The sequence below is a fragment of the Undibacterium sp. Ji50W genome (assembly GCF_049340445.1).
Classification (GTDB): domain Bacteria; phylum Pseudomonadota; class Gammaproteobacteria; order Burkholderiales; family Burkholderiaceae_D; genus Undibacterium.
The window spans coordinates 1-57671 of sequence record NZ_JBMPOX010000026.1 but is presented as its reverse complement, the minus strand read 5'-3'; the positions used below and the strand labels follow the sequence as shown (position 1 = coordinate 57671).

At 51.8% G+C, this 57671-nt stretch carries 55 protein-coding genes (1 of these 55 running past the window's edge); 29 read left to right on the top strand and 26 right to left on the bottom strand.

Annotated elements, in window-relative coordinates:
• Nucleotides 1-1680: the 3' portion of an alpha-L-fucosidase gene (locus ACO0K9_RS24995; RefSeq protein WP_422989551.1), read on the top strand. It extends 93 nt beyond the left edge of the window; 1680 of the gene's 1773 nt are visible here — the last part of the coding sequence; its start codon lies beyond the left edge, outside the window; the stop codon is at nucleotides 1678-1680.
• Nucleotides 1681-2068: 388 nt separating this feature from the next.
• On the opposite strand, the gene ACO0K9_RS24990 is transcribed toward ACO0K9_RS24995, so the two are convergent.
• The 3 genes from ACO0K9_RS24990 to ACO0K9_RS24980 all read right to left on the bottom strand — a co-directional run bounded on the left by ACO0K9_RS24990 (nucleotide 2069) and on the right by ACO0K9_RS24980 (nucleotide 5420).
• Nucleotides 2069-3388 carry an MFS transporter gene (locus ACO0K9_RS24990; RefSeq protein WP_422989549.1) on the bottom strand — a complete coding sequence of 440 codons (1320 nt, stop codon included), beginning with the start codon at nucleotides 3386-3388 and terminating at the stop codon, nucleotides 2069-2071.
• Between the two features lie 81 nt (nucleotides 3389-3469).
• The gene (locus ACO0K9_RS24985; RefSeq protein WP_422989547.1) at nucleotides 3470-4261 is read right to left on the bottom strand and encodes a substrate-binding domain-containing protein; all 792 of its coding nucleotides are present in this window, start codon (nucleotides 4259-4261) and stop codon (nucleotides 3470-3472) included.
• A gap of 67 nt (nucleotides 4262-4328) precedes the next feature.
• On the bottom strand, nucleotides 4329-5420 hold the full coding sequence (locus tag ACO0K9_RS24980) for a porin (RefSeq protein WP_422989545.1): 1092 nt from the start codon (nucleotides 5418-5420) through the stop codon (nucleotides 4329-4331).
• Nucleotides 5421-5591: 171 nt separating this feature from the next.
• Here ACO0K9_RS24980 and ACO0K9_RS24975 point away from each other — a divergent pair, with 171 nt between their 5' ends.
• Together ACO0K9_RS24975 and ACO0K9_RS24970 are read left to right on the top strand one after the other, a co-directional pair.
• A complete protein-coding gene (locus tag ACO0K9_RS24975) occupies nucleotides 5592-6506 on the top strand; it encodes a LysR substrate-binding domain-containing protein (RefSeq protein ID WP_422989543.1) in 915 nt (304 codons plus the stop codon).
• A complete protein-coding gene (locus tag ACO0K9_RS24970; protein ID WP_422989541.1) occupies nucleotides 6506-7792 on the top strand; it encodes a cation:dicarboxylate symporter family transporter in 1287 nt (428 codons plus the stop codon). Before ACO0K9_RS24975 ends, ACO0K9_RS24970 begins: the two co-directional genes overlap by 1 nt.
• 286 nt (nucleotides 7793-8078) lie before the next feature.
• Here ACO0K9_RS24970 and ACO0K9_RS24965 read toward each other — a convergent pair whose 3' ends face one another.
• The gene (locus tag ACO0K9_RS24965) at nucleotides 8079-8540 is read right to left on the bottom strand and encodes a MarR family winged helix-turn-helix transcriptional regulator (RefSeq protein WP_422989539.1); all 462 of its coding nucleotides are present in this window, start codon (nucleotides 8538-8540) and stop codon (nucleotides 8079-8081) included.
• Between the two features lie 123 nt (nucleotides 8541-8663).
• On the opposite strand from ACO0K9_RS24965, the gene ACO0K9_RS24960 reads away from it, so the two are divergent.
• The 5 genes from ACO0K9_RS24960 to ACO0K9_RS24940 all read left to right on the top strand — a co-directional run bounded on the left by ACO0K9_RS24960 (nucleotide 8664) and on the right by ACO0K9_RS24940 (nucleotide 17206).
• Nucleotides 8664-9617, top strand: a complete 954-nt coding sequence (locus ACO0K9_RS24960) for a quinone oxidoreductase family protein (RefSeq protein WP_422989537.1) — start codon at nucleotides 8664-8666, stop codon at nucleotides 9615-9617.
• Between the two features lie 536 nt (nucleotides 9618-10153).
• Nucleotides 10154-11782 (top strand): methyl-accepting chemotaxis protein, encoded by a 1629-nt coding sequence (locus ACO0K9_RS24955; RefSeq protein WP_422989535.1) that lies wholly within the window; start codon nucleotides 10154-10156, stop codon nucleotides 11780-11782.
• A gap of 54 nt (nucleotides 11783-11836) precedes the next feature.
• Nucleotides 11837-12607, top strand: coding sequence for a substrate-binding periplasmic protein (locus ACO0K9_RS24950; RefSeq protein ID WP_422989533.1), 771 nt, complete (start codon nucleotides 11837-11839; stop codon nucleotides 12605-12607).
• Between the two features lie 633 nt (nucleotides 12608-13240).
• Nucleotides 13241-15592 (top strand): hypothetical protein, encoded by a 2352-nt coding sequence (locus ACO0K9_RS24945; RefSeq protein WP_422989531.1) that lies wholly within the window; start codon nucleotides 13241-13243, stop codon nucleotides 15590-15592.
• A 240-nt stretch (nucleotides 15593-15832) separates the two neighbouring features.
• Entirely contained in the window at nucleotides 15833-17206 is a 1374-nt protein-coding gene (locus tag ACO0K9_RS24940) for a GDSL-type esterase/lipase family protein (RefSeq protein ID WP_422989529.1), read from the top strand.
• Between the two features lie 14 nt (nucleotides 17207-17220).
• Here ACO0K9_RS24940 and ACO0K9_RS24935 read toward each other — a convergent pair whose 3' ends face one another.
• From ACO0K9_RS24935 to ACO0K9_RS24925, 3 genes are all read right to left on the bottom strand, one after another.
• On the bottom strand, nucleotides 17221-18444 hold the full coding sequence (locus ACO0K9_RS24935) for a Bcr/CflA family efflux MFS transporter (protein WP_422989527.1): 1224 nt from the start codon (nucleotides 18442-18444) through the stop codon (nucleotides 17221-17223).
• A 130-nt stretch (nucleotides 18445-18574) separates the two neighbouring features.
• Nucleotides 18575-19765: an ROK family transcriptional regulator gene (locus tag ACO0K9_RS24930; RefSeq protein ID WP_422989525.1), complete on the bottom strand. Its 1191-nt coding sequence runs from the start codon at nucleotides 19763-19765 to the stop codon at nucleotides 18575-18577.
• 115 nt (nucleotides 19766-19880) lie between these two features.
• Nucleotides 19881-20024: a hypothetical protein gene (locus tag ACO0K9_RS24925; RefSeq protein WP_422989523.1), complete on the bottom strand. Its 144-nt coding sequence runs from the start codon at nucleotides 20022-20024 to the stop codon at nucleotides 19881-19883.
• A gap of 104 nt (nucleotides 20025-20128) precedes the next feature.
• On the opposite strand from ACO0K9_RS24925, the gene ACO0K9_RS24920 reads away from it, so the two are divergent.
• Both ACO0K9_RS24920 and ACO0K9_RS24915 read left to right on the top strand, forming a co-directional pair.
• Entirely contained in the window at nucleotides 20129-22879 is a 2751-nt protein-coding gene (locus ACO0K9_RS24920) for a TonB-dependent receptor (protein WP_422989521.1), read from the top strand.
• A gap of 68 nt (nucleotides 22880-22947) precedes the next feature.
• Nucleotides 22948-23769, top strand: coding sequence for a DUF1868 domain-containing protein (locus tag ACO0K9_RS24915; RefSeq protein WP_422989519.1), 822 nt, complete (start codon nucleotides 22948-22950; stop codon nucleotides 23767-23769).
• Nucleotides 23770-23809: 40 nt separating this feature from the next.
• Here ACO0K9_RS24915 and ACO0K9_RS24910 read toward each other — a convergent pair whose 3' ends face one another.
• The 3 genes from ACO0K9_RS24910 to ACO0K9_RS24900 form a co-directional block, all read right to left on the bottom strand.
• Nucleotides 23810-24940: a GGDEF domain-containing protein gene (locus ACO0K9_RS24910; protein WP_422989517.1), complete on the bottom strand. Its 1131-nt coding sequence runs from the start codon at nucleotides 24938-24940 to the stop codon at nucleotides 23810-23812.
• Between the two features lie 226 nt (nucleotides 24941-25166).
• Complete coding sequence (locus tag ACO0K9_RS24905) at nucleotides 25167-25550, bottom strand: hypothetical protein (RefSeq protein ID WP_422989515.1); 384 nt, start codon at nucleotides 25548-25550, stop codon at nucleotides 25167-25169.
• Between the two features lie 98 nt (nucleotides 25551-25648).
• Nucleotides 25649-26041, bottom strand: coding sequence for an MAPEG family protein (locus tag ACO0K9_RS24900; RefSeq protein ID WP_422989513.1), 393 nt, complete (start codon nucleotides 26039-26041; stop codon nucleotides 25649-25651).
• Nucleotides 26042-26093: 52 nt separating this feature from the next.
• On the opposite strand from ACO0K9_RS24900, the gene ACO0K9_RS24895 reads away from it, so the two are divergent.
• The 5 genes from ACO0K9_RS24895 (at nucleotide 26094) to ACO0K9_RS24875 (ending at nucleotide 29354) form a co-directional block, all read left to right on the top strand.
• Nucleotides 26094-26408, top strand: coding sequence for a hypothetical protein (locus ACO0K9_RS24895; RefSeq protein ID WP_422989511.1), 315 nt, complete (start codon nucleotides 26094-26096; stop codon nucleotides 26406-26408).
• A 118-nt stretch (nucleotides 26409-26526) separates the two neighbouring features.
• Nucleotides 26527-27177: a hypothetical protein gene (locus tag ACO0K9_RS24890; RefSeq protein ID WP_422989509.1), complete on the top strand. Its 651-nt coding sequence runs from the start codon at nucleotides 26527-26529 to the stop codon at nucleotides 27175-27177.
• A 1-nt stretch (nucleotide 27178) separates the two neighbouring features.
• A complete protein-coding gene (locus ACO0K9_RS24885) occupies nucleotides 27179-27568 on the top strand; it encodes a hypothetical protein (RefSeq protein ID WP_422989507.1) in 390 nt (129 codons plus the stop codon).
• Nucleotides 27569-27649: 81 nt separating this feature from the next.
• Nucleotides 27650-27781, top strand: coding sequence for a hypothetical protein (locus ACO0K9_RS24880; RefSeq protein WP_422989505.1), 132 nt, complete (start codon nucleotides 27650-27652; stop codon nucleotides 27779-27781).
• Nucleotides 27782-28940: 1159 nt separating this feature from the next.
• Nucleotides 28941-29354: a hypothetical protein gene (locus ACO0K9_RS24875; RefSeq protein ID WP_422989503.1), complete on the top strand. Its 414-nt coding sequence runs from the start codon at nucleotides 28941-28943 to the stop codon at nucleotides 29352-29354.
• Between the two features lie 89 nt (nucleotides 29355-29443).
• Here ACO0K9_RS24875 and ACO0K9_RS24870 read toward each other — a convergent pair whose 3' ends face one another.
• The gene (locus ACO0K9_RS24870) at nucleotides 29444-30409 is read right to left on the bottom strand and encodes an MBL fold metallo-hydrolase (RefSeq protein ID WP_422989501.1); all 966 of its coding nucleotides are present in this window, start codon (nucleotides 30407-30409) and stop codon (nucleotides 29444-29446) included.
• Nucleotides 30410-30582: 173 nt separating this feature from the next.
• Here ACO0K9_RS24870 and ACO0K9_RS24865 point away from each other — a divergent pair, with 173 nt between their 5' ends.
• Nucleotides 30583-31875, top strand: a complete 1293-nt coding sequence (locus tag ACO0K9_RS24865; RefSeq protein WP_422989499.1) for a GNAT family N-acetyltransferase — start codon at nucleotides 30583-30585, stop codon at nucleotides 31873-31875.
• A 211-nt stretch (nucleotides 31876-32086) separates the two neighbouring features.
• Here the strand turns inward: ACO0K9_RS24865 and sodC are convergent, their stop codons facing one another.
• On the bottom strand, nucleotides 32087-32599 hold the full coding sequence (gene sodC, locus ACO0K9_RS24860; RefSeq protein WP_422989497.1) for a superoxide dismutase [Cu-Zn] SodC: 513 nt from the start codon (nucleotides 32597-32599) through the stop codon (nucleotides 32087-32089).
• 315 nt (nucleotides 32600-32914) lie between these two features.
• Here sodC and ACO0K9_RS24855 point away from each other — a divergent pair, with 315 nt between their 5' ends.
• The gene (locus ACO0K9_RS24855) at nucleotides 32915-34165 is read left to right on the top strand and encodes a hypothetical protein (protein WP_422989495.1); all 1251 of its coding nucleotides are present in this window, start codon (nucleotides 32915-32917) and stop codon (nucleotides 34163-34165) included.
• A 101-nt stretch (nucleotides 34166-34266) separates the two neighbouring features.
• Here the strand turns inward: ACO0K9_RS24855 and ACO0K9_RS24850 are convergent, their stop codons facing one another.
• Complete coding sequence (locus ACO0K9_RS24850) at nucleotides 34267-35391, bottom strand: DUF4157 domain-containing protein (protein WP_422989493.1); 1125 nt, start codon at nucleotides 35389-35391, stop codon at nucleotides 34267-34269.
• Between ACO0K9_RS24850 and ACO0K9_RS24845 the strand changes: the two genes are divergently transcribed.
• Entirely contained in the window at nucleotides 35380-35544 is a 165-nt protein-coding gene (locus tag ACO0K9_RS24845; protein ID WP_422989491.1) for a hypothetical protein, read from the top strand. The genes ACO0K9_RS24850 and ACO0K9_RS24845 overlap by 12 nt on opposite strands.
• A 502-nt stretch (nucleotides 35545-36046) precedes the next feature.
• Complete coding sequence (locus ACO0K9_RS24840; RefSeq protein ID WP_422989489.1) at nucleotides 36047-37582, top strand: family 43 glycosylhydrolase; 1536 nt, start codon at nucleotides 36047-36049, stop codon at nucleotides 37580-37582.
• Between the two features lie 150 nt (nucleotides 37583-37732).
• Here the strand turns inward: ACO0K9_RS24840 and ACO0K9_RS24835 are convergent, their stop codons facing one another.
• Complete coding sequence (locus tag ACO0K9_RS24835; RefSeq protein WP_422989487.1) at nucleotides 37733-38428, bottom strand: glutathione S-transferase family protein; 696 nt, start codon at nucleotides 38426-38428, stop codon at nucleotides 37733-37735.
• An 88-nt stretch (nucleotides 38429-38516) separates the two neighbouring features.
• Nucleotides 38517-39488 (bottom strand): MBL fold metallo-hydrolase, encoded by a 972-nt coding sequence (locus tag ACO0K9_RS24830; RefSeq protein WP_422989485.1) that lies wholly within the window; start codon nucleotides 39486-39488, stop codon nucleotides 38517-38519.
• A 186-nt stretch (nucleotides 39489-39674) separates the two neighbouring features.
• Here ACO0K9_RS24830 and ACO0K9_RS24825 point away from each other — a divergent pair, with 186 nt between their 5' ends.
• From ACO0K9_RS24825 to ACO0K9_RS24810, 4 genes are all read left to right on the top strand, one after another.
• Nucleotides 39675-40598 (top strand): LysR family transcriptional regulator, encoded by a 924-nt coding sequence (locus ACO0K9_RS24825; RefSeq protein ID WP_422989483.1) that lies wholly within the window; start codon nucleotides 39675-39677, stop codon nucleotides 40596-40598.
• A 124-nt stretch (nucleotides 40599-40722) separates the two neighbouring features.
• Nucleotides 40723-41241, top strand: coding sequence for a hypothetical protein (locus ACO0K9_RS24820; protein WP_422989481.1), 519 nt, complete (start codon nucleotides 40723-40725; stop codon nucleotides 41239-41241).
• Between the two features lie 40 nt (nucleotides 41242-41281).
• Nucleotides 41282-41497, top strand: a complete 216-nt coding sequence (locus ACO0K9_RS24815) for an addiction module antidote protein (RefSeq protein ID WP_422989479.1) — start codon at nucleotides 41282-41284, stop codon at nucleotides 41495-41497.
• Between the two features lie 30 nt (nucleotides 41498-41527).
• Entirely contained in the window at nucleotides 41528-42295 is a 768-nt protein-coding gene (locus tag ACO0K9_RS24810) for a hypothetical protein (protein WP_422989477.1), read from the top strand.
• A 183-nt stretch (nucleotides 42296-42478) separates the two neighbouring features.
• On the opposite strand, the gene ACO0K9_RS24805 is transcribed toward ACO0K9_RS24810, so the two are convergent.
• From ACO0K9_RS24805 to ACO0K9_RS24795, 3 genes are read right to left on the bottom strand one after another with little or no spacing between them, the layout of a single operon-like run.
• A complete protein-coding gene (locus tag ACO0K9_RS24805; protein WP_422989475.1) occupies nucleotides 42479-43096 on the bottom strand; it encodes a YdeI/OmpD-associated family protein in 618 nt (205 codons plus the stop codon).
• A gap of 15 nt (nucleotides 43097-43111) precedes the next feature.
• The gene (locus ACO0K9_RS24800) at nucleotides 43112-43612 is read right to left on the bottom strand and encodes an SRPBCC family protein (RefSeq protein ID WP_422989473.1); all 501 of its coding nucleotides are present in this window, start codon (nucleotides 43610-43612) and stop codon (nucleotides 43112-43114) included.
• Complete coding sequence (locus tag ACO0K9_RS24795; RefSeq protein WP_422989471.1) at nucleotides 43602-43946, bottom strand: ArsR/SmtB family transcription factor; 345 nt, start codon at nucleotides 43944-43946, stop codon at nucleotides 43602-43604. The genes ACO0K9_RS24800 and ACO0K9_RS24795 overlap by 11 nt, the downstream gene beginning before the upstream one ends.
• 311 nt (nucleotides 43947-44257) lie before the next feature.
• Here ACO0K9_RS24795 and ACO0K9_RS24790 point away from each other — a divergent pair, with 311 nt between their 5' ends.
• Nucleotides 44258-44698, top strand: a complete 441-nt coding sequence (locus ACO0K9_RS24790; protein ID WP_422989469.1) for a hypothetical protein — start codon at nucleotides 44258-44260, stop codon at nucleotides 44696-44698.
• Here ACO0K9_RS24790 and ACO0K9_RS24785 read toward each other — a convergent pair.
• Nucleotides 44695-45480: a hypothetical protein gene (locus tag ACO0K9_RS24785; protein WP_422989467.1), complete on the bottom strand. Its 786-nt coding sequence runs from the start codon at nucleotides 45478-45480 to the stop codon at nucleotides 44695-44697. The two genes, ACO0K9_RS24790 and ACO0K9_RS24785, sit on opposite strands and share 4 nt — an antisense overlap.
• A 501-nt stretch (nucleotides 45481-45981) precedes the next feature.
• On the opposite strand from ACO0K9_RS24785, the gene ACO0K9_RS24780 reads away from it, so the two are divergent.
• The gene (locus tag ACO0K9_RS24780) at nucleotides 45982-46842 is read left to right on the top strand and encodes a Fic family protein (protein ID WP_422989465.1); all 861 of its coding nucleotides are present in this window, start codon (nucleotides 45982-45984) and stop codon (nucleotides 46840-46842) included.
• Between the two features lie 61 nt (nucleotides 46843-46903).
• Nucleotides 46904-47353, top strand: coding sequence for an HAD domain-containing protein (locus ACO0K9_RS24775; RefSeq protein WP_422989463.1), 450 nt, complete (start codon nucleotides 46904-46906; stop codon nucleotides 47351-47353).
• 178 nt (nucleotides 47354-47531) lie between these two features.
• Here the strand turns inward: ACO0K9_RS24775 and ACO0K9_RS24770 are convergent, their stop codons facing one another.
• The 4 genes from ACO0K9_RS24770 to ACO0K9_RS24755 form a co-directional block, all read right to left on the bottom strand.
• On the bottom strand, nucleotides 47532-48500 hold the full coding sequence (locus tag ACO0K9_RS24770; RefSeq protein ID WP_422989461.1) for a CapA family protein: 969 nt from the start codon (nucleotides 48498-48500) through the stop codon (nucleotides 47532-47534).
• Entirely contained in the window at nucleotides 48497-48928 is a 432-nt protein-coding gene (locus tag ACO0K9_RS24765) for a hypothetical protein (RefSeq protein WP_422989459.1), read from the bottom strand. The genes ACO0K9_RS24770 and ACO0K9_RS24765 overlap by 4 nt, the downstream gene beginning before the upstream one ends.
• 291 nt (nucleotides 48929-49219) lie before the next feature.
• Entirely contained in the window at nucleotides 49220-49612 is a 393-nt protein-coding gene (locus ACO0K9_RS24760) for a hypothetical protein (RefSeq protein ID WP_422989457.1), read from the bottom strand.
• A gap of 12 nt (nucleotides 49613-49624) precedes the next feature.
• Nucleotides 49625-49999 carry a hypothetical protein gene (locus tag ACO0K9_RS24755; RefSeq protein WP_422989455.1) on the bottom strand — a complete coding sequence of 125 codons (375 nt, stop codon included), beginning with the start codon at nucleotides 49997-49999 and terminating at the stop codon, nucleotides 49625-49627.
• A gap of 129 nt (nucleotides 50000-50128) precedes the next feature.
• Between ACO0K9_RS24755 and ACO0K9_RS24750 the strand changes: the two genes are divergently transcribed.
• A complete protein-coding gene (locus ACO0K9_RS24750) occupies nucleotides 50129-51835 on the top strand; it encodes a tetratricopeptide repeat protein (protein WP_422989453.1) in 1707 nt (568 codons plus the stop codon).
• A 403-nt stretch (nucleotides 51836-52238) separates the two neighbouring features.
• On the opposite strand, the gene ACO0K9_RS24745 is transcribed toward ACO0K9_RS24750, so the two are convergent.
• From ACO0K9_RS24745 to ACO0K9_RS24735, 3 genes are all read right to left on the bottom strand, one after another.
• Nucleotides 52239-52751 carry a hypothetical protein gene (locus tag ACO0K9_RS24745; RefSeq protein ID WP_422989451.1) on the bottom strand — a complete coding sequence of 171 codons (513 nt, stop codon included), beginning with the start codon at nucleotides 52749-52751 and terminating at the stop codon, nucleotides 52239-52241.
• Nucleotides 52752-53272: 521 nt separating this feature from the next.
• The gene (locus tag ACO0K9_RS24740) at nucleotides 53273-53968 is read right to left on the bottom strand and encodes a GntR family transcriptional regulator (protein WP_422989449.1); all 696 of its coding nucleotides are present in this window, start codon (nucleotides 53966-53968) and stop codon (nucleotides 53273-53275) included.
• Nucleotides 53969-54119: 151 nt separating this feature from the next.
• Nucleotides 54120-55436, bottom strand: coding sequence for a C4-dicarboxylate transporter DctA (locus ACO0K9_RS24735; RefSeq protein ID WP_422989447.1), 1317 nt, complete (start codon nucleotides 55434-55436; stop codon nucleotides 54120-54122).
• A gap of 404 nt (nucleotides 55437-55840) precedes the next feature.
• Between ACO0K9_RS24735 and ACO0K9_RS24730 the strand changes: the two genes are divergently transcribed.
• Nucleotides 55841-57094, top strand: a complete 1254-nt coding sequence (locus ACO0K9_RS24730) for an allantoate amidohydrolase (RefSeq protein ID WP_422989445.1) — start codon at nucleotides 55841-55843, stop codon at nucleotides 57092-57094.
• 66 nt (nucleotides 57095-57160) lie between these two features.
• Nucleotides 57161-57671, top strand: a 511-nt coding sequence (locus ACO0K9_RS24725) for a M20/M25/M40 family metallo-hydrolase (protein WP_422989443.1), incomplete at its 3' end; no start/stop codon positions are given.

Below are 57671 nucleotides of genomic sequence, written 5' to 3'. Positions count from 1 at the left end.
CCCATGCCTGCCATCCCCCCCGCGTTACCCATAGACAGCGTACCACTGGGTGACAGTAAAACCGCTGCCGAGGTCAAGCTGGGCATACCTATCACACCCGGCCCCTTCCAGCCCACCTGGGAATCAATCGAAAAAAACTACCCCGGCACGCCAGCATGGCTGCGTGAAGCCAAATTTGGCATCTGGGTACATTTTGGCCCACAGGCGGCAGGCAAGAGTGGTGACTGGTATGCCCGCAGGCTGTATAACCCCGACACCCCGGCATACAAAAACCACCTCAAGGACTATGGCCACCCGTCACAGACCGGCTACAAGGAAGTCTTGCGTGACTGGAACCCGGTGCAGCTGGACCCCGCCAAACTGACTGCCATATACAAGGATGCCGGAGCACGCTTCCTGATCGTGCAAGGCGTGCATCATGATAATTTTGATTTGTGGGATTCGCGCTACCAGCCCTGGAACTCAGTACGGCTAGGGCCAAAGCGTGACCTGGTTGGCGAATGGGCCAAGGCCGCCAAAGCTGCCGGCATCCGCTATGGAGTGGCGTTTCACCATGAATATTCATGGTGGTGGTGGCAAACCGCCTTTGGCAGCGACACCCAGGGTGAACGTGCCGGCATCCCTTACGACGGTCAGTTAAGCCTGGCAGATGGCGTCGGCAAATGGTGGCAGGGGCTGGACCCCAGGCTCTTGTATAACATCGATCTGCGCGAATACCAGGGTGTCAGCAAAGCTGCCTATTCGCCCTGGAACCCGCCACCCGATGGCCTGTTCAGCCGTCATCAGGATTTTGCCAAATGGTATGCCACGCGCTGGGCCTTACGCATGATGGATGTGGTGGATCGTTACGACCCTGATTTCATTTACACCGATGGCACCGGCCCCCAACCCTTCAGCGGCGACCATACCGGTACCGGTTTCAAGGCCGATGCCACCCAGACCGTCATCGCCGATTTTTATAACCATGCGCTGAAAACACGCGGCAAGATCGATACCTTCAGCATCATCAAGTTTCGGCCTAATACCAATGGCACGGTGAATACCGAAGAAGGCACCATCCCCCGCAACATCAAGACCGACCAGGCCTGGATAGCCGAAACCCCGGTCGGCGACTGGTATTACCAGCCGGGCTTTACCTATGATTCTGGCGCGATGATACGTTATCTGCTGGAAGAAGTGGCGCGTGACGGCAACGTCGCCATTTGCGTGTCGCCCCTGCCGGATGGATCACTGGATGAAGGCAGCACCCGCATGCTGCAAGAAGTCGGTAACTGGCTGCGCCTGAATGGCCAGGGCATTTATGGCAGCAAAGCCTGGGTGCGTCTGGGGGAGGGTGAAAATGCGGGTGAAGGCGGAGGCGACAAACTGCGTACACTGCCTGGCCATGCACTGGGCAAGAAGCAGGCTGAATTTGCATTTGGCCCGCATGACTTCCGCTTCACCAGGGGCAAGGACGGGTCGCTGTATGCATTCAGCATGGCAGTACCGGCAGCCGGTGCCGAGATCAGGATACGGTCATTGGGTAGTGCAGAAAACCTGCTGGGCAAGCCCATCACGTCCGTCAGCCTGCTGGGTCATCAGGGTGCACCGCTACAGTGGAAGCAACAGGCAGATGGGTTGGTCATTACCGCCCCATCTGCCATGCCGTATGCCACGGCGGTCGCCTTTAAAATAGATTAAAACCACCCCAAAACCGCGTCGAAAAATGTGTCTGCGTAGGTGAGATTAGCGCAGCGTAATCACACGTATGTTGTGTCTGGCAATGACAATGACGCTTCAAATATGTGTACGATTGTGTACGATTACGCTGCGCTAATCGTACCTACGTTCTGCCATGCCGTATGTCACGGCGGTCGCCTTTAAAATAGATTAGGACATACGCAAAACCGCCCCAAAACCGCGTCGAAAAATGTGGCTGCGTAGGTGAGATTAGCGCAGCGTAATCACACGTATGTTGTGCCCGGCAATGACAATGACGCTTCAAATTTGTGTACGATTGCGTACGATTACGCTGCGCTAATCGTACCTACGTTCAACGTTCTGTCACGGCGGTCGGCTTTAAAATAGATTAACGTTCTTTGACCACGCCACGGTAAATCAGGAAAGTCGCCAGCAAGCCAAAGCTGCCTGCCATCGCCATCCAGTAACCAGGCGATGCCTTGTCGCCGGTGGTTTCTATCAGCCAGGTAGAGACCAGCGGTGTCAGGCCGCCAAACAAGGCCGTGGCCAAACTATACGCCAGCGAAAAACCGGTGGTACGGATACGCACGGGGATAATCTCTGTCAGCGCAACGATCGTCGCACCGTTATAGCTGCCGTACAGGAAAGACAGCCATAACTCCACCACCAGCATATGTTGAAAACTGGGGTTGGCGATCAGCCATGACAGCAAGGGATAAGCCGTCACTGCAGTCAGGCCAGAAAACAGTGCCATGATGGGCCATCTGCCGATACGGTCAGACAGGGCACCCATGACCGGCAGCCAGATGAAGTTGGATACACCCACGCACAGCGTCACCAGCAGGCTTTCCACCGTAGTCAGTTTCAGCACGGTTTTGCCAAAGGTCGGTGTGTACACCGTGATCAGGTAAAAGGATACCGTGGTCATCACGATCAGCATGGTGCCGGTGACGACCAGTGGCCAGTTGAGGGAAATGGTTTTCAGCATTTCCTTGAAGCTGGGGTGAGTTTTTTGCGCCAGGTATTCTTCTGTCTCTTGCAGCGAGCGGCGGATGTAAAACACCACCGGGATGATGGAACAGCCGATGAAGAAAGGAATGCGCCAGCCCCAGTCAGCGATGAATTCCTTGCTCAGGGTTTCATTCAAAAAGTAACCCAGGCCTGCCGAAAAGATGATGGCTACCTGTTGGCTGGCTGATTGCCAGCTGACATAAAAGCCCTTGTGGCCCGGCGTCGCCATTTCTGACAGATACACCGAGACGCCACCCAGTTCCACCCCGGCAGAAAAACCCTGCAACAGGCGGCCAACCAGTACCAGGAAAGGTGCCAGCAAACCGATGGTGGCATAACCGGGGATGAAGGCGATCATCGCGGTACCCGACGCCATGATGCCCAGCGTCAGCACCAGCCCCTTGCGACGACCGATGCGGTCAATGTAACTACCCAGAATAATCGCCCCCAGCGGTCGCATGAAGAAACCAGCGCCAAAGGTGGCAAAGGTCATCATCAGGGCAGCATATTCACTGCTGGCCGGAAAGAATGCCTTGGCGATATAGGTGGCATAAAATCCAAACAGGAAAAAGTCATACATTTCAATGAAATTACCGCTCGTGACACGGATCACGGTAAAGAATTTCGATTGGCGTGGTGCGGGCGCACTGCTGCCCTGTTCGACGCCGCTGGGGGCTATGGTGGTTGTACTAGACATACTATTCGACCTTTGTACTCGGTGGCTGACTTTCCAGCCAGCGGGGTCTGTGGGAATTGAAACGGGATGAAACTATATCAATTATTTCTTGCCTGCGACTGGTTCAAGACCAGTCTCTGCAATCACGCTGGCATTTTTTTCTGAGGATAAAAAATTCAACAAGGCCTGGGCCTGGGCCGGCACCTTGCTGCCGGTGACGATGGCGGCAGAAAAAGCTGTCGTCAATTGCACTTCCTGTGGCAGCAGGCCGACGATGTCTATGCCCTCTACCGGCAATAGTTCACTGCGCTGCTGGCAACCAAAATCGGCTTCACCATGGGCGATGATTTCACCAACTGGCGTGGCAGGGATTTGTGCTGCCTTGCCCTGCATCTGGTCGGCGATATCGAGTTTTTTCATCAACTGGTGTTTGATGTATTCGCCACTGGCGCTGTCGGAATAGGCGACCTTGCGGGCCTTCAGGAAAGCATTCTTCAGGCCATCAACGGTACTGATGTCGGGTTTGGCATTGCCTTTTTTTACCGCACACGCAATCGGTGAATTGGCCAGCACCACCTTGCTGCCAGCGACCAGCTTGCCTTCTTTCATCAGGGTGTCGAGCGAATCGCCGACCATGATGACGACATCAATTTCTTCGCCGCGTGCCATGCGTACCGGGATGGCATTGGTGGTCGTCCCCATGGACGGGCCCCAGCCGGATACCAGCTTGTCGCCGCTGGCCTGCTCATAGGCAGGTGCCAGGTTTTTGTAAGCCTGGGCAAAACCGCCCGAACTGACCACCTTGATGTCGGCCGCCATCGCCTGGCTGCCAGCACACAGGGTGGCGACGGCAAGGGTGATGCCAGCGGCGCAGTGGAATATACGCTGGGACATACGCTGCATACACTGTGACCCGCGGAGGGACGTAAATAGGAACATGATTTTTGCTTCCTTGATGAAATCAGAATTTGTGCATCAGGCCCAGCGTCAGCCCAAGGCCGTTGCTGTTGTTGGCCTGGCTACCGGTAACACCGGCTGCATTGCCTTTCCAGTTAGTATAGTCAGTTTCTATATACACAGTGCTACGTTTTGACAGGTTTTTTTCCAGGTAAGCAAAGCTGCGGTCAAAGCCATCATCGACAAAGCCGCTGGCGTCACGACGCACGCGGTAATAGGCCGTGGTCAGGGTCAGGTCAGGGCTGACAGTGAATGCTGCGCCAGCAGAAGCGATGCGCTGCCGGGTTTGTTTGGTGGCACTGGTATCGGCACGATTGCTGCCAAAATTGGCTTTCAATTGCACGCTGCCCAGCTGGTAAGCGGCACCCAGGGTATAGGCTTGCAGGCCAAAGTCGCTACTGTTCTTGAACTTCATGTAGGCACCAGAAATGCTCAGGCCATCTTGCTGATACGCCAGGCCCGCCCCCATGGTGGACAAGGCACTGCTATTGCCTGCCACTTCACCAAAAGAATAAGACACACGCGCCACCAGCGGACCAAAATCACCGGTGTATTTCAGCATATTATCCAGGCGATAATAATTGTCGGCATAGCCGCTGGTGCCATATTGCACGCCAAACGCATGGGTGCCAAAAGCGGTATTGCTGAGTGCGGTGACATTGATGTTGGGGTTGAAGCCGGCATACCGCATACCCAGCGGATCTACCGGTGAAATAGCGTCGGACAGGATCGTTGCCTGACGACCGGCAGTCAGGCTGCCATAGCCGGATTTGATGCCGACAAAGGCCAGGCGATCAAACAGCTTGTCTGATTTTGCCGATGTGCCGGTATCGATATTCAGGCCACCTTCGAGCTGGAACACGGCTTCCATGCCATCGCCCAGGGCCTCTTGCCCTTTGATCCCCCAACGGCTGGTATTATTGATGCCGCTGTTGAGCGCCATGCTGGACCCAGACACGACCGGGGCATTGCTGGCATTGATGCCGGTACTATAATGCACGCCCAGATCGGCGATGCCATACAGGGTAACGGCGGATTGGGCAAAGGCGCTGCCGCTGGCAGCCAGCAGGACGGCGAGATAAGTAGGCTTGAACATGTTGTCTCCAAAGTTTTTTGCCTTCTTGATGAGGCATTTTGATTGCAATAATGCTATTTGATGAACGGGTCAATGCACATACTGACAATGCTGTCGCCTGTTCTTTCTTTGGCCTGCATCATCCTTCACGTGGCATAATTTGTGAATTGCAATATTTCTTAAGATTAATGCATGGGACGCATCAATTTCGATTTACAGGAACTACAGGCTTTTGTTGCCGTGGCCGACCGCAGCAGCTTCAAGCAGGCTGCCGAAGACCTGTTCTTGTCGCAGCCAGCACTGAGCCGCCGCATAGAAAAGCTGGAAGACACGCTCGGCGTCAAATTATTTGAACGTACCACCCGGCGCGTGCAACTGACCAATGTCGGCCGGGGGTTTCTGGCCAATGTGCGTACCGCGCTGGATGAGCTGGAAGGCGCCATTTTGGGTGTGTCTGACCTGGCCGCCCACCGCACCGGCATTGTCACCCTGGCCTGCGTGCCGTCAGCCGTGCATTATTTTTTACCGGCGGTGCTGAAAAACTTTACCGAACGTTTTCCCAAGATACGCGTGCGCATCCATGATGAAAGCGCGCAAGACGTGCTGAACCTGATACTGGCCGGCGAAGCCGATTTCGGCATCAATTTTGCCGGGGCCGAAGATCCGGAAATCGACTTCAAGCCCATCTACAAAGAGACCTATGTGCTGGCCATGCGGCATGATCACCCACTGGCCAGGCGCAAAAAACTGTCATGGAAAGAAACCGCCAACGAGCGCTATATTGCCGTGTCCAAATCCAGTGGCAACCGCAGCCTGATCGACAATGCCCTGTCTGGCGTGGAAAAACACCCGACCATCTTTTACGAAGTCAATCATGTAGCCGGTATCCTGGCACTGGTGGAAGCCGGCATGGGCGTGGCGGCCGTACCGCGCTTGTCCCTGCCACCACATATCCAGACTACGCTGGTCGGTGTACCTTTGGTCAACCCGCCCATACACCGGACACTGGGCCTGATCTGCAAGCGCGGGCGCATCATGCCGCCTGCCGCACAAACCCTGTTCGATATGCTGGACCAGAGCATCACTGATAAAAAGTCCCTGCCCTGATGAAACTGTCTTTTGCTTTTGCGTTTTCTTTCCTGAAACGGCGCCTGTATGTGCAGGTCATCTGTGCCGTCATCCTTGGCACAGGCTTTGGCTACCTGTGGCCAGCATTGGGGACAGAACTGAAACCGCTGGGCGATGCCTTCATCAAACTGGTAAAAATGATGCTGGCACCGCTGGTGTTTTGCACCATTGCCGGTGGCATTGCCAGCCTGAATGAACGACGCGGCATTGCCAGGACCCTGCTCAAGGCGATGGCAATTTTTTATCTGCTGACACTGCTGGCCCTGTTGCTGGGCTGGCTGGCCGCCGCCATCATGCAGCCGGGTGCAGGCTGGCATTTTCATCCGGCAGCGGCGGACCAGAATGTCATGTTAGCCATGTCTACCTTATCCAGCGCCACGGAAAACCAGGGCCTGGCGCGCTTTGTCCTGCACATCATCCCGGCCACCTATGTCGGTGCCTTTGCCGAACCCGAAGTCTTGCCGGTATTGCTGCTGGCCCTGCTGACCGGCTTTGCCATGGCCCGCACGCGCCAGGCCGGTGACCGCATGCTGACTGTCGTGGATGAAGTAAGCCGTCTGTGTTTCGGCATTTTTGGCAGCATCATGAAGCTGGCCCCCATCGCTGCCTTTGCCTCGATGGCGTATACCGTGGGGCGCCATGGCATACAGTCCATCGCCGGTTTCAGTTACCTGATACTGAATTTTTACCTGGCCTGCGCGGTGTTTGTGGTCGTCATCCTGGGTGGCCTGGCCAGGCTGCATGGTTTCAGCCTGTGGAAACTGCTGCGTTATATACGTGAAGAATTATTCGTGGTGCTGGGCACCTCATCGTCCGAGCCAGTGTTGCCGCCGCTGATGCAAAAACTGCAAGCCCTGGGCTGCAAGAAAGATGTCGCCGGGCTGGTACTGCCGATGGCGTATTCCTTCAACCTGGATGGCACCGCGATTTACCTGACGCTGGCTTCGCTGTTCATCGCCCAGGCCTGTGACATACCACTCAGCAACGGGCAAATTCTTGGCTTGATTGCCACCATGCTGCTGACATCCAAAGGTGCCGCCGGTGTCAGCGGCAGTGGTTTCGTGACGCTGGTGGCAACGCTGACCGTCATCCCCGATTTGCCACTGGCAGCTGCTACCCTGCTGCTGGGCATAGACCGCTTCATGTCAGAAGCCCGCGCCCTGACCAGCACCATCAGCAATGTCGTGGTGTGCCTGGTAGTGGCGATGTGGGAAGGTGCCTGTGACAGAAATATCCTGAAGCAGCAACTGGATCAGCGAGACTAAGTCTTCTCTTTTTTCTCTTATTCTTTTATAAGACTTACGCATAATTGTTCCAGAACGTAGGCACGATTAAAGCGTAATCGTACGTATGTTGTGCCAGACAATAACAAAGACACGTCCTATTATCTCGCCTTTTGTCCGGCAGAGAAAAACCTGGTTGCTTTGTATTTTTTCAAAAAAACAGCTGTTGGCGATAGCCAGCCGTGATGGAGATGCGTACGATTACGCTGCGCTAATCGTACCTACATAGGTTCAATGCGCAGCGCTGCTATTTTGCGTAAGCCCTATGTTATATTGACCTGGACTTTTCTACAAACAGGAAAGCATCATCTGCCAGTTTGCGCAGCAGGCGTGCCAGTTCGGTCACGTCCTTTTTATCCCAGTCGGCCAGCAGTGAAGTCATGATTTTTTCCCTGGCACCATCCAGCGCGGTCGTCATCACCCTGCCCTTTTCGGTAATCACGGCTTCCTTGATGCGGGCATCCTGCACATTGACCTGGCGCGTCACCAGGCCCGCCCCTTCCAGTTTCGTGATTTGCCGGCTGACGGTGGTGTAGTCACGACCACACAGTTCAGCCAGTTCACCTATGCCCAGCGGCCCGCGGCGCTCTACCCGCACCAGCAAGGGGAACAGTGCACGATCAAGATCAACGCCAGCTACCGCGATCAGCGCCGCGTCCGGCTGGGGCCGGTTAAGTACGCCGGTCAGATCCAGCAGCGCCTCACGCAATTGCATTATTTCTTGCTTCATGCTTTTCTTTCTGATTAAATATGTGCATAATACACTCAATTATTTAGCCACCGTTATCCAGCAACCGTTATCCAGCAACCGTCGCCCTCGCTACAGGGCAGACTTACTTTTCAGGAGTGAACAATGAAAGCAGCAATTATAGTTGAGGCAGGCCAGCCACCCGTGTACGGTGACTTTACCGATCCACAATCCGCACCCGGCAAAAGCCTGATCCGGGTAACCGCTTCGTCCATCAGCCATGTCACCAGGAGCCGTGCATCCGGGCAGCATTACAGTGCTGACAATACTACTGGTTTCATACCGGGCATCGACGGCACCGGTATTGATGAAGACAATCAGCGCGTTTATTTTCTGTTGCCAGATAAACCTTATGGGGCCATGGCTGAATGCTGTGTCGTTGACAAGACGCACTGTATCGCCCTACCCGACAGTTTGAGTGATGCGGAAGCCGCCGCGATGGCAATCACCGGCATGTCGTCATGGGCTGCGCTGGTGGAGCGTGCCGACCTGCGCGCCGGTGAAACCGTCCTCATCAATGGCGCGACCGGTGCATCTGGCCGGCTGGCGATACAGATTGCCAAGCATCTGGGGGCAAAAAAAGTCATTGCAACCGGCCGCAATAGTGGCGTCTTTGACGATCTGCGGCTACTGGGGGCCGACGTCACCATCGACCTGAGCCAGGACAAAGACGCACTGGAACAAGCCTTCAAGAATGAATTCGAACAAGGGGTCCATATCGTCCTGGATTATTTGTGGGGCTTGAGCGCAGAACTGCTGCTGGTTACCGCCGCCAGGGCCAGCCCGGATGGCATGCCAGTCCGCTTCGTGCAGATCGGTTCGGTCGGCGGTGCCGACATCAAGCTACCTGGCGCGGTGTTGCGCTCGTCCGCCTTGCAGCTCATGGGTAGCGGCATAGGCAGTGTCGCTTTTCCCAAGCTGTTTAAGGCGATCAAGTCGGTATTAAACACGGCCCCGCTGGCCGGTTTCAAGATAGCGGTCAATACCATGCCGCTGGCAGATGTCAGTCGGGCATGGGCTATAGATAGTGCTGACGCACGCATAGTATTGCTACCCTGATCAGGATGCCCAGGTCAGCACATCGATCAATTTAGCAAATTGCCAACAAGAGTATTTCACGGGCCGGTAGCGCCCTGCAACTGCGCTACCAAGCCACCGCAATCAAGATACGCGATGGCTTCAACTTGAAGGCCGTACTTTCAACGCTACATGCAAGGGCTGTACGCCATGAATGAAGCCTGCATGCCACACTATCCATCAGGGAAAAAAGCGTGGTGAAGTGAAACGCATCGCCACTCACTACCTGTTCGCCAGACAGATTTTCATCAGCTTGCGCTAGCCGCAACACAGTTAGTTTATTGACATTCAATTTGCAATCCTTTACTTGCAAATTGACAAGGATTGGCCGATAGTAAGTATCAGAGACCAAGAACTCGTCCCTACCATTGAAATGAGTTTGCATCCCCCTACTGCTGCCCCATAAACCAAGCAAAATAAACGGGCTAGATAAAAGTATGCGGGACACTGCTTCACCCGAAGCGGCATGTATTTGATTTGGCTATGCCTTTCCAATTGCTGGCGTCAATGAGGTCATTATGAAAATTAAAAATCTACCTATCGGTACCAGACTTGGTTTCGGTTTCGGGCTGGTATTGGTACTTGCCACCTTCTCATCTGGTATTGGGCTGTGGCGCTTGAATGAGGTCGCCAGCAATACCCGTGCCATGATGCAAGAACCGCTTAAAAAAGAGCGCATGACGGAAGAATGGTATCGCGTCACGGTATCTGGCCTCAAGCGCACACTGGCCATTGTCAAAAGCAGCGATGAATCGCTCAGTGATTTCTTTGCCGGTGATGTCAAGGCATCCACCGGACGCAATAGCGAAATCCAGAAATACATGGAAGAGCACATCGGTACCCCCGATGAAAAAAAACTGTTGGATAATATCGTTGTCGTGCGTAAGCAGTACATTGTCTTGCGTGACCTGATCGTCAAGGCAAAAAAAGACGGGCAGGCAGATGAAGTCGCCAAGTTGTTTGAAAAATTCATGCCCATGTCCGACGCTTACCAGAAAAGCGAACTCGATTTTCTGGAGTTCCAGGTACAGCAAGTCGATAATCTGAGCAAGGATGTCGATGCCATTGCCACCAACAGCCGCATACTGATCAGTACATTAATTGTGACGTTCATCCTGTTTGGCAGTTTGTGTGCCTGGTATCTGACCCATGGTATTACCCAGCCCATGAATAATGCTGTCACACTGGCACGCAATGTGGCTGACGGTGACCTGACCAGCCATATCGAAGTCAACTCCACCGACGAAACCGGCCAACTCATGCAAGCCCTGAAAGACATGAATGACGGCCTGCAAAAAATTGTCGCAGAAGTGCGCGACAGTACCGACACCATCGTCACCGCATCGACAGAAATTGCCGCCGGCAATATGGATCTGTCATCACGCACAGAAAGCCAGGCTGGCTCACTGGAAGAAACTGCCTCGTCGATGGAAGAGCTGACCAGTACCATGCAACAGAATTCGCAAAACGCCAAAGAAGCCAACAACCTCGCCAACGCCGCATCCGAAGCCGCCGTCAAGGGTGGTTCAGTGGTGTCACAGGTGGTGGACACCATGGGTTCCATCAGTGCTTCATCAAAGAAGATAGTTGACATCATTGCCGTGATTGACGGCATCGCCTTCCAGACCAATATCCTGGCATTGAATGCCGCGGTCGAAGCCGCACGTGCCGGCGAACAGGGCCGTGGCTTTGCCGTGGTGGCGTCAGAAGTACGTAACCTGGCCCAGCGTTCTGCCAGCGCCGCCAAGGAAATCAAGGAACTGATCGCCGACTCAGTAGAAAAAGTCGATGAAGGCGCACGCCTGGTCGACCAGGCCGGTGCCACCATGACAGAAATCGTCCAGAGAGTGGCCCACGTCACCAACATCATGAGCGAAATCAACAATGCCAGCAATGAACAGTCTGCCGGCATCAACCAGATCAACCAGGCCATCATCCAGATGGACAATGTCACCCAGCAAAATGCCGCCCTGGTAGAAGAAGCCGCCGCCGCCGCACAAAGCCTGCAAGACCAGGCGTCCAACTTGTCGAACGTGGTCAGCATTTTCAAGATCAATCGCCAGGCCAGCTATGCGGCCCCGGCAGCAGCATCGCGCCCGGTCAAGGCAGCAGCAGTATCCCGCAACAGGGTGACTTATCAGCGTTAATGATGGCTATATGATGGACGTCCAGAAAACCACGGCTACAGGTACAGGCATACCATGAAACTCCTGCCCGTCCTGTCGGCCTTACTCTTATTCCTCTGCCAGCCGAATGGCATGGCCAGCACTATCATACGCACTGCCGCACAAGAGGCGTCCGAACCCAAGTTCATCACCATCAACCAGCAAGGCAAACCTGCTATCGGCGGTATTTGCGTTGACATCATGCGGGCGCTGGAAAAAGTGGACCCTGACTTAAAATTCGTCGGCGACCAGACCTGGCAACCGCGCGTCCGCATTGATGTCGGCATGAAGGCTGGCAATATCGATGCCTTCTGCGGAGCGCAACGCATAGAACGCAATACCTCGCAATATCACTTTCTCGATACCGTCCTGTTTACGGTCAGCTACCTGCTGGCGGTACGCGCCGATGACGACATCGACATCCAGAACTGGGACGACATACGTCAGTTGGGCAACAAGGGCGTGATCCTGGCACTGCATGGCTTTGGCATCGTCGATATCCTGGAAAAAATAGGGGGCTTGAAGATCGATTCCGGTGCCACCTCGTCCCTGTCCAACCTGAACAAGCTCATGGCCGGACGCGGGCGCTTTTATTGCCACCGCTCCCCCGGTATCAGGCTGTCGATACAGCAGGCCGGTCTGGAAAACAAAGTCCGCCTGCTGGCCCGACCACAGTTGTCAGAAAAATTCTATATGGGCCTGTCCAAAACCCTGCCCGCCGACCAGACCAAAAGAATCAACAACGCCCTGTTGTCGCTGGAAAACAGTGGTGAGTTAAGACGGATATTTGAAAAGTACCAGGAATAGTCATTAACATCTCAGAACCCATTTCACCAACAGGGGGAGATGAGTTCTGGTTCAGTTCCTCCACAAGCCTCCAGGCAAAATAGTGCGCCAACATTCATTTCGAAGTATTACTACAAAATTACAAAATTCACTGCGCCTGGCAACTTACACCGCCATCCCTATTCTCTCATTAACAACTATGAAAATGAGGGATACACGTAGCTACTACCTCCTCCTTGAAATCAGTTTAAAGCCCATGTTGACTGCGTAATTTTGTTACCCGCCTTGATCATTTTCATAATTGTGACCCCTCGGTATCCCGCCTAGAGTGCACTTGTAGCACGGCGCGGTGTAGTGGTAAGCAGCCGTAGCTACAACTCATTTCATCAATAGGAATGAGTTCCAAATAAAAAAATCAAGGAGACGCTGTAATGAAAATCAAATGTGGACGCATTTCCGCATCCGTTCGTCCTGCGCGACGTACTGCATGCCGACCTCCAGTGGATTAGCCACTGGCACGCGCTGGCACGCACTAGCACCCGATTATCAGCAACTACGATGTCTGTTCAATACTGTCCCAACAAAACAGGGAGGCAGTTTGTCGCCTGCTGCATCGACAAGTGAACCCCCGACTATCAGTGAAAGACCAATATCATGAAACGCTTTTTTTCTTTGCTTCCTACTACAGTGGTAAAAAAAGATGTGGCAATGGATCGCCCGGGACTGGCATTGCCACCTTCGGCCTATGTCACCAAAGGCAGTAATGGTCGCAACATCCCTGCACGTAACGTCAACGTCCGCCGCATTCTCGCGCGTGTTGTGCTGGCCGTGCCCTTGTTGGTGACAATCGGGGTGACCATCGGGGCAACTACACTGCCAGCACAGGCCGCCCCAGTCTATACGTGGAACAACGTGAAAATCATTGCTGGCGGCTTCGTTGACGGCATCGTTGCCCATCCTGCACAGCAGGGGCTGTTTTATGCCCGCACCGACATCGGCGGCGCCTATCGCTACAACTCAGCAACCAGCACCTGGATTCCGCTCAATGACTGGACAAGTCCATCCAATTGGCACCAGATGGGTATCGAGAGCATCGCCATCGATCCTAACAATGCCAACATGCTTTACATGGTAGCAGGCATGTATACTCAAAACTGGGATGGCAATGCAGCCGTGCTGGTGTCGTCGAATCAGGGTGCCAGTTTCACCTCGTATCCCTTAAGCTTCCGTACCGGCGGCAATGACGATGGCCGCAATGCTGGCGAAAAACTCCAGGTTGACCCAAACCTTGGCTCTACCCTGTTCTATGGCACCTTCAACGATTCGGCGCAGGGTGCCACCAACGGGCTGTGGAAAAGCACCAACAGCGGCAAGAACTGGACAAAAGTCAGCGGCTTCCCCGCACTCTCTAACGATGGCACCGGCTCAGGCGTGGCTTTCGTCGCTGCCTACAAGGCGTCAGGCAGCAAGGGCAGCGCGACCAAGACTATCTTTGCCGGCGTCTCTACTTCGGGCGCGGCCTCAAGTGGCACGACCATCTATAAAAGCGTAGACAACGGCACCACCTGGACGGCGGTGACCGGTGGGCCTACCGGTCTGTATCCAACGCACGGCCAAATCGGGCCAGACGGCAATTTGTATATCACCTTTGCCAACGCCATTGGCCCCAACGGGATGACGGCAGGCCAGGTGTGGAAGTACAGCATAGGGCCAGGCAGCTGGCAAAACATCACACCGCCTAACCCCAACAGCTACCAGTTCGGTTATGGCGGTCTGGCGCTTGACCCGCAGAAATCCGGGGCGCTGGTTGTGATGACCATGGATCGCTGGTATCCGGGCGATACCATGTTCCGCAGTACCAACGGCGGCTCCAGCTGGGTCGATGTCGGTGCCGCATCAACCCGCAATTCCAGCCTGTCGCCCTGGGTGAATTTCGGCAGCGCGACTGCCAGTTTCGGCAACTGGGGTCAGGTGGCGATTGATCCTTTCAACTCGGCACATGCCTTTTACGGTACCGGAGCAACCGTGTGGAGTACCACCAACCTGACCGCCGCAGACAGCGGTAAGGCAAGCAATTGGACCATCGGCGCCAACGGTATCGAAGAAACGGCAACCCTTGCGTTGATCTCGCCAACCTCAGGCGCACCATTGATCAGTGGCGTAGGCGACATCTGCGGCTTCGTACACACCAGCCTGACGGTCTCTCCGGCCACGGGCATGATGTCCAACCCGATCTGCTGGAACGGCACCGGCCTCGATTACGCCAAGTCCGTTCCGGGCAAGATTGTGCGTGTCGGTACCGGGTCGTCGGTATTCGGCGCAGTCTCCACTAACGGTGGCAGCAGCTGGACGCCATTCGCCAACCAGGCAGGCTCTGCCACCGGCGATGGCACGGTAGCCATTTCAGCAGACGGCAATACCATCGTCTGGGGGCCGAAAGACGTGGCTCCCGCGTATTCTGTCAACAACGGTTCCAGTTGGACTTCGACAGGACTACCAGTGAGCCCATCCTGGCAAATCTTGTCTGACGGTGCCAACGGCAATCTGTTCTATGCCTACAATTCGTCTACTGGCACTTTCTATGCCAGTGCCAATAAAGGCGTGAACTGGTACACGGCGTCCAGCGTGGCGACTGGTGGCAAGGTGACGGCAGTAACCGGCAACCAGGGGGATATCTGGCTGGCCTCTTCGTCCGGTCTGTATCGCAGCACCAGTTCCGGTTCGAGCTGGACCAGGATATCCTCTGTGACGTCAGCCATCTCGGCAGGCTTTGGCAAGCCAGCAAGCGGCGCGACTTACCCGACCATTTATATGGCGGGGACGGTCAATGGCGTAACTGCCCTGTTCCGTTCGACTGACACCGGCAACACCTGGGTGCAAATCAACGACAGCCAGCATCAGTGGGGCGGCTACAGGTTCGTGATTGGCGATCCCAAGACCTTTGGTACAGTCTACGTAGCACCCAATAGTGGTCGGGGCATTATCTACGGCACCTCGCCAAACTGAACCTTGTACATTCTGGAAACTGGAACAGCGAACTCTCGCTTCCAATTTTTATCATGTCAATGAAAATGACAGCGGCACATGCAGTCACTGCTGTACAACTATTTCCGTTTGAGTAACTTGGATAGGACTAACGCAAAATTGTCCCAACAAGGCGCAACGACGAAGACAGTACTTTAGTACGGCTAGGAGCTGCAACGCAGTTGGGGCGGTTTTGCGTAAGTCTTATTGGAAAATGAATCAATGAAAATAATAAATCGGTCGCCGTCTTCCATCGTCACATTTTCTGTCAGGTTGTTGATCTGCTCCGCATTCTTCATGGGCGCTGTGCCAAGTCTGGCTGCAAGCCCAACATTGCCGACACCAGCTGATGACCGCAATGAAACCATCGTGTATTCGACGCGTCCGCTGGAATCGTGGCATGTCACTGTTGCTGATTTTGAATCGCAGACAATATTGAACGGTACATCCACCGTGGTCCCCAGACCTGACAACCCCAAGGTGCCCAACAGCATTGTCAGCGTGAATGTATCCGGCAAAGACGCGTCTGCTGATGCGCTGGCGCTGCATTGGAAAGATGCATGGTATGCCAGCTTGCGCATTGACGGTGGAACGCCGCTCGATTTGCGTCCCTACCTTCTGCAGGGAGTGCTGGCATTCGACGTTAACGTGGAAAATATGGCGCAAGGTGGCCTGGCGTTCAAGATCAACTGCGGGAAAAACTGCGAACGCAAGATCCCTTATCTTGTACAGGCGCGTGCACTGGCTGGTAAAGGCTGGCAGCACCTGGTTTTTTCCATGCGCTGCTTTGCGCGCGAGAGCGATGATTTCAGCGCAGTGACGCAAGCCTTTGCGCTGGATGCCAGCGGCACCGGCGACGTGACCGTTGCCAATATCAAATTTCAAAAATCGGGCGTAGCTAATACGGCGTGCCCCGATTATAAAACTGAGTCGGTCACGCCAGATATGCTGAACGAATCCTGGTCTATCGACTGGTGGCTGTTGCGGCATCAACAGAAACTGGAAGAAATCAGGAATCTCAAGGCGCAGCATGAAAACAGTGAACTGGTGTTCATTGGCGACTCCATCACGCATAACTGGGAAAAAGATGGCATCGACGTATGGAATCGCCATTACCGGCAATACCATGCGCTGGATTTGGGTTTTGGCGGCGATCGCACAGAAAATGTGTTGTGGCGATTGCAGCATGGCGAAGTGGATGGCATAGCCCCCAAGGTCGCGGTATTGATGTTCGGCACCAACAATACCGGCGCGCGTCAGGAAAACCCCATGACCACCGCAGTGGGAATCAAACGCAATATCGAAGAACTGCAGCAGCGCTTGCCCAACACCAAAATCCTGATGCTGGCGATTTTTCCGCGTGACGAAAAACCGGACAGCCAGTTGCGTCGGATCAATGAAGATATCAATGCGATCATCTCTGGCATCGCAGATAACAAGAAAATATTCTTCCTGAATATCAATAAAGCCTTTTTGACTGATGACGGTACCCTGTCAAGAGACATCATGCCGGATTTGTTGCACCCCAATGCAACAGGCTACGCTATCTGGGCAAAGGCAATGGAGCCGGAATTGCGAAAATTGATGCAGCCGTAATGTTCATTTGAAAATCAGGCATCAACCTGCCCTGCAATGTCACCATACCGCTGCACCCAGGTCCAGGCGACGGCGGTCGTCAGCAGTGCACAGATTGCTATGCCATCGACCATGCCTTCGCGCCCTGTGGGCAAGCTGGCTTTCAGGATTTCACCCAGCAGGATGGCCACTGCCGTAATCAAAAAACCGCATAAAGAAGATGCCGTCGCGGCCAGTTTGCTGAACGGTGCCGACACGGCCGACTGGCCGCATGACTGATGAATGGCATGCGCAAACAAGAATAAGGACTGTGGCAGCAGGATGGCCCAGATCGATTGCCAGCCCATCTGGTTCAGCATGACGATGGCGACACCACCGGCCAGGGTAATCAGGCCCGCCATTTTCAAGGTCTTGCGTATACCGTGTTCGGCCAGCCATTGGCGACAGGCAAAGGTACCGGCCAGGTGCACGAGGGAACTGATGGAAAACAGATAGCCCAGTTCCAGCACATCCAACCCGTACAGATCAGTGAAAACAAAGGGCGACAGCGACAGAAAAAAATAATGACCGGCATAGCTGAATGCCGTCAATGCCGCATAGCTTAAAAACAGGGGGTGCCGCAAAATTTGGCTGAACTGTTTCAGGATACCGGCGATATTCGCCTGCTCTGATTCATGGGCGGGTACAGTTTCTGGTAACTTGAAGGCGATGAAGATCAATGCCAGGGCGCTGCAAAGTATCAATGTCCCCAATGCCGCACGAAAGCCCCCGATATAAATCAGACTGGCCCCCAGCAGCGGACCAGCCAGCGAAATCAGGCCCAGCCAGGAAAACGCCAGCGACAGCATACGTATGCCATCCACCGGCTGGAAACAGTCACGCACGATGGCACGTGCACAGACACCAGCAGCAGCGATCCCCAGCCCCTGAAAAACACGGCCCACCAGCAATACAGCAAGCTGGCTGGTAAAGGTGACGAACAGGCTGGCCACCAGCAACATGCCCAGGCCAAGCAACAAGACCCGCCTGCGCCCCAACCTGTCGGCCACCGGCCCCCAGAGAATCTGGCCAAAGCCAAAACTGAGGACCAGTATCGATAAAGTCAGTTGCGCCTGGGCGTCAGAGATACCGAGTTTTTCTTTGAGTAATGGCAGCGCTGGCAAATACAGGTAGCTGGCGACGGGATGCAGGCCCAGCAATAAGACCAGCGCGCATAACAAAGCTGCCTGCCCCATCTGCCTGGTTTCGCTTGCTTGCATCACTATTCACTACTTTCTAGTCTTAAAACCTGCTTACGATCTTACAGATGAAATTCATCCCGCATGGTAGCAGCGCCAGCCCCCGCAAGGGTCATGACAGTTTCGTGACAGGTGCAGGCAATCCGGTCCGTCAAAAGAAAAAATGCTGTTTCAAGGGTAATGATGCGGCCCCGATTGCGGTCGCGTCGCCACTGATTTCTGAAGCGACAATCACCGCCTGTGGGCGTTGCACACCGCGCCTGGGGATATTGTCGATGACCAGTCTGGCGATCAGGCGGTCGGCCAGTGCCTTTGGCAAACGCCCGCCCAGCACAATGCGTTCAGTATCGAGTATGCCGACTATTGCTGACACCACCAGTGTCAGCGCTGGCAGGCAACGTTCTATCCAGCGTTCCACGCAAGGCCAGGTCAGGTCCAGGTGTTCCAGCATGTCGTGGATGGTGGTGAAAGACTGGCCATCTTCATTGCACATCAGGCGCAGCATTTCCAGGGTTGGGCGTTCCAGCCCCTGCCCCGGCAAGAAACCGGCAAATTCACCGGCATTGCCGTGGGCACCGCGCATGCACTGGCCCTGATACACGATGCCACCGCCAAAACCGTGACTAAAAAACAGGTAGGCAAAATTCTGGCAATGCATGCCCACGCCCAGCAGGCTTTCGCCGATGGCGGCGGCATTGCCGTCATTGTCCAGCCAGACCGGGTAGCCGATTTCTTTTTCCAGCAGCAGATCAAGATCGATCAAGGCCAGGTCATCCAGGGGTGCGGGCGGGTTCAGCCTGGAACCCTGGCCAACAAAAAATCCCGTCATGCCCACCCCCACACCAAACAGGCGATTGCGTGCCATGGGGTGCAGGTCCAGCAACTGGTCGATGGCAATACGCAGATAACTGCACAAATCCAGCCGCGTGATGGGAGTCATGCGTTTGGTGGACTGGCCGATCAGGTTGCCAGCAAAATCAATCAGCACCAGATTGATTTCATCGGTAGCGATCGAGGCACCGATGCAAAACGCAAAGTCAGCCACCAGGGCAATCTGCGGGCTGGGCTTGCCCCTGGCCTTGCTCGGCAGGGCATCGGTAAATACCAGCAGACCCCGGGCTGCCAGGTCATCCACCAGCCGCATCACCGACTGTGCCGCCAGACCGGTCACCCTGGCCAGGTCTGCCCGGGTCACTGCCACCTTGCGGCGTACCAGGTCCAGCAGTTGCCTTTCATTGGCGGTCACCGTGACAGGCGCACGGACTTCTCGCGAAAATTTGCTATGAAACCGCAGGTTGGCATGAGGATTATTTTGCAGTGGCAACAGTGGCAACAGTGGCATACAGTGGCAAATTCAGGATGGATACAAGGATAAGGGTTACGCTGCAATAACAGTAACAGCAGCAACAGTAGCAGCGCGGCACAAGTTTGAATTAATTATATAAAAATTAAATCACTTACGCTGAGTAAATATGCCTGGCTGACATTTGAAGGCCTTCTTCCTGCCATTGCAAGCCGGCATCCTCGTCTATCAAGGCATCTTCCCCCTTTAAAATGAGCAATAAAACAAGCATTCTCACAAAAACCACAAAATTTTCCATTTGCAGCGTTTCATGTAATAATTAAGTCACAGGAAGTGAATAAAATAAAAAAGGATGCGCTGACCCATTTCCAGGGGCAGACAAACTAACCAAGAGGATGACAAATGAAACCAGCACCCCGTTCCGGCAATAGCCGCACTAGCCACAATACCCACACCAGTCAACATCGCAAGCCTCAGTCCAGCCTGCTGCCACACGTCTGTGGCATGAGCCTGATTGCCATGGCCGTCAGCAGTGCTTATGCACAAACTACACCAACAACAGATACCAGCAAGAAAACCGAAGATGACGTCAACACCATTGTCGTCACCGGCAAGGCATTGGCACTGAACAAGGCCATTTCCCTGAAGCGTGACTTCAATACCATTGCAGATGGCATTTCTTCCGATGAAATCGGCTCCATCCCTGATTTTGGTCTGGGTGAAGCGGTACAGCGGGTGGCGGGTGTGTCGATGATTCTGAACAATGGCCGTGGTGAAGCCCAGTTCATGACCCTGCGCGGCCTGAACCCTGATTACAATTCCCTGACCATCGACGGCATCACTTTCCCTGGCACAGAAACCACCAGAAGAACAGTGTCCCTGGACGTATTGCCTTCTTCATTTTCAAAACAGGTGAATATCTATAAAAGCCTGAATGCCGACATGGATGGCAATGCCATCGGCGGCACCACCAACCTTGTGACCCGCAGCGGCCTGGATAAACGCGGCTTTCACATCTCTGGCCGGGCCGATGTCTCACAATGGCGGGCGCTGGAAAAGAGCGATTCCAAACCATCGGGGCAAGCTGAAATGACTATCAGCAATACCTTTGGCGAAGACAATCAGTTTGGCGTACTGGTGTCTACCGGTTACTACAAACGGCAATCCTCGTCCTTGCTGACTTCGCTGGACAGTTATAGCTATTTCCCGACGACGGGCAGCCAGACCAATGCGGCAAAAATCAATCAGACCACGGGCAGCGTGGATGGCAGCATCGCTTTCCCTGACCGCGAAAGATGGCTGACCTATGACAATAACCGCGAGCGCAAAAGCCTGTTCGCCCGCTTTGATTTTGATAATCGTGAAAACCTCAGCGCCCATCTGAGCGCCGGCGCGTTTGAGCATGTCAACACCGAAGACCGCCGCTCGCAATGGCTGCAAAATGCGACGGCAGCGACCTCACCCGTGAATATCATCTCTGCCACCGAAGGCAGTGTCGGCGTGGGGCAATCACAAACTGATTATTCTGCCTTCACGCAAACCCGGCGTATCAGTTATGTGGAAGGCGGTTTCTCTTACATGCCAGCCAAAGACAGCGTGATTGAAGCCGTCGTCAACAGCGCCCTGGGCAGCTACCGGCAAGAATCACAGTTATATACCTTCGTCAGCGCCAATTCTGCCAGCCTGGCGTACAACTACAGCTTCATACCCGGCCAGATGCCGGTACTGACACCCGTCAACCGCGCCTACCTGCAAGATGGCAAAAATTTTACGCAGACTGAAAACACGCGCAATGATGAACAAAGTAAAAACCGTTCCGTGGTTGCCAAAATCAGTTTTTCAAAAAACCTGGATGAAGGTTCCAGCGGCTGGGGTTTCAAGACCGGACTGCAATCCCGCAAGCTGACGCAAAACTATAACTTCGACGAAGTATCCAAATACATCCCTGCGACCGGCGTCAGCATCCCCCTGTCTGCCGTGGGTGCCAGCACGGTGGCGATCACGCCGTATAGCAGCAATGGCCAGACCCTGCTGTTGCCTGATCCGGCCAATGGCCAGGCTTACCTGGGTGCCAATCCGGGTAAATACATCCTGTCCAGCGCCACCATGATCACCAACAGCACGCAAAAAGACTTCAACATCAAGGAGGACGTGAATGCGGCCTATGCCATGACAGCCTATCGCGCCAGGAACTGGTCAGCCACGGCTGGCCTGCGCTATGAAGAAACCAGGCTGGATATTGACACCTATGTGCCAGCGCCGCTGAACCAGACTACCGTATTTGCGCCAAGCGCTTTGCATTCTTCTTATGCCAAGGCACTGCCTTCGCTGAACCTGATCTATGATTTCAGCGACAGTCTCAAATTAAGGACTGCCTACAATAAATCACTGGGCCGCCCTACCTATGCGGACCTGGCACAAAATTCCAACAGCGTCAGCGGCACCACCATCAGCATCACCCAGGCCAACCCCAACCTGGTGGCACGCTCGGCCAACAATTTCAATGCCTCGCTGGAATGGTATCCATCCAACACCAGCATGATTTCGGCAGGCGTATTCCGCAAAGACATAGACAATGAAATTGCCAAGCTCACCCGTACTGAAAACGTGACGATTGCCGGCACCATCTACCAAAGCAATATCACGCAGGCACAAAATGTAGGCAGTGCCAGCGTCACCGGGCTGGAACTGCAGTTGGTGAATACCAAATTCAGCAGCCTGCCCGCCCCTTTCAACCAGTTTGGCGCCAGCGTCAACTACACGATCATGGATATGAATCCCTCTGCCGTCACCATGCAAAACAAGACGCAAAGGCAAATGCCGGCATTACTGGAATCGGCAAAATCCACCGCCAATGCGTCGCTGTTGTGGGGCAATGGCGCCATCAGCGCACAACTGAGCTATAACTGGACCGGCCCTACCCTGATCACCCTGTCCACCACCAATGCCGCGCAAGATGTGTATTACAAAGCCTTTGGCACCTTTGACAGCCAGATCAAATATGCGTATTCCAAACAGTTGGCCATTGTGATGCAGGCAAAAAATCTCTTGAATGCACGCCCAGGTCGCACCACCGGCTTGCAACAACAATTATTGCAACAGGAATTTGACAATGGCCGGGCGCTCTTCCTGGGCCTGACCTACGCCATGTAACACAAGTCAAAAAATTTGAAAGCCCGTGGCAGCCAGCATGCGGTCACGGGCAATACGGAGAACACCACATGCAAATCAGCAGAAGACAATTATTGTTGGGGCTGGGCAGCGCCGTCAGTGCCAGCCTGCTCAAACCTGCCTGGGCCGGTGCGGCTGAAGCAGCAGCTTGCGATGGGGCATCCCCTACCTCTGCCCCTGCCACCAAACCGGCGGATACAGGACCGGGTAAAAAATTTGGCACTGCAGGAGAAGTGCAATTTTTCCCTGGCAATACCATCATCTGCCACCTGCCACCAGCCAGCACAACGCATACAGAAGTCGCCGTCGCCTGGCAGCAGTTGCAAAACCTGACAGCCAAGACGCACATCACCTGGCTGCCCTCCACCTCTTATCATGTAACGATTTTTGAAGGGGTGGTTGATGCCATCAGGCGGCCCGGCAATTGGCCGCACGGCCTGCCACTGGATGCACCGCTGGAAGAATGCCATCGCTACCTGGCTGAACGTCTGCGTCAATTTGATCTTGGTATCACACTGCCGCTACGCTTGGTGATTGATGACACGCCCCGGCAAAAAATCACGACCGCCATCCCGCTCAAATGCATCGACGATGCCGAAGCCAGAAAGCTGAGTGACTTGCGCAACCGCCTGTCGCTGGCGACGGGCATCAGGCAAGCCAATCATGACAACTATGAATTTCATACTACGGGGGGCTATTACGTAAAGCAGTTCAGTGACTGTGAAGCAATCACTTACCAAAAGAATTTCCAGGCGATGGTCAGCAAGCTGAAGAAAAAACTGCCTGTCATCGAATTAGGCAATCCCGAATTTACCCAGTTCAGTGACATGAGCCATTTTGAAAGACAGTTTTACTTGTCCAGCCGCAGCTAGTTGAATTGGCTGCGTAAGAGTAATTTAGCGACTTGGCGACCTACGATTTTTCCATGCCAGACATACAAATCTGGTTGCGTCCCTGCGCCTTTGCGGCATACAGTGCTTCATCGGCGCGGGTGACGGTTTTTTCAAATGCTTCACCGATCTTGTATTGGGCGACACCGATCGACACCGTAAAGCTGATCTGTGCCCCGGCAAAGAGGATGACGTCAGCAGCAACGGCAGCACGTACCCTTTCCAGGCAGATCAGGCCGACATTGAGTTCGGTTTCAGTCAGTAGCACCAGAAATTCTTCGCCGCCCCAGCGCGCCAGCGTGTCCGTGGCACGGATATTCGCCTGTACCGTCTGGGTGAATTTTTGCAGGGCCAGGTCACCGGCTTGATGGCCATAGGCATCATTGACGCGCTTGAAATAATCAATATCCAGCATGGCGACCAGCAAGGGATTCGATGCGCGGTTACTACGCTGGGTTTCGCGCTGTATCAGTTCCAGCATATAGCGGCGGTTGGCGGTGCCGGTTAATTCATCATGGTTGGCGGTGAGCTGGATTTTTTCCAGCGCCTGCGTCAGTTGCTGTTTCTGGTGACGCATATGCTCGCGCATTTCGCGCAGACGCCAGGTCAGGAAAGTGGAACTGGCAAGTACAATCACCGCCATGAAAAAATAGGCACCGTACAAGGAAGCCGCATCCCTGCCGCTTTTCTGCTGAAGCGCAAACAGGATGGCGATGCCAAACAAGAGCATGCCATACAGCGCCACACTGACCACCTGGCGTATCGACAAACCAAACATGCCAAACATCAGTATCACCGCCAGCAGCGGCAAGGTCACGCCACGGCCATCACCAGCCAGTGCAAAGGCAGCCGCGTTGCAGGCAATCGCACTCAGCATTTGCACAAAGGCCATCGACGGATCAGCCCAGCGCATGGAATAGCCGCTGCGTATCAACGCATACACAATCACCAGCATTGTCGTGCAACAGGCGGCCCAGATCTTGACATTGCCCATGCCGGCAATACCGACTGCCTCCATGAAAAACAACACACCCATGCTGGCCACCATCAACAAGGCAGCCAGCACAAACTGACTGGTACGGATGCGCATCGCCTTTCCGGTGCCTAACACCAGATCCAGACCACGCCTGACCCCTGTCCTTTTAGTGGGCATACCTCAGACTCCGACAATGACTTCTGAAAGCAATCTTTCCTACCAACAATAGTACAGGAAGTGAACTTGCGTATATGTCAAAAAACGTGTATTCCGCTTGCGGTGTGTACTTATGGCTTCATCATACCTTGACGCCTGCCTGCATCAAGCTCAAAAACCTGATTGGCATCAGATCCGGTCAGCCTGGCCATCCAGACAGGCCATGCCACTGCTATTGGCATGGTCGCTATGCCGATGTTGTATAAATATAGCGAACCGCGGCCATGCTCAAGGCAAACAGATAAGCACAGGTAAAACGGTGCCAGGCTGAACCTGATGCGCTATCAGAACGCCAACTGGCCACCAATGCCAACAAGAACCCAATACCGACCGGCATCAGCACCAGATTCAACAGACGTGCTACTGCCGTGTGGATAAAGTGGTGAGGAAAAATCAGCAGGCTGATGCCACCGGCAATCAGGCCAAAAATGGTATAGCCAAAGGCAGCCAACCAGGGATTGACCGGCTCATCCTGACGCCGGTTCAAGGCCTGGCCACCAACATTGGCCAGGATTTCTGCAATAAGCTGCAGCAGCACTTCGCCAAAGATTTCAAAGATAAATTCAATCATGGGCAGAGCTTCAGCAAGCTTGATTAACTGAAAGGCGAGGCATCATTCCCCGGCTACGTACTGCACACCTACCACACACCACCTACCTGCCGCATGCCTCAATGCAGCAACAATTGCACCGCCACCATGGCCTGTGCCACGAAACCGCTGAGAAAGCCCAGGGTACGTATCCATGGTATGCCCAGGGTGTAAGTAACAGCATGCACCAGGCGCGCCCAAAAATACAACATACTGGCCGTGGCGATCATCGGGTTCGATACCCCCATGGCATTGGCCAGCAAGATCAGCGTGGCAAACACCACCAGGTTTTCGACCGCATTGTTATGCGCTTTCATCAACCTTTGCGCCCATTTGGATTGGGGCTTGGCCTCTTCGTCATAACCGACTGTCGACACCAGCCCACGAATCAACAAGCGGTCCAGCGTATACGGCAGCCACAAAATACTGGTCAGGGCCGTGGCATAGCAAAGGTAAAGCAGTTCTGGCTTCATGGTTATCTCCCTTATTGATCACGTCATCTTTTTGCAACGCCCGGAGATTATGATGCCAAGATTTACTTTTGTACAACTATTTACGGCGTTTCTGTGTATTTTTTGGAATAAAGGCATACAAAACACTGAAAAGCGCGTGCATGCGCGGCGCGCGATTTTGGCAAATAAGTATTCAGCAACATCAGGGATTGTCGAAAATAGTTTTATTTACACTTTTTTTAAAAAATTTCCCTGCTTGGTTTATGCTTCTGCACGGCAAGTCCTGTTGGCCCGGGCAAAAAGATATTGCCTTAGAACGTGTCTACGATCTGTAGCGAGCGAGCGTCAGCGGGGTGAAGAGCAGCGCAAAAAGCGGAATGTACTCTAGTACATGAGCATTTTGAGCAGCACATGAGCCCCGATCACGCTCGCGCAGTAAGATCGAAAACATGTTCTTAGATAAACCAAGATGTGAGCTGAAACAGCTTTGAATATATTGCGCACTCATGAAAAAGAAAATCACTCCATGTCTAGCCTTTGCCAGCATCTTGTTCTTGCTGTCAGCATGCAATAGCTCTGATACGCGATATGTGTGGGATGGTGCGGTGGTAGAAAGCAAGTATCAGGATTTCCAAAGAAAAATAAAAGACCAGGATGCTTTGAAAGAACTTGAATTCAGAAACTCACCTGGCGCACCTGCAAAAGCGGGCATCCTGACTGATGCCATTGAAACGCAGATTGATAAAAAGGGAATACACACCTTCGCCCGTGGCCAATGCGCATCGGCATGCGCCAACATTTTTCTGTTAAGCCCACAGCGAACTTTATTACCGTCCCTGAATAAAGTCCGTACGCACTTGATGATACATGTATCCAGAGCGAGTGATAATGGAGAAATAGACTACGGCGGCTCTGAGAAAATGAACAAAAGAATTGTTTCAAAGAGCGCGGGGAAGATCCCCTTAGAATTGCTTGATAAAATTTTTGATGCAAAAAATAAACAGGGCGGCATCTATATTTTCCGCGAACCCATAGTGACCGATCAGGGCGAAGCCTATGTTCTTTTCTGTGCAGGAGACGAAGTACCATTTCTTCGTACCTGCAAGCCGATGAAAGGAATCAAGCCGCAAGACTTGGGTATTTCGATTGGTGTATGAAATGCAGATTTTTTCCACCAATTTTCCACTCGTCGCGATGAAGAGAGAAATCGAACTTGCAGAAGACGAGAGAAAATTTTTGATCGATAAGGCCAAGAAATATGACAGCTTGAAAGAGATACGGGCAGTCCAAAAGAAGTTTTTTTATGCCATGAAGGTTGATGAAAAAATTACGCGCCTGGGGCAAGAGCCCATACTTTATCGCGTGGGAAGATGGACGGCGTCGACAGCGGTAATGAGAAAATACGGAATCACAAATGTGTTCACGGACGACAATTACGGTAAGCTCGATTACATAAAAAATTCCAAGTTTACCCCGTTCGTGTTTCGAAAAGGCCTGCTCAGTTTTGATCTCGATGATCAGGACAACTTAATTCCATTGACGGAATAATTTTTCGATAGGAAATAGTTGAAAATTTATCTTGGACTCCTGAAATATTGAATAAACTGACAAATCAGCGCAGCATTTGGAATGTCAAAAAAAATTATCGAATTAATGAAGCAAGATGCACCGGTTTTTGTTGTTGGTGAATCTCCTATTCCAGGGCCGGAAGAGATAGTAAATTTACTTCGATTAGCAGGCTATACAATCACTGAGGAATAACACATGCGTTGGAAAATTTCAAAATTCAAGCTGCCAATATTATGTGGTTTTATAACTTTTTTGGTCAACCTTTTAGTGGCAGTACTAAAAGAGATACTAACGTCTTTTGACATTGTATTCATCTTGAAGATATTCGGCTATTCTTTTCTATTAGGCTTCGCGATTGCTTGGTTTGGCTCTCTGTTTAAAAGAGATGTCGATTAGTACTAATTTTTAACCGATTTTAAAACTTTAGAAAACTATATAAATTGGAGTCACATAATGAAACCTATGACGGCAATAGTATTAACAATTAGCGTCTTTACGCTAATTCTTAATTTGGCTCTCGGATATTTTCTTTTTTTTGTCGTTCAGGGAGAAAATGATTCTGTTGTAGTGGGGATGAAGCTCTCGTTCCTGGCGATTGTCTCGGTACTTGGCGTTTGGTTTATGTGGTCACATAGGACAGCAAGAGGCATCTCGTACCGCATCTGGTAGTCGGTAGCAGGCCATATAGTCACTGAGGAATAATACATGAGTTGGAAAACTTCAAAATTCAAGCAACCAATATTATGTGGTCTCGTCAGTTTTTCGGTCGGCCTTTTGGGGAGCATATTAAAAGGAGTGGTAACGTCTTTTGACATTACAATCATCTTGAAGATATTTGGCTATTATTTTCTACTAGGCTTCGCGATTGCTTGGTTTGGCACCCTGTTTAAAAGAGATGTCGATTAGGATTAATCTTTAACTGATTTGAAAACATATGCACGTCTGGTGAGTGAATAAGGAAGTATTTCTGCAATTCACATTTTTATGAACGAAATAGTCATGTCAATCTCCCTCAAGGATGTTCTACGCTTGGTCATCCCGATATCTATCGCATCGATAGTTACGAATTTTATTTTCCATGAACTGGAAATTAAACACAGTGTCTTAATTTTTTCTGAGAATTTCGATTTAAGGCTTGCGCTAGCCTACAGTTTTTCATTTTTCATTGTGCTGTTCGGAGTTCATTGGCTGTTGGGAAAACACCCGTTTTTTAAGAAGAAATAATTATGGAATCTGTGTGCTGCCTTACTGCATGTCTGTAATGAATCGAGGTTTACTGTTTCTGGTTTTCTGAACGTAGTAAAGCAAAGTGTGTGTCGGGTTTTAAAAAAATACACGAAGAAAGTTTCAAATGAACTCAACAAAATCAAACAATCTTGGTAGTGAGAGCATGGCGCTCTACGCACTCATCATCTGTAACCTTGCAATACAACTATTTTATATTGCCAACGCCATCCTCAACCAGGCACCATTTCTGAGCTTTTGCTTACCTGCCTTCGCCTTATTTATATTGTATGGATATGTGGGTGTTGGTGAGTACAAAAAAATGGATGCACAGACAATGATCAAAGGGAAAAATTCTTTGAAGATTGGCGTCATGTTTCTTTTGGTCTTGATGTTTATACTTGTGGCGAAATTCTGGAAGACCTATCCGCTGGGTATTTCAGACGCATTTATATTGGCTCTGTCATTTAGCAATACAAAAGATTACATTGTAGCTGTGCTAGCGATACGTAAATTTGCAAGTCCAACTGATCCGCAATGAACATGCATTCTTCCTGTTTTTATTTCGTTGGAACAGACAGACCAATCAAGCGGACCTGCTGACAACAGGTCTCTGGTGAGCCGACATGCTCAAAGCACCTCCACCCGGCTCAACTCGCCATTTTTATGCAGTCTGAACCGGGCAAAGTCTTCTGCCAGGAACAGCTGGCCGTGGTAATGGGCTTGTGCTTCGGTGCGGATGTCGGCAATCGATGGTGATAGCGTCGCATCAAACTGGTAACGCGGGCTGAAGTGTGTCAGCACCAGGTTGGGTAAATCTATGTCTGCCGCAAATGTGGCCACGTCGGCGGCAGAACTGTGTTGTACCCGTGGGCCGACTTTTTCTGCGATGTCGGCAGTGTACGTGGCCTCGTGCACCAGCACCTGGGCTGTTGCGCATACCTCGCGTAGCAGGGCTGGTGTGTCGTTGTCACCACCTACCACGATGCGACGGGCAGCATGCGGGTAGGTCAGGTAAGCGCTGCTGTGCAGGGTTTGTCCTTCATGGACGACATTTTCACCATTCTTCAACTTGCCCCACAAGGGGCCTTGCGGTATGCCTTCGGCACGTAATTTTGCAATATCCAGTACGGATTCTGTGTGTGCTTCGGTAAAGCTGTAGGCGAACGAAGGCACGCGGTGCGACAGCTTTGTGGCTTGCACATGCAGCTTGCCGTCGGTCCAGTCTTGCATGTTTTCTACAGCGATAAATTCCAGCTCAAACGGTAAAAACAATTCCGTCAATTCTTGCGTTGCTTTCAGCCAGTCAGCAATACCTGCCGGGGCAATAATCGGTAAGGGCGCTTTGCGGCCCGACATGCCCGCCCCTGCCAGCAAACCCGGCAAGCCATAGCAATGGTCGCCATGAATATGGGTAATAAAAATCGCCTGCAAGCCATGCACTGATAAAGGCGTGCGCTGCAACTGATGCTGCGTGGCTTCGCCACAATCGACCAGATACCAATCACTGCCCTGCTCTGCCAGAACAGCCAAGCCGGTCACATTCCGCTGCCGCGTCGGCGCGCCGGCAGAGGTGCCTAAAAATAAAATATCCACAAAATCCTTTTATACTTTAACGTCTGTTTGGCCCTTGACACAGTGCGCCGCAAATAAGTCAACGCACAGCGTGATACGCCACATTAGCACAAAGCGCCGGTGCAGAAACCATGTCCATGTTTCGACTGGATATACAATACACAAAATCCAGATTCTTAAACCAGACCACGCCCATGAAAATTCCCGCCGCCCTGCAATCGCTGACCAGCTCACTCATAGAACGCAACAAGGAAAGAAAACGCCTGCGTGGCCCGGCGGATTTGCATTATGCGCTGGCCGATTCCATCAGCCTGCTGGATGCAGCGGCATGGCAAGAGGTGACGGCGCAGGCTGGTTTTTTTATGTCGCTGGATTATCTCAGCACGCTGGAACAGGTGTTGCCCATCAACCTGTCGGCCCGCTATGCACTGATTTTTAGTGGCCTGGGTGCCGGGCGCCAATTGCTGGCGGCGGTGTATATGCAGATTGCCGACATCAGTCTGGCGCAGGCGCGGCCAGAGAAACCAGACAAACCCCTAGATGCCGATAAAAAATGGGGCTTGCCGATAGACCAGTTGGCGCAGGCGGCCAAGCAGCGCGTGCTGACTTGCGGTAACTTGCTGATCTATGGGCAGCATGGCATTGCCTTTGCGCCGGATGTGGACAGCAAACTGGCCTGGCATGGTGTGGTGGAAGTGCTGTACCGCGTGCGTCAGGCAGAAAAACTGGCGGGCAAGACCCATTTTGTGATGATCAAGGATTTGCATGATCCTTATATCAAACAGGCCGCGCATCTGGAAAACCTCAGCTATCGCTATATCGAAACCGAACCCAATATGATGTTGACGCTGGCGCCAGAATGGAAAAATTATGACGATTACCTGGCCAGCCTGGCATCCAAGTATCGCGCCAATATCCGCAATGCTATTTTAAAACCGATGGATGAAGCAGGCTGCACGATAGAACACTTGCCGGACCTGGCCCCGCATATCGACAGCATTTTTGCGCTATACAAGGCGGTGCAGGTGAATGCAGGTTTTCGTCCGTTTGAACTGCTGCCGGATTATTTTTTGGCGCTGCAACAAGTTGCTGGCGATCGCTTCCGCTGCAGTGTCATCAAACGCGATGGCAATTTGCTGGGCTTTTTGATTTCGGTGGCGGATGGTGATACGGCGATTGCCTACCACATTGGTTTTGACCGCGTTGCCGCAGCCGATTTGCCGATTTACCTGCGCTTGCTACATGCCGGCATTGCCGACGCACTGGCGCTGGGGTGCAAGCAGATATCGTATGGCCGTACGGCGCTGGAACCCAAGGCCGCCCTGGGTGCCAAGCCGCAGACCTTTGGTATTTTCGTGCGCCACCGCCAGCCGGTATTGAACAAGCTGATGAAGCGTCTGCTGCTGGGCATAGAACATGAAGACGCGCCGGAACGCAATCCCTTCAAGAAAGCCAAAGGCGGCAAGGATGCGGCAGAGGCAGTATAAAAAGCCTCAGCCGCAGCTTGCTACCCTGCGTTCCTTATTTGCTTTTTTATCTGCGGTTAAGAACCTGTTTACGATCTGTAGCGAGCGAGCGTCAGCGGGAGTGAAGAGCAGCGCAAAAAGCGGAATGTACTTAAGTACATGAGCATTTTGAGCAGCACATGAGCCCCGCGTGGACTACGATTGCGCTCGCGCTTAAGATCGTAAGCAGGTTCTAAGAAACGCCGCAGACCACGCGTGCACCACCCCCACCCAATACTGCCGGATGGTCAGAGTGGTTGTCGCCGCCGATATGTATCATCAGTGCGCGGCCTTTCATGTCTGACATCTTCAGGCGTGGGGCCAGCACCGGCTGGTTGGCATTGCCACTGGCATCAACAAACAGGGGTGGCAAATCGCCCAGGTGGCCATCGCCCCATGGGGTGCCGTGGTGGTTGCTGTTTTCTGGGTCATAATGGCCGCCAGCTGCGACGGCGGGGACCAGCTTGCCGTCTTTTTCTTTGGTGCTGCAATCGGCATTCTGGTGCACGTGGAAGCCATGCAGGCCGGGTGTCAGGCCTGTCAGCGCCGGGGTAAACACCAGGCCATATTTAGTTTCAGAAACAACAACCTGCCCCAGTTTGCTGCCGACGCCAGCTTCGCTGACCTGGTTCATGGGAATGGTAACGTCAGCCATTGCCAACAGGGGAAAGGCGGCGGCGAGACAGAAAAACAGACGTGATTTCATGTGAGGTTCTCCAGGTATGATGCATAGAATGCAAGTGATGGTTCATTTTCAGCGCAAGCAGCAGGTGGCTGCCGCGCAATGCCCTTGACTATAGGTGACAATCGGCGTCTTGGCAATTTGAAATGCCTTTAGAACCTGTTTCCGATCTTAAGCGCGTGCGCAATCGGAGTCCGCGCGGGGCTCATGCGCTGCTCAAAATGCTCATGGTCTTAGAGTACATTCCGCTTTTTGCGCTGCGTTTTTGTTACCCTGACCCCGCTGATGCAAGCACGCTCGCTACAGATCGTAAACAGGTTCTTAAGAAAGTGCAGCAGTTTGAACAAATCCGGTGCTGACTGGTGGACAAAAGTCTGGCGCTGCTCGCATAATCTGCATACAGCTGCGACGCGACTCTACGACACTATTCTACGACTCCACCCCAGCAGGCCGATTGACTACCAGAGACAGATCGTGTTCGCCTTCAACTTTACCGCAAAAAACCGCGATCAGCAGGCCGTCACCGACCGGGTGGTCGCTGCCAGCTATGAAGACGCACTGGTGGTACTGAAAAAAGCCGGTTATACCGATATCCACATGATCAGCAGCCAGGACACGGCCATCAACCTTGATGATGTCAATTCCAGGAACCGGCTGGAACTGACCGCAGCAGAAGAACAGCAGTTGCAACGCCAGCCGCGCCTGCTGGTGCAGTTGGCCATGCTGTTTGCCCGCAATGCCAGTTGGTGGGGGCCGCTGCTGGTGTGGTGGGCGATTGCCACCGCCCTGTATGGTAAAGGCAGCACTGCCGCCTTCATCCCCGCTGTCTTGCTGGTGTTACATGTGCTGGGTTTTATCTGGTCCAAGGTGCCGATGATCCTGTACAACCGGGCGCTGCAAGCCTGCACCTGGAACCGCTGGACAGAGGCAGAACGACTGATGCGCGCCATCGCCCGCTGGAAATCATGGTTCAAGACCCCCATGCCAGAACATGAAATCATCTTTCGCCTGGCCACTGCCGAAGCTGGCCAGGGCCGCCTGGCTGATGGCCTGAAACGGGCTGCGGTATTAAAGCATAGCCGCTCGCTAAAGCCAGGCTTTTATGAATCCAGGTTGTCGTCCATTTATTTTGCCGCCAGGGATTTCCAGCAGGTTGCCGTGGCCCAGCACGCCGCGCGCAAACTGAACCCCGGCATCAGCTCCACCATCGACCTGGCCACCACCCTGGCACGCCGCCTGGGTAATGACAAAGGGGCAGAATTGCTGTTGGCCGATATCAACATCGCCAATCTGTCACAGATGGAACGTCTGTATTACCAGTATTGCCAGGGCATCATCAGCCTGCATACCGGGCGGCCAGAGCAAGCCATCACCCAACTCAGCGATGCGCATGAACTGACCAGCGCCTATGCCAGCATGCCGTTGATGCAGGCCACCGTCACAGAAATCCGCGCCCATCTGGCACTGGCCTTGTGCGCCTGCGGCCGCCAGGTGGAAGCCAACCCGCACGCACTGGCCGCCCACACCATGCTGCTGGCATGGCAGGATACGGCGATGCTGCAACGTCTGAAGGATGCGTTACGGGGGTGAGGGATTGGTGGGTGCGCTGGATCGTGTATTGCTACAGGGGCAGCCTGATGCTGCTCACAGCAACGCTAATGTAAGGTGCTTCCTGGCTATTGGAACCAGTTTTACTGCGGCGCGTCATAGTCGCCCAGCGCTGCCAAAAATGCGTCATAACTGGCGTGTGCCTTCAGAGCTGCTTCAATGATTGTTTTTTTCACAGTCCACTTTGGCGGGTAACATGTAAACAGGTCAAAAGTTGTGCCATTCAGGTTGTCGCAAAGCATCTCAATATTGACATATTTGCCGCGCATTTGACCACCAGAAGGCCACCAGGTAAATTTGTCGAGATTAGCTTTTATCTGCTCCATCAATCCATAAAATTCACCTCCGGTGACATCAGAAAATAATGCGACAGTATCGCCTTCAAAATCTGTCTCAATGCGCTTCAAATCAAAAATGCCACGGGGTGTATGCCGGTCCCAAATATGATTTAAAGCGTCATCTGAAACTTCCAATTTTGTTGGCTTGATAGGCCCCCTCCTTTTTCTCCTTGTCGCATCATCCAGTCGTGCCAAAGCTGTTTTAGGTTTTTTATTAGATTTGCCATAAATGGCAGTAATTCCATCCTCTTTTAGAAACTCGTATTCGACAATATCCCCGTCTTTGTATTCCCCATCTTGCCATTTCGCGTCAGCGTTGATTTCCCGAACAATTCCGCTTCCGGCACCGCGGATTGATTTTTTATCGTCTTGCAAAATGCCTGTCATTATCGCCAATTGAAACACCGGCCGCCCCGATACCGCCATTGCCTGCCTGATCTCACCATCCTTGCCACCCCCACTCATCACCGCAGCCGTACCCGCACTCAGCGCCCTTGCGCCCATGGCATCGGCTTCCGATTCCAGCCCGACGTCATCATTGATGCTGGTACCTGATTTCATCTGGAAAGTTGGCCTGACGCGGCCCTGCTTTTGCTGCACCACGTGCCAGGCTTCATGTGGTAAATGCTGTTCTTGCCCGGGTGCGATATGAATGTCCGTGCCTTGTGCGTAGGCATGTGCCTGCATGGCTGCCGGTTGTGCTGAGTTGTAATGCACCTTGACATCATCCATCGCCATGCCGGACAGGTTTTCTACCCCGGCTTTTAGATTGTCTGGCATGCCGGTGTTATTCGATACGGGTGCGCGGTTTTCTGCCGCTTGGCCAGCCTGCCGCTGAACCGGGGTCTGCCGTACTGAATGCTGCTGCATGCGCTGGGCCGTGGCCCGCATTTGCTGTGCCTGTGGGCTGCTGTTCATGGTGGCCTGCAAGTTGCTCAGCCGCTGCGACTGCTGGCTATGGTCGGCCATTTCCTGAAAACGTCCTTGCAACGCCGCCTCTGGTCGATGATCAACAAAGGCTGAAGCCACATCCGCAGCCAATTGACTGACAGGCGCAGTCTTCAGCGGCTGCGCGTGCTGCGCGTGCTGTGTCTGCTGTTGTGTTTGGCCAGGTGGTGCCGGAACTTGCGTCTTCATGGGGGTCTGCCGCTTGTCGTTTTAAGGTGATGTCAATCCAATTTTGCTTTACGTCGTCAGCATCTATCTTTCAATACGGGTAACAAAGCAAACCCGTATTTCCTCATGGCAATGCCAAATAAATAGCATATCGTAAAGATTATTGCACAAGACGGAGGAAGATAAACAAGGATTTGCATGCACAAGCCAGGCCGACATGGGGCATGGGCATAGGACATGGGCAGCCCCATCACTCATATGCCAAATCCATCTAGCAAAATTGAAAAAAGACATTAGTCATTTCCAGGATACTCAAGGATGCTGCTTGTCGGATGAGCAATATCTGTATTGCGCATCCAGATTCAAATTTCCACAAATCAAACTAAAAATCACAATAACGGAGACAAAAATGAACATGAAATCCACATGGGGATTATCGGGCAAATGCGGCAGATGGGCCAGATTGTTACTGATAAGTGTATGTGCCTTTGCGGCCATGCCCTCTTACGCAGCCAGCCAAGTGATACAAAATGACGTGTTTTGGAAAGATACATCCGGCACCCCTATTTATTCTCAGGGTGGCGGTATATTGAAGGTGGGCAGTACCTATTATTGGTATGGCGTTAAATATAATGGCGCTGTCACTTATGCGGCCAATCCTGCATCTAAAAATTCAGACACTAGTTTCAATGCGGTGACGGTGTATTCGTCGACCGATCTGGCACACTGGAAATTTGAAGGCAATGCGGTGTCAGTGGCGCCGGCAGGGCAAGTGTTTGAATCAGCCACATGGCTAGGCCGCCTGGGCGTGGTGTACAACAGCACGACGCACAAGTATGTGTTGATCACGCAATATTCCAGCACTGCCACCGGGGGCGGCGTGTTGTTCGCCACCAGCAGTTCGCCCACCGGCCCATTTGTGTATGATCACTTGCAGGCACAAATTACCAATGTGGTGACGCCTGCTACGGGTGACCAGACGGTGTTCATCGACGATGATGGAAAGGCATATTTGGTCTTCAGTAATTCGAATGGTCGCTCGCATTTGTATGTCGCCCCTATCCGCACATCTGATTCATTGAACATCGAAGCAGCCACCAATGTCTACAACAGCGGATCAGGCGGTCGCGAAGGCAATGCCATGTTTAAATACAATGGCACCTATTATTTCTGTTCATCTGATCTGCATGGATGGAACGCCTCGCATACCTACTGCATCACGGCCAACAATATTACCGGCCCCTATTCTGCTGAATTTGTGATGACGGGCACGGATGCCGATTTTTCACATGTGACACAGACCGGATTTTTTATTCCTGTGCAAGGCAGTGCCGGTACGACGATTTTGTTTGCTGGTGACCGCTGGAGTGATTTTGCCGGAAACGGTATCGGCTATAACCAATGGACACCACTCTCGTTTAGCGGAACCACGCCCAAATTCAATTCGCTGAGCCAATTCAATCTGGATGCAGCGACTGGTGGCTGGACTGTGGGCAGCGGCAACAACTACATTTTGAACCCCAGTTTTGAAGCAGACCGCGTAGGACAAAACGTCCTGGCTGGCTGGTCGAACTGGAGCAATTTGTCAGGCGTAGACCCCAACAGCAATGTCGCTGGTGGCCACAGCGGCCGCTGGGCCATGACGCAAAGTTACACTGCTGCCTACAGCGCCAGCATGTACCAGAATGTCACCCTGCCAAACGGCACTTACACCCTGACAGCCTGGGTAAAAAGCAGCGGTGGACAAAGCATTGCGAGGGTGTATATCAAAAACTTTGGCAGTGCTGAAATAGATTATTCCATCAACACCACCATCGCTAGCTGGACGCAGATTTCCATTCCCAATATCGTCGTCAGCAATGGCACGGCACAAGTGGGCGTGTACTCGGTGGCAAATGCCAACAACTGGGTCCGGGTGGATGATTTTACGTTGATCAAAAACTAGGGCGTGTAGAAAGAAACAGAACCTGCCCACCCGCCATAGCGTCTATGCGGGTGGGCACAACAAGCTTATTTGCTTCCTGTGTCTATTCAGGCCAGTACCTGTACGCTGCACTGTGCGCTTGATTCTCAGACACCACTACCTGTCTCCATATCATGCTGCAGCCAGGCGCGCATTTTGCGGATACATCGCCGCCAGGGTTTCAGCATCCATTGCTGTCTTGAAGGCATGCGCCGTCTTTAAATTGTCTGCACGCTGGGCGGCAGGCCGGGCATTGATATCGTCGAACAAGCGTTTCACGTTGGGTAACTGGTGCCAGGCATCGTCACCAAGGATGAAGGGTATGGCACGCGCCCATCCCCAAAAAGCCATGTCAACGATGCTATAGGCATCACCCACCAGATACTGCTGCTGCGCCAGACGTGCATCCAGAATGCGCCAGTGCCGCCACGCTTCAAAATCATACCGGTTCAAGGCATAGGTTTTGGGTTCCGGTGCAAAATGCCTGAAGTGCACCGCCTGCCCAGAAAACGGCCCTATACCGGTAGCAATAAACATCAGCCATGACAGCATGTCGGCACGGCTGGCCAGGTCAGGCCCAGGCAAAAACTGGCCGGATTTTTCAGCCAGGTAAAGCAGGATGGCATTGCTGTCAAACACCACGGCACTCGCCTCGTCATCAAAGATGGCCGGTGTTTTTCCGTTAGGGTTAATCGCCAAAAAATCCACGCCATGCTGTTCACCTTTTTGCGTATCGACAGGCACCAGTTCATACGGCAAACCAGACTCTTCCAGAAACAACGCTATCTTGGCTGGATTGGGGGACGGGTGATAATAAAATTTGATCATAGCCAGACCTTTTTAAGAATTTTCCATTCGATTTAGTGGATGATGGGCCGCATCAATGAGCCCATCATCCGCTTCAAACTTCAGGAAATTATTGCATCTGCGTAAAATTTACCGGTACCCATTGATACGACGAACCCGTCTTTTTCAAATGCCCCAGCCCGGGAAACTGCATGTGTGACGCGCCTATCAGCGTGCCGTCTTTTGCTGCCTGCGTAAATATTTTCTGGCGCGTGGCAGCGGCTGCTTTGGCGTGGTTGTCAAAGGTGACGGAGACTTCCGGCTTATCCAGTTGCACGGCTGCGACGTGGATCAGATCGCCAGCCAATAACAGCTTTTGGCCCTGGCTTTCAATCAGGTAAGACGTGTGCCCTGCGGTATGCCCGTAGCTGGAATACGCGGTCAGGCCCGGCAACAATTCACCATCTCTGGCAAAGGTCTGCAACTTGTTGGCTGCCTTGTAGGGGTTCACTGACGCCATCGCACCCTGGAAAAATCCCTTGGCGTCAGCAGGTGCCTGCTCCATATTCTTTTGACTCAACCAGTAATCTGCCTCGGCCTGGTCCACATGGATGTTGGCGTTGGCAAATACGATTTCATTGTTGAGCATCAAACCGCCTGCATGGTCAGGGTGCAAGTGGGTCAGGTAGATATCGTCAATTTGTCCGGGTTCATAGCCAGACGCCTTCAGATTGGTGATCAGCTTGCCCAGGCTGGGGCCAAACAGGCTGCCAGTGCCGGCATCGATCAGGATCAGTTTGCTGCCAGTGTTGATCAGGTAGACGTTCACCGAGGTTTCCAGTGGTGCCTGCAAAAAAGATTTCGACAGCGCGGCAGTAGTTTTTTCTACTGGCTCCATCAAGATTTTATCGACCGGCAGTTTGACCGTGCCATCACTGAGGGCGGTCACTTCAAACGCGCCCAGCATCAGGCGGTGATAGGCAGGTGCCGATGTTTTTACCATCGGTGCGGCAGCCAATGCAGGTGTGCTGCCCACACCCATCGTCCCGACAACAGACAGGAATAAGGCAGCGCGGGCAAATTGCAGCAAGGTGTTCTTCATCATGATTCTTCCTTCGGGCGTTGATCGCCATGGGTTACAGGGTTACGGGGTAATGTGGGTTATTGCGTTGTTGGGTGCGTCGTTGGGTAGTAACGAGACAGATTCTATTTCTTTGCAAAAATCGTTACAATCACCAGAAATGCAAACCATCTTTGCGTTTTACGCAAATAAAAGCCAAGGTGCCCCATGTTTGATGCAATACAGATTTTTTTGGAAGTCCATGCGGCAGGAAGCCTGTCTGGCGTCGCTAAAAAGCGCAATGTGGCGGTGTCATCCGTCTCCAGAAAGATCGATGCGCTGGAGGCAGAACTGGGCATTAAATTATTCCACCGCAGCTCAAGACGCTTGCTGCTGACTGATTCTGGCGAACAATTCCTGCCCAGGGCAAAAACCATCGCCGCCGAACTTGACGACGCCCGGCAAGCCATGTCCGCACTGAACGCCGACCCGCGTGGCTTGCTGACCGTGACCGCCCCGGCAGCCTTTGGCCGCCGTCACGTGGCACCAGCAGTCGCCAGTTTTTTAAACCGTTACCCTTTGATGGAAGTCGACCTGCACGTCAGCGACCAGATCGTTGATCTGTCCACCCAGCGGGTAGACGTTGCCATCCGTATCGGCGTATTGCCGGATAGCGACCTGGTGGCAAGCACCCTGGCACCGCTGTACAGGCTGACCTGCGCCAGCCCCGCCTATCTGGCACGCCATGGCCGCCCTGCTACGCCGCAAGACCTGCTGCAGCACAACTGCCTGACCGTGGCCACACCGCCCCTGCCCGCTGGCTGGTGGACCTATCCCGGCGTCAACAAGGAAATAACCCTGCCCGTGCATGGCAGCCTGCGTTCTGACGATACCGAAACCCTGCTACTGGCCGCCCTTGCCAACATCGGCATCGTCCACCTGGCCAGCTGGATGGTGTGTGACTATATCGAATCCGGGCAACTGATCTCACTCTTCCCCGGCACCAGCAGCATCCCCACCAAAATCCGCCCCGGCATCCACGCCGTCCGCATGCCCGGCCGCTCCCACGCCGCCAAAGCCCAACTCTTCATCACCCACCTGCGCAGTGCGTTTGGGGAGCCAGTGTATTGGGACAGGGTGTTGAGGGTGTGAGGGGGAAATTAATTAGACAGCTTGCAAGAACGATTTGCATCACGGGAATCTTGCCTGCATGCTGTTCGCAATCAGCTATGATTGTGTATGTTCAAACCGATGTGACTTAAAAAGAACGGTAAAAATGTTTGCTCTCGACACATTGCCAGCACCACCAGAAAGTATGCCAATAATAATCGCTCAAGCGAAACAACGTGAGATAGAACTCAAAAAAATAACTAGAATTGGCCTTTGTTTTCCTGCACCCATTGTCGATGTATTTCCACCTCCAGGTGAACAGGGATTTTATTCGATATCGCCTGTGGCGGAAGCAGAATATTATTTTTACAAGTACGAAAATAAAAAAATTACAGGCACCGTAAGAACAACTGTCCTTCAGGTGCCAAAATATGGGACCTTACAAAAAGACGGAGAAAAATCATATGTCTTACATCCTAATAAAGGGTATTTGGGAAGTGATAATGCGTTAATCCAAGTTGATGCCGGAGAATTCAAACTGCAGATTATGTATTTTTTCCGTCTCATTGTTGGCTCACCTGACGGAGATACATCACAGGATTGGTGTGGTAATAAGAAGGGCCGAAGCTGGAAAATCTCCTCGACTCCAATAAATAACCTGGAGTATGTTAAAAAATCTGTGTAAGTTACCTAGTGATTCATATCGACAGCAGAAAGCACGGATCATGAAAGCACAAACAAACATTTGGGATGTGAGCGACTATCTCAAAACGAAAGAAGACCAGGCGCTGTACCTGGATGCGTGCATAGAAAAAGCCGATGGCGATACGGCATTTATTGCCAAAGCACTGGGCGATATTGCACGGGCGCGTGGCATGTCTCAAAGCGCGAGCGATGCCGGATGCAAAGAACAGCGCCACGAGCACTTTGGTAAAAATTAATAAAAAACTTAAATAGTCGGGGAGAAATAAATGAAATTTCACACACTATGCCCAAACTGTGCAATCGAAACTCCAAATAACGTCACGCTTGGATCAATAATTTTTAATGACTCAGGAGTGTACGAATTTCAATGCAACAACAACCATGTGTCAAATATCATCCTGCAAGAAGAACAATTTCAAGTTTTATTTGAAATTGGAATAGATTCCTTAGCAACAGAGCACCCAATCGAGGCCATTGTGGCATTCGCCGCAAGTCTAGAGAGGTATTACGAGTATTCAATAAAAGTAATGACTTCAGAAAAATGCATTGACCTCGCTGAATCTAAAGCATCTTGGCAAGCCATGGGGAAATTTTCAGAAAGACGTCTTGGAGCATTTATTTTTACATTCCTTTTAACGTTGAATTGTACTCCGAAGACCTTGCGAAATAAGCTCATTGAACTCCGAAACGAAATAGTACATAACGGCAAAATCCCTACTGCTCAAGAAGCACTTGAATACGGGCAAGGAGTGCTAGAAGTAATAGTCCATAATTACAAGATTTCAACGGAGAGATTAAATAATGCAATATCGAAATTGCGTTTTGAAAACTTCGAAGTCTCTAAAGAAAAAACTAATAAAGACGCTTATTGCACATTGCATTCGTCAATTGGATCAGCGATAACACGTGTAATGGAATCAAAAGATAACGTAAAACCGACATTGAACGAATTTGTGGAGTCGGCAAAAGAAAAAATAAATCGCTATTCGAAATTGGCTGTCCCTTTTAAACAGACTGATAAAAAAATTAAATAGCACAAAAACAACACGACGGATTCAAGCTCGAAGTGGAACCCAGTGTTAATGCAATTATTGCTTACGCATTCGCATGCGCCATCAATTAAAATTGGCGTATCGGGCTGCAGCGTAAGTGACAGAAGATGCGAGACAACGCCACAAAAGGATTTAACAGACAAACCTCAACTTGAGGAGCGGTCACTACTTGGCATATTTCCAAAAACGCCCCTTGCCCTCTGCAATCCAGGCTATCGCCTCCTCAATGCGCTTGTTGCGCGTTGCCTCGGTCTTGGCGTCACCAATCCAGAGCTTGTATTCCTTTTGAAATGATGCCGACTGGCTCTCGAAAATCTTTGCGATCTTTGGGTTGACCTGGAGTTTTTCGGCGAATGCTGCAGGCACTTCAACCTCTTTGGGCGTCCTGGATTCTCGCGCCGGGAGTTTCAGGCCTTGCTCATTGAGCCGCATTGATTCTTTGATCCAGGATGTAAGTTCCTTGTCTGACGGTAAATCAGCAATGCTAGTCAGCTTGCCCATAAAACGCTTCGCAGCCGGGACGCCAGCATTGGCCTTGAGACGCGCATCCCCCATCAGTGCATCCTTATAGAACGTGAAGGAACAATGCTTCTTGTAAGCAGCGAAAATACACATCATGTCGCCTTGGTAGTCGAAATGTGGATTCCCCCATTTGAGCTCCTCAATCACCTCCGGGCAGGTTGCATGGATAAGGGCACGCAGGTGAGCGAAGATGGGTTTCGCAAAGTCTTCGACCGTTTCGGCATAAACATCAAGCTTGGGGTTGTGTTTTGGCGTTCGCATGGGGTCTTTCAATGCTTAATTGAGGATCAAAAGAAGCTCGTCCAGGCGTTCCAAAGTCGAAGTCAGTCCCTCTTTCAGCCCCATGTTAATGACTTGCTGGAGTGCTTCAGGCGACGCATAGGAAACGACCGTCTCTACCAGGGTATGCCTGGCACCATCAGAGAAAGTGACATCCCACTTGGATCTGGGTAAATCAGGGTTTAGTGCACCGGTGTCATCACAAAAACCGTCAAGCGCAGTGTAATGATCGATGGCTTGAATGGTTTGATAGTCCGAGCGGCCCCAGTATTCTGTCCCATTGGGTTCAACCATCGCGTAAAGCCAATGTCCACCTTCACTAAAATCCATAAACTTGGTTTTCGTGGTTAAGGGTTTAGGAGCAAACCACCGGTCAAGCAGTTCACTTTTTGTGTAGCAGTCCCACACCATTTGCCGTTTGGCAGCAAATTCTCTTTTGATCGTGATGGTGTTTTTATCCTTGTCAACAAGGAAGTCAAATTGAAGATCAGCTTTCATTTTCTTCACCTTTCAGGGTGGCTAATAAATTATCGAGATTGTTGTACCGGCTTTCCCAAGCCGTGCGCTGCTGGTCAAACCATTTTTCGGCGGCAGTCAAATTTGCACGTCTTAGCTTGCAAGTTCGAACTCGCCCCACTTTCTCTGATGCAATAAGGCCGCTGCTTTCGAGAACCTTGATGTGCTTCAAGAACGTAGGCAAACCCAAACCGAATGGTTCTGCAAGCTCCTTGATCGATGCAGAGCCGCTACCAAGCTTCGCAATCACTGCCCGCCTGGTAGGGTCGGCCAATGCGTGAAATACGTTGTTGAGTGATGCAGAATAGTTTTCCATGTGACGAACTATATCATCATAGTTCGCCATTTGGCAAACTATTTGAAAAATGTTATGCTGGCCCATCTTGACAGCTAGATGGCCTGTAACTACATCCAATCCGGGTAACTGATCTCGCTCTTCCCAGCAGCATCCCTACCAAAATCCGCCCGGCATCCGCATGCCTGGCTGCCCGCATACCGCCAAAGCCCAACTCTTCATCACCCACCTGCGCAGCGCGTTGGGGAGAAAGTGCAATGGGACAGGGTGTTGAGGGTGTGAGGTGGAGGCTGAACGATTTGCCCCATCATGTATAGCGACAGGAGCTCTTTATGTCCAAGAAAAAAATTCAAAATTTTGTTTATTCGTTGATCGGCTTAGTCATTCTTTGGAGTATTGTCACCGTGCTGGCGAAGTCGCTTTTACACGAGGACGATTCAATTCCGGCAATTATTGTCGTCAATTTTCTGTTGACAGGATTGTCGATTCGCATGTGGACAAATCCTTATTTTTTCAGCGGTAAAAATCAGCAATACAATATCGAGACATGGCAGGAATGGTTGGGGATATTTTTCTTAGCAGCAATAGTTTCCTGCATTTTCTTGCTGATAGATTGCGGTGGCAGTTTCCCTTCATTCAATCCAGAATTAGTATGCAATGGCCATCCGGGTATAGATATCATTTTCACGATCAGCGCGCTGGCAATAACAGCGATTGCAATTCCCTCTGCCGTGCGTGCCTGGCTGATATCCAGAACGAAAAATGAGTTCTAGCTAAACGGTACAGTGAGAATTGTCTTGACGGTCCACCGGTCGGATACCGAAGTCAGTCCTCTGCCCAGCCCAATATTGATGTCCCAACCATGTATCTTGGTATCAATGACACCGTACAATGTCTGACCGTGCTGGTTTAAGTGACCCATATTACGCAGCTCACCCATCTCATTGTAGCTTTCTGCGCCCACTTCAAAATCCGGGCTGACCTTGTAGGATATCTTGGTGGCTAAATTGAGGGTGGCAGGGCTGGGGGTTGGCCCGGATATCTTGAAATCAACATTTGCATTCGTTCCAAAAGACCAGCGCTTGCTGTCGTAACCGAAAATGCCTTTCAACTCGCCGTTCCAGGGGTTTTCATCAAGTCGATAGGCAACCCGGCCGACTTCAAGATTGGCACCGACAAAATACGCCTGGTCAGGTGATTTCGATTTGATGTATTTGAGGCGCAGCTTTTCTCCATCGACGGCGGTATTTCCGTTCGCACTTCTCGATGTCAGGATATACGCGCCCATCTCAAGTTCTGGTGTAAGCCCGTAAGAAAACTCTGGTGTCAGACGAAACACATGTCGGGGCGCTTGCGCACCCGGATAGTCAGGAACAGCATTGCCAGAAAAAACGTAATTGCCATGAATGTCCAGACCGATTTTGCCGGGTTCATTCATCTCATCCATGTAGACCTGTATCTCTTCAGAGGCTGCCCACACTGGGCTACCCGCCAAGCCCAGCACTATCAAGCCCGCCCACCGGGAAATGTTACGGCGAAGTGTGTGTTTTCGCATGTTGTTTGTTCCACTTGTTTGTATCATGTTTGTTGAAAAAACTGAAGTCGAAATGAGAATCAATTCAAGGCTATGCAATGCATAACTTATTCTATCCGACTCCTGCTTCAACATCATTTTCTATTTGAAAGAGCAAGGGTAGTGACAACATATGAATTTACTGAATGCAGACGCTTACTTATGGGGTTGATCACTGCGCTGTAAAACATTTGAGACAGCTTGAAAAAAGTGGACATCGTTTGGTAATTTAATATGTCTTAATGGATTTTTTGTTGCATCACACGCCACCAAAGCCCAACTTTTCATCGACCACTTTCTTAAAGCGATAGGTGTTGGATGCCAACAAAACGAACCTCCCCTGCAAGGGAGGTTTCTTAAAAGCGATAGCCTTGCTGGGCTACTTTTGCGCAAGCTCTAATTATTTCGGATGGCGCAAAATCAAAAACCTTATTTGAAGTTTTTGACGCCAGCGGCTAGAATGAGGCGACACATTCCAAATTCATGACACTTACCCCATCCCACAGAAAATCCATCATTTCAGCAGCTAACGCCAGTGTCAATCTCGAAGGATTTGAGATCAGCAGCACACTTGCCAGTCAATTCTTTGACTACATCGCCGACAAGCTGTCACTCAGCGTCATCGCAAGTCAGGCAAATCTGCACTATAGCAAGATGTTATCTGCACCAAACCAAAACCGCAAACAGGCGCTAGCTCAGGCGGAAAGTGACTTTACGCGCATACGCATTGCACAAGTCATGGAAACTACTCAGTATCACCCCAGTGCAGTATCCGTCTTTGATGCAGAACATTTAAAGAACATCAATGCTAGCATTTTGCAGGATATGCCGATGTACCGGGGTGGGCTGTTGCGGCTGAACAAAAGCGAGCACATCCGTAGCCGAACATGCAATGGCGGACAAGATAGCTATGTCGTTCACTATAAGAATAGTGGTGTCAATGCATCAGATATCAATCAGGCCATAGCTAAACTGGGAGATATCACCATGCTTCAATCACAACCAAGGACTGTGTTCGTCGATAAACTCGCCATGCTCTATGCAGACCTTGACTATATTCATGCATTCAATGAAGCGAATAGTCGCACACTCAGATTATTCACAAGCCAAATTGCCACAATGGCGCACCATACATTAGACTGGTCAAAGGTATTTGACTATGAAAATCCTCGCGAAGTGTTATACCAGGCCAGAGACATCGCCGTCAGTAAGCGCAGCTTTCCTGCGCTCGATATCGCCAGCATGCGCGATGCCAGCCAATCAGAATTTGAAGCGTATGAAACACAAAAGAAATTGGCTAACGCGAAAACACTGATGGCTGTCATGCATGAAATTATTGATTGATTACCTGTGCCAGGCAATGATGCTTAAGCCAGACAAGGTATAGCGAATCATGGAGAAAACTTTGAATAGAAAAATATTATTTCTTGATTTCGACGGTGTGCTTCATCCCGATGGCTACCCCCATTTTTCCAGGCTCGACTTATTCACCGCATGCTTATTACAAATGCCGGAAATCGACATCGTAATCAGTTCCACCTGGCGATACGAAAAATCACTGGCCGAGTTAAGGGCTTTATTCCCGGCAGAATTGCGAGCAAGAATAATTGGCATGACACCGATATTGGATATTGGCCTTGACTTGCGCGGCAGGCAAAGAGAAATCGAGTCGTTTCTGCAAACAAATACATCCAATGCTGTATTCAATCCAGTATCCAATACTGCATGGGCAGCTCTCGATGATATGCGAGAATTTTTCGATGATGGCTGCCCAAACTTGATATGGGTAGATCCAGAATTTGGTTTTAGCGAAGATGACGGGATGCGCTTAAAAAAGTGGTATGACCAGGCTTAACGGGAGGAAAAGCACCCATGAGCAAGCAAGAGAATTATCCATGCTACACACGCACAGATAATTCTTGGATGCCACACCTCAGGATCTCAGTCTGGGGCCTGCAGCTGTATTCCTTGTTGACACTCCGATGCATTGCTTAATGTTAACGGGGGTTGACAACAATCCATTAATGCACCGGTCATTTCAGGATTTTATCAATCCCTTGCTGAGATAGCACTCCCGCATATTTCGGAATCCCATTTTTATCCAATTTGGCGACATGAATCGTCCAGCTGATTTTATTGTCGGCAGAAAAAGTCAATTCCAGCGCCCAGCCTGTTTGTGATTCTTCGGTATGAAAGCCGTTGAAGACGAAATTACCCAGGCTGTAGAAAATTGGCTTGCCTTTGTAGATATCAATATTTTGTGTCACATGCGGGTGCCCGCCTACGACTGCATCTGCGCCCGCATCGATCATGATGCGCGCCAGTTCTTCCTGGTGTTTGGATGCATGCGGTTCATGTTCCCAGCCCCAGTGTGGATAGGTGATGACGATATCAGCACCCAATTTTTCCCTGGCATTGCGTATATCAAATGCGACCTGATCAGCATCGGCCCAGGCCACACCGGGCCTGTCTTCCAGGGCTTCAAAGCTACGTGGAAAAAAATTGTCATAGCCCAGTATGGCAATTTTATGCCCGTTCTTTTCCACCACGTACGGCGCATGCGCAGAATGCAGGTCGCGACCGCCCCCAAAGTAAGGTATTTTTTCTTTTTCCAATAAACCCAGCATCGCCGCAAAACTGTCCGGGCCATAATCACCCGTATGATTATTCGCCAAAGACACGGCTGAGAAATGTGCTTTGACGGTTTTTAATACCCGTGGATGGGCCAAAAATGTAAATGGCTTGTCTTCTTTTTTTCCATTCGTCCCCACCACACATTCCAAATTACCAAAGCGCAGATCGGCTTGCTTGAATTGCTGTTGAAACGCAGCAAACGGGTCTTTCCCCTGCTGTATCACTTTGCCTGGCAATTCGTCGAGCATTAAATCCCCGACAAACAGCATGCGTACATCCTGCTTTTGCGCATACGCATTGCTGCACAAGCTTGCCATGCAAAGAAGTCCCAGGGAAAGATGTTTTAGTGTGGCTGATAAGATTTTCATTGGGACGTTCCTGTTGCGCATACCGCTTTACAGCTAAAGCTGAGTTCACGTTCGAATTTATGGGAATACACGCGCTGCAAGCCAAAACCATTTTTCTCGGCCTGGCAACTGGCTACATTGATGTTGGATTCGCTGGCATGGATTAACACATAGCGATTCTTCGATTGGTGGTAGGTAAACGTCTTTAACTTGCTTTGCCCATTTTTTGGATCAAGTAATACCTGGGCACTGAAGCGGAAGCCTCCTTCCAGATCGTGGGTATCAAATGCAAATGGATCGCTGGTATTTTTTATATTAAAACTGTTTTCTGTACCGGATACTTTGACTTCACAAAGCGCATCCTGAGCAAGAGCAGGAAAAGAACAGAAGAAAAGTACTGCGCAAATACCAGTACTTAGCAGCGTTAAACCGGGCGAAAGCTTTGACATGATTTCCTTTGTAAAATGCATCGTGATGTACTGATCATCTGCGCGACAGCGGCGAATAGCGTGTGCCTGGAGTATAGCGGTTTAACGATCTTCTAAGAAACGTCATGTCTCTTGGACTTGTTGCGTTGACGATTATTTGACACAGCCGTCAACAATACCAGATAAATGCCCTATTTCCGGAGTCAGCCTGGTCATTTCAACAGTTGTAGGCGGAATGCAAGTGCCAGCGGCAGCGAATACCAAAGTCAAGATTTCTAGAGAGACATCATCAGGCAAATAAAGCGGGGAGGTTCAGGTATCTTCCTGCAAAAACTCTCCTAACAATTCCACCGCCAGTTGCCCCCAGCTTTTGCCAACGCCTTTCAGATGGACGCTGACCACGATCTGGTCGGATACGTCTGTAACAGATTCTATTTCTATGATCTCGCTTTTGCTGGTATCAATGACGCCGTTCATTTCATAAAACCGCGTAGCCGTGGTTAACCAGGATGCATAAGCAAAAGCTTCATTGCTCCCACAAGGTATTGACACATACGACAGTAAAATACCTTGCGCAGGATGCAGTCCGGCGTGGGTCAACAATTCAATTACCCACTGGTATTCTTTCTGATCTGGCTGCCTGTTACGAAACGCGTGTGCGGTATTTGCCATGCCTTGTTTGAGCAGGGCATTTTGCTGCTGCACATTCAATTGTCGCTAGCGCGCTGTAGAGGGTAATCCATCTACTGGTTTGCGGGGCGTTATCTGGGGACTCCCCGCATCTCGCGGCCCATTACTCGCTGCACCCCCTCCCCGTTCATCCTTCACTGTCGCCGCATTCAGCAAGGCTGGCACATTTATCTTTGCCATCTGGATATTCTCGGCAATATCTTCCGTGTAGCCTTCCCGCGCCAGAAAAACAATCGCACCCAGAATTCTTTCTCTTTGGGTCGCTTCTTCATCGGCCAGGGTTTTCTCATAGCGCATCAATTGCGCCAACAATGCACGGGCCTGCTGACCGTCAAATTTCCGTATCAGTTCGGCTTCCCTATCCTGACTTGTTAGTCCATATTGCTGCTCTGGTCGTGTCATATTAGAACTCATTTTAAAAATAATGCCATCCAGCAACAGCCTTGCAGGCGGTCTGGACTGCGTTTATAGTGCTGGCTTATCCGCATAGGCATAGCGCCGCCAAGCGCATGAAAATTATCAAGGGAAGCCATGTCCGTCACACCTCAAATCAAAGTTTATCAAGACGATATCACACCTTTTTTGCAGCGCTTGCCTGCATTTCTCTTGTTCCCTTTCCGGCCTGCACCCTTGTTCATGATGGCTGGCTTGTCTGCCGTCAGCGCAGTGACGGTGTTCACGTCTGGCCTGTTCCGTGGCGTGCTGATGCTGTTCTTTTTGCGCTATGCGTATGCTGTGATGGAAATGGCGGCCATGGGCAAGCTGGACCCCAAATGGGATGACATTACGGTATTTGGCAACAAGGACAAGCGCCCCTACAAGCAGAACCTGGTGTTTCTTCTGTACTTTGTACTGGTGTTTATCACGGCCAGTTATGCAATACGGGTCGATACCCCCAAAGAAGCACCGGCGGTGTCGGCAGGCGCAGCATCGCTAGCAGCACCGTCGACAACATCGCGGGCAAGCACGTCGCCAGGCCAGACAGAACAGCGCCGCAATGCCCAGGATGATGAGGATGACGACGCTGAAACACCGCGGGCGACCGGCCAGTATGATATGAATGCCACCAAGGCCGATGATGCCACGTCACGCAAGATCGCCATGCAGGAACAGGCCCTCACGTATGGCACCGCTAACACCGTCGCCGAAGAAGCTCCCCGCGATATCCCTGGCAGAAAATGGGATCGCTTTCTGGACCGGGATGTGCATTTTGCCAAATGGTTTTACGTGCTTGCTTTGCTGTTTGCCATACCGATACCCGCAGCTGTGATGGTGCTGGCGCTGGAGGACGATACCTTGCGCGCACTGAACCCGCTCACGTCCCTGTTCTTCATTCGCGCCATGGGCATGTCGTATTTTATCGTGTGGGCACTCTTTGGGCTGGCCATGCTGACCATTGCAAGTGTGCGCCACCTGCTACCGGCGGGCTTGTCACCATTTGCCAGTATACCGTTGGTCACGTTTATCAATTTTTACCTGATCCTGGCCACGTATTCGATGATGGGCTATGTGCTGTACCAGTACCACCAGCAACTGGGCATGGCCGTCGAGGTCGATTTTGATGCGCAACGCACGCACGAAGAGGCCAGCGCAGCGCCGGTGTCATCCGACCCGTTCATGCAGCGCATTGATGCGCTGTTATTGAAGGGTGAAGTGGATGCCGCCATCCGCCTGCTGGAAGATGAAATGCGCTATGACCGCAATAACCTCGGCATGAATGAAAGGCTATACCAGTTATTGCAACGCAAGGATGATGAAAAACGCATCCTGGATCAGGGGCGGCGCTATATGCTGGCGCTGAGCAAAGCCACTTACCATGAAAAAGCCCTGCATCTGCTGGAAAACCTGAAGCAGCGCGACCCGGCCTTTGACATCCAGGCAGACAATGTATTGCAAATGGCAGGCACCGCCTTTGCGGCGCGTGATTTTAAAGGGGCGATGACCCTGATACAGGGCTTCGATAAAAAATACCCCGGCCATGCAGATATACCAGCGGTGTACATGCTGGCAGCACGCCTGTCTGGCGACCATTTTCGCAAATATGCACAAGCCATCAGCATACTGAACGTGATCTTGCAGCGGCATCCGGATGCCGCCGTTGCGAAAGATGCGGCCAGCTATCTGGAAACCATGCAGAAAGCGATGGCTGCGCAGGCAGCGGCGACTTCAACTGCAGCGGCGACGGCAACGGCAACGGCAACGGCAACGGCCAGCGCACCGTCATCAAAAGCATCCTGACCAGCGGCTGATCATATACAAAAAAAACAGAGGTCTTCACTGGTCTCTGTTTTTTTGCGTACTGGTGCTTGAAACTCACGCCAGCAACGCTGAAATAAAATCCGTCTTGTCACTCTTCGACAATTCTTTGAATTGAACCGCGTGCGATTACGCTGCGCTAATCGCACATACCCAGACTCTTCGCCACGTTCTTGAATTGCGAACCGCGTAGGTACGATTAGTGTAGCGTAATCGTACGCAGGTCTGTCACGGTTTGTAATCTCCAATTGCTGATTTGCTGAAGAAAACACAAACCAGTGAAGTTCCTCTGGCGGTATAAAAGACAAGAAAATGTGAAGAATTTTCATCCTTGCCAGGCACAACATACGTGCGATTACGCTGCGCTAATCGCACCTACCCAAGCTTAATCGTATTCAATAACATGCAATCCAGATTTTTCTGCCAATCGTAAAACTGGTTCAGCTCTTTGGCGGTCGTTAAAATATAGGTGATGGGTGTCGTCCCACGATGCCATATAGAGACAATCAAAATCAGGAAAAATAAGAAATTGGAATGGACTGTTGGACATTTTAGATCGGCATTGCGTCAGATAGCCAGCCTTGTCGGTATATTGCTTGATGACCAGCTTCTCTTTGTGCGGCCATTGTCCACAGTAACGAACTGTGAACACCTCGGCAGCATCAAACAAGGCAGCCCAATGTGACAGAAATTTTTTATTCCGGTTTTCTTGTTCAGTCACATCTATGTTATCCAATAGATGATATTCGTTCTCGCAAGTTATCCAGTGGTCAAAAACAGAGATGGCAGCGCGCCCCATTTCGCCGTGATTGATGTTTTCTTTCACATTTTGCAAAAATGGGAATTGCAGCTTGATGCTGTTTTCTACGTCGGAGCTGACTTTGGATAATTTTTTCACAGTGTGTATATCGTTCAATGAACAGTCTTAAGTAGTAGATGGCTTGTTAGCTGCATTCCAACGAATATGCTAATTTTCAAGTGCAATTTTTGCGTATCTTATTTTATTTCGGGACGCAACATGCGTGCGATTACGCTGCGCTAATCGCACCTACCCAGACTCTTCGCCACGCTCTTGAATTGCGACCCGCGTAGGTACGATTAGTGCAGCGTAATCGTACGCAGGTTTGTCACGGTTTGCTAGCGTCAACTAGCTGATGTTCTGAAGAAAATACAAACAATGAAGTTCCTCCGGCGGTATAAAAGACAAGAAAATTTGAAGCATCTTCGTCATTGCCAGGCACAACATACGTGCGATTACGCTTCGCTAATCGCACCTACCTGACTGAAGAAAATACAAAACAGTGAAGTTCTGCCAATGGAATAAAAGGCAAAGCAATTTGAAGTACCTTCGTCATTGTCAGACATAACTGCGTGCGATTACGCTGCGCTAATCGCACCTACCTGACTGGTGCTTGAAACTCACGCCAGCAAGGCTGAAATAAAATCCTTCTTGTCACTCTTCACCACTTCCTTGAATTGCAGTGCTGATTCAACATGGTGCAAGTGATGCACCATCAGTTCCACGGCTTTTTCTACATCCCCGGCTTTGGCGGCGCGGATAAATTCTACGTGTTCATCGGATGAGCAACTGGCGTCGCGGCTGGATTGGTACAGCATGGTGATGAGGGAACTGCGGCCCGCCAGCTTCATCAGGATATCGGTCAGCACCTGATTGCCCACGGTCTTTGCCAGCAGGATATGAAAGTCGCTGAGCAGGGTTGAACGTTCCTGCACGTTGTTGTCGATGATGGCCTGGCGTTCTTGGATCAGGTGCTGCTCTATGCTGGCGTAATCTTCTGCGGTGGCTTTGGCGATAAATTCGCGCACCAGTGCGGCTTCCAGTATACGGCGTACAGAGAATATTTCATGCGCTTCCTGCTCGCTGGGCTTGCTGACAAAGGCACCTTTTTCTGGCACCAGGTCAATCAGCTTGTCTTTGGCCAGCATGACCAGGGCAGCGCGGATCTTGGTGCGGCTGACGGAATACATGCGCGCCAGGGCCTCTTCGCGCAGCTTGGTGCCGGGCGGCAGCCTTTGCTCGGCAATGGCGGTGGTGATATCGCTGGCAATGGCTTCAGAACTGTCTGCCTGGTCTGAATGGGTAGTGACTGTCATATTATTATTTACCTGTAAAACTGAGCTTACCGCATGATGTGCTAGGCCGGAATTGTAACCCCATAAGCAAAACGCCCAAAGATTTCCATCCATGGGCGTTATTTTTATTTCACATACATTGACTTAGCTCAGTCAGTCAATGAAAACAACATCATGCTACTGCCAGTTCTGCTTGACTGGCAGCCAGATCATAACTGGCAATCGCTGTCGTGTCGCCATTCAACACTGCATGGGCGCGGGTTTTGTCGATGTCTTTTTCCCACGTTGCCACCACCACGGTTGCAACGCAGTTACCGATCAGGTTGCCCAGTGCACGGGCAATGCCGATAAACCAGTCCACTGACAACACCAGCACCAGGCCCACCACCGGTATCGCCGGTATGGCAGACAAGGTGGCGGCCAGTATCACTATCGCCGAGCCTGGTACGCCATGCGCACCTTTGGAGGTGACCAGGGCAATCGCCAGTATCGCCAGCAAATCAGACATCGCCAGCGGGGTATTGGTGGCCTGGGCAATAAATACCGCTGCCAGTGTCAGGTAGATCGAAAAGGCATCCAGATTGAAGGAATAGCCGGTGGGTATCACCAGGCCCACCGTGGTGTCCTTGATGCCCATGTATTCCAGCTTTTTCATCACCTGTGGCAAGACAGAATCAGACGAAGCCGTTGCCAGCACCACCAGCAATTCTTCACGCAGGTATTTGATGAACTTGAAAATATTGAAGCCGGCAGCTTTCAATATGCCACCCAGAATGCCGAATACAAAAATGATAACGGCCCCATAAAACAGGATCACCAGGAAGCCCAGTTGCTTCAATGAACCCACCCCATATTTGCCCACGGTAAAGGCAATTGCACCAAATACGCCCAAAGGGGCCAGCTTGATGATGAAGGACATGCACTTGAAAAACACTTCCGACAAGCTGCTGATCAGGTTAGCGATGGGGCGGGCTTTTTCACCCACCAGTGACAGCGCACAGCCAAAGATCAGCGAAAACAGCAATACCTGCAACACATCGCCCGACGTGAAGGCACTGACCACTGTAGTCGGGATCAATTTCATCACAAATTCGGCAAAACCGGCGCTTTTGACCTTGTTGGCATTGTCGACATAGGTACTGAGGGTGCTGGCATCGAGCGAGGCAGGGACGATGTTCATGCCCTCACCCGGATGAAATATAAACGCCAGCGCCAGGCCCAATACCAGTGCCATGGTGGTGACCACTTCAAAGTACACCAGGGCTTTCAGGCCGACCCGCCCTACTTTCTTGAGTTCGCCTGCACCATAAATGCCATGCACGACCACGCAAAAGACGATCATGGGGATAATCATCTTGATCAGCTTGATAAAGCCGTCACCGACAGGTTTCAGGCTGACACCAAAGCTGGGATACAAGACCCCGACCAGTATCCCCAGTACCAGTGCAATAAGCACCTGGCCGAATAGTGATTTGTATACACGCTGCACGATTACCTCCTGATAAGGGTTAGCACTACTATGGTTGGCATTAATGATTGGCAATACAGTGACTGTACGAAGTGAGCTGACTGCAACTCCTTGATAAATAACAGAAAAACGGGGTAGATCTCACCGTCAAGCCAGCTTGTCAGGAAGCGATCTGAAATCCAATATACTGCATCCAATTATTGTATGCAATAAATGAATTCAATAGTAGAATCCAAAAAAACACACAAAAAGTGGCATCATCCTGATCAGGTCCGTCAGCAAGCGATAAGCAATACATCACAAACCCGGCCAGGACATCAGCAAGCCACTATGAAGCTTGTAAGTAGCACCTAAGTTGCACCTAAGTTGCACCTAAGTTGCACCTAAGTTGCACCTAAGCAGCACCTAAAAAGAAGGAGACCAGCATGTCGAGCAAGATGCATTCCTACGCAGATTGTGGCGCGCAAATCATGAGCAGGGCTGATGTATTGGCGCAACATACTGAAACGCCGGACATGTTGACGCGCACTTACCTGAGCCCGTCGCACCACAGTGCAGCCGCCCAGTTGGCCGAATGGATGTGCGCCGCTGGCATGCGCGTGCGGCGCGACGTTGCCGGTAATGTCATAGGCCGCTATGAAGGCCTGGAGCCGGACGCCCCCGCGCTGCTGACCGGCTCGCACTTTGATACCGTGCGCAATGCCGGCAAATATGACGGCAACCTGGGCATCCTGCTGCCGCTGGCCTGCATCGCGCAATGGCATGCCGCAGGCAAGCGCTTTCCGTTTGCGATAGAGGTCATCGGTTTTGCGGAAGAAGAAGGCGTGCGCTTCAAGGCCACCCTGCTTGGCAGCCGCGCCGCCGCCGGCACTTTCGACACGGCTGTGCTGGACAATCTGGATGACAACGGCCTCAGCATGCGTGAGGTGATGACGGCTTCTGGCTTTCATCCGGCCGGGCTGGCCAGGGCGGCGTATGACCCGGCGCAGGTGCTGGCCTTTGTCGAAGTGCATATAGAACAAGGCCCGGTCTTGCTGAATGAAGACTTGGCACTGGGTGTAGTCACAGCCATTTCAGGTGCCACCCGCTATATGGTGGAAGTGGAAGGCCTGGCAGGACACGCTGGCACCGCCCCCATGGGCATCCGCCGCGATGCCGCCATGGCAGCAGCAGAAACCGGCCTGTATATAGAACAGCGCTGCCAGGACATCCCCGGCCTGGTCGGCACGGTGGGCCTGTTCCAGGTACCGAATGGTGCCGCCAATGTGGTGCCGGGCAAGGCGGTATTTTCTATCGACATTCGCGCTGAACAAGATGCCATACGTGAACAGGTGGTGGTCGATGTGCTGGCACAGATAGAACGCATAGGTGCAAGACGCAAGGTGCAGTTCAATCTGCGTAAAACTCATGAAGCCCGCAGCGTACCTTGTGCGCCATGGCTGCAACAACAGCTGGCACAGTCGATTGCCCATTGCGACCAGCGCCTGCGCTACCTGCCTTCAGGTGCCGGGCATGATGCCATGGCGATGGCAGCGCTGTGCGATGTTGCCATGCTGTTTGTACGTTGTGGCAATGGCGGCATCAGCCATCACCCGGATGAAATCATGACGACAGAAGACGCCGCACTCGCCGCACTATCCTTTAGCCATTTTGTTGAACACTTTGTATTGAACCGTTAACGTCGAGGCGTGAACCATAACACGCCCAATCACACTCACCAAGATCGCCAAGAAAGCTCTCCACCCATGAACCACTACCAACAACTCGACGCCTGGATCGACAGCCACTTTGATGAACAGGTCAGCTTCCTGCAAGAACTGGTACGCGTGCCCACCGATACCCCACCCGGCAACAATGCCCCGCATGCAGACCGCACTGCTGATCTGTTGCAGCACATGGGTCTCACTGCAGAAAAACACGCCGTCCCTGACAGTGAAGTCAAAGCCGCCGGCCTGCAAAGCATCACCAACCTGCTGGTACGCCGTGTATATGGCCCCGGCAAGACCATCTTGCTGAATGCCCATGGGGATGTAGTGCCCCCCGGTGAAGGCTGGACCAAGGCCCCGTATGGCGGCGAAATAGAAAACGGTAATATCTATGGCCGTGCCACGGCTGTCAGCAAATCTGATTTTTCTACCTACACCTTTGCCCTGCGTGCACTGGAAGCTGTCGCCAAGCCCAAGACTGGCACGCTGGAATTGTTATTTACCTATGATGAAGAATTTGGTGGCGAAGTCGGCCCCGGCTGGATGTTGA

Coding starts and splice junctions, on each gene's coding strand:
- ACO0K9_RS24945 (WP_422989531.1), top strand. CDS start 13,241: ATGAAACGCTTTTTTTCTTTGCTTCCTACTACAGTGGTAAAAAAAGAT.
- ACO0K9_RS24840 (WP_422989489.1), top strand. CDS start 36,047: ATGAACATGAAATCCACATGGGGATTATCGGGCAAATGCGGCAGATGG.
- ACO0K9_RS24875 (WP_422989503.1), top strand. CDS start 28,941: ATGAACTCAACAAAATCAAACAATCTTGGTAGTGAGAGCATGGCGCTC.
- ACO0K9_RS24800 (WP_422989473.1), bottom strand. CDS start 43,612: ATGAAAGCTGATCTTCAATTTGACTTCCTTGTTGACAAGGATAAAAAC.
- ACO0K9_RS24825 (WP_422989483.1), top strand. CDS start 39,675: ATGTTTGATGCAATACAGATTTTTTTGGAAGTCCATGCGGCAGGAAGC.
- ACO0K9_RS24765 (WP_422989459.1), bottom strand. CDS start 48,928: ATGTCAAAGCTTTCGCCCGGTTTAACGCTGCTAAGTACTGGTATTTGC.
- ACO0K9_RS24980 (WP_422989545.1), bottom strand. CDS start 5,420: ATGTTCAAGCCTACTTATCTCGCCGTCCTGCTGGCTGCCAGCGGCAGC.
- ACO0K9_RS24960 (WP_422989537.1), top strand. CDS start 8,664: ATGAAAGCAGCAATTATAGTTGAGGCAGGCCAGCCACCCGTGTACGGT.
- ACO0K9_RS24830 (WP_422989485.1), bottom strand. CDS start 39,488: ATGAAGAACACCTTGCTGCAATTTGCCCGCGCTGCCTTATTCCTGTCT.
- ACO0K9_RS24985 (WP_422989547.1), bottom strand. CDS start 4,261: ATGTCCCAGCGTATATTCCACTGCGCCGCTGGCATCACCCTTGCCGTC.
- ACO0K9_RS24790 (WP_422989469.1), top strand. CDS start 44,258: ATGTCCAAGAAAAAAATTCAAAATTTTGTTTATTCGTTGATCGGCTTA.
- ACO0K9_RS24950 (WP_422989533.1), top strand. CDS start 11,837: ATGAAACTCCTGCCCGTCCTGTCGGCCTTACTCTTATTCCTCTGCCAG.
- ACO0K9_RS24970 (WP_422989541.1), top strand. CDS start 6,506: ATGAAACTGTCTTTTGCTTTTGCGTTTTCTTTCCTGAAACGGCGCCTG.
- sodC (WP_422989497.1), bottom strand. CDS start 32,599: ATGAAATCACGTCTGTTTTTCTGTCTCGCCGCCGCCTTTCCCCTGTTG.
- ACO0K9_RS24750 (WP_422989453.1), top strand. CDS start 50,129: ATGTCCGTCACACCTCAAATCAAAGTTTATCAAGACGATATCACACCT.
- ACO0K9_RS24990 (WP_422989549.1), bottom strand. CDS start 3,388: ATGTCTAGTACAACCACCATAGCCCCCAGCGGCGTCGAACAGGGCAGC.
- ACO0K9_RS24890 (WP_422989509.1), top strand. CDS start 26,527: ATGAAAAAGAAAATCACTCCATGTCTAGCCTTTGCCAGCATCTTGTTC.
- ACO0K9_RS24850 (WP_422989493.1), bottom strand. CDS start 35,391: ATGCAGCAGCATTCAGTACGGCAGACCCCGGTTCAGCGGCAGGCTGGC.
- ACO0K9_RS24915 (WP_422989519.1), top strand. CDS start 22,948: ATGCAAATCAGCAGAAGACAATTATTGTTGGGGCTGGGCAGCGCCGTC.
- ACO0K9_RS24935 (WP_422989527.1), bottom strand. CDS start 18,444: ATGCAAGCAAGCGAAACCAGGCAGATGGGGCAGGCAGCTTTGTTATGC.
- ACO0K9_RS24930 (WP_422989525.1), bottom strand. CDS start 19,765: ATGCCACTGTTGCCACTGTTGCCACTGCAAAATAATCCTCATGCCAAC.
- ACO0K9_RS24900 (WP_422989513.1), bottom strand. CDS start 26,041: ATGAAGCCAGAACTGCTTTACCTTTGCTATGCCACGGCCCTGACCAGT.
- ACO0K9_RS24755 (WP_422989455.1), bottom strand. CDS start 49,999: ATGACACGACCAGAGCAGCAATATGGACTAACAAGTCAGGATAGGGAA.
- ACO0K9_RS24730 (WP_422989445.1), top strand. CDS start 55,841: ATGTCGAGCAAGATGCATTCCTACGCAGATTGTGGCGCGCAAATCATG.
- ACO0K9_RS24740 (WP_422989449.1), bottom strand. CDS start 53,968: ATGACAGTCACTACCCATTCAGACCAGGCAGACAGTTCTGAAGCCATT.
- ACO0K9_RS24965 (WP_422989539.1), bottom strand. CDS start 8,540: ATGAAGCAAGAAATAATGCAATTGCGTGAGGCGCTGCTGGATCTGACC.
- ACO0K9_RS24845 (WP_422989491.1), top strand. CDS start 35,380: ATGCTGCTGCATGCGCTGGGCCGTGGCCCGCATTTGCTGTGCCTGTGG.
- ACO0K9_RS24920 (WP_422989521.1), top strand. CDS start 20,129: ATGAAACCAGCACCCCGTTCCGGCAATAGCCGCACTAGCCACAATACC.
- ACO0K9_RS24955 (WP_422989535.1), top strand. CDS start 10,154: ATGAAAATTAAAAATCTACCTATCGGTACCAGACTTGGTTTCGGTTTC.
- ACO0K9_RS24810 (WP_422989477.1), top strand. CDS start 41,528: ATGAAATTTCACACACTATGCCCAAACTGTGCAATCGAAACTCCAAAT.
- ACO0K9_RS24880 (WP_422989505.1), top strand. CDS start 27,650: ATGTCAAAAAAAATTATCGAATTAATGAAGCAAGATGCACCGGTTTTT.
- ACO0K9_RS24835 (WP_422989487.1), bottom strand. CDS start 38,428: ATGATCAAATTTTATTATCACCCGTCCCCCAATCCAGCCAAGATAGCG.
- ACO0K9_RS24975 (WP_422989543.1), top strand. CDS start 5,592: ATGGGACGCATCAATTTCGATTTACAGGAACTACAGGCTTTTGTTGCC.
- ACO0K9_RS24925 (WP_422989523.1), bottom strand. CDS start 20,024: ATGGAAAATTTTGTGGTTTTTGTGAGAATGCTTGTTTTATTGCTCATT.
- ACO0K9_RS24885 (WP_422989507.1), top strand. CDS start 27,179: ATGCAGATTTTTTCCACCAATTTTCCACTCGTCGCGATGAAGAGAGAA.
- ACO0K9_RS24820 (WP_422989481.1), top strand. CDS start 40,723: ATGTTTGCTCTCGACACATTGCCAGCACCACCAGAAAGTATGCCAATA.
- ACO0K9_RS24785 (WP_422989467.1), bottom strand. CDS start 45,480: ATGCGAAAACACACACTTCGCCGTAACATTTCCCGGTGGGCGGGCTTG.
- ACO0K9_RS24795 (WP_422989471.1), bottom strand. CDS start 43,946: ATGGAAAACTATTCTGCATCACTCAACAACGTATTTCACGCATTGGCC.
- ACO0K9_RS24805 (WP_422989475.1), bottom strand. CDS start 43,096: ATGCGAACGCCAAAACACAACCCCAAGCTTGATGTTTATGCCGAAACG.
- ACO0K9_RS24895 (WP_422989511.1), top strand. CDS start 26,094: ATGCCAAGATTTACTTTTGTACAACTATTTACGGCGTTTCTGTGTATT.
- ACO0K9_RS24770 (WP_422989461.1), bottom strand. CDS start 48,500: ATGAAAATCTTATCAGCCACACTAAAACATCTTTCCCTGGGACTTCTT.
- ACO0K9_RS24815 (WP_422989479.1), top strand. CDS start 41,282: ATGAAAGCACAAACAAACATTTGGGATGTGAGCGACTATCTCAAAACG.
- ACO0K9_RS24780 (WP_422989465.1), top strand. CDS start 45,982: ATGACACTTACCCCATCCCACAGAAAATCCATCATTTCAGCAGCTAAC.
- ACO0K9_RS24865 (WP_422989499.1), top strand. CDS start 30,583: ATGAAAATTCCCGCCGCCCTGCAATCGCTGACCAGCTCACTCATAGAA.
- ACO0K9_RS24910 (WP_422989517.1), bottom strand. CDS start 24,940: ATGCCCACTAAAAGGACAGGGGTCAGGCGTGGTCTGGATCTGGTGTTA.
- ACO0K9_RS24940 (WP_422989529.1), top strand. CDS start 15,833: ATGAAAATAATAAATCGGTCGCCGTCTTCCATCGTCACATTTTCTGTC.
- ACO0K9_RS24905 (WP_422989515.1), bottom strand. CDS start 25,550: ATGATTGAATTTATCTTTGAAATCTTTGGCGAAGTGCTGCTGCAGCTT.